This is a genomic window from Duganella aceris (assembly GCF_011090165.1).
GTDB lineage: Bacteria > Pseudomonadota > Gammaproteobacteria > Burkholderiales > Burkholderiaceae_D > Rugamonas > Rugamonas aceris.
This window is the reverse complement of record NZ_JAADJT010000017.1, coordinates 57,483-102,040: the sequence shown is the minus strand read 5'-3', so window position 1 is coordinate 102,040 and position 44,558 is coordinate 57,483. Positions and strand designations below refer to the sequence as shown.

General features: G+C 62.1%; 46 protein-coding genes (1 of these 46 only partly in view). 16 read left to right on the top strand and 30 right to left on the bottom strand.

Annotated elements, in window-relative coordinates:
- Nucleotides 1-125 precede the first annotated feature (125 nt).
- The 10 genes from GW587_RS28385 to GW587_RS28340 form a co-directional block, all read right to left on the bottom strand.
- Nucleotides 126-716 (bottom strand): hypothetical protein, encoded by a 591-nt coding sequence (locus tag GW587_RS28385; RefSeq protein WP_166108260.1) that lies wholly within the window; start codon nucleotides 714-716, stop codon nucleotides 126-128.
- A gap of 435 nt (nucleotides 717-1,151) precedes the next feature.
- Nucleotides 1,152-1,721, bottom strand: coding sequence for a reverse transcriptase domain-containing protein (locus tag GW587_RS28380; protein ID WP_207393679.1), 570 nt, complete (start codon nucleotides 1,719-1,721; stop codon nucleotides 1,152-1,154).
- Between the two features lie 268 nt (nucleotides 1,722-1,989).
- On the bottom strand, nucleotides 1,990-2,364 hold the full coding sequence (locus GW587_RS28375; RefSeq protein WP_166108259.1) for a tyrosine-type recombinase/integrase: 375 nt from the start codon (nucleotides 2,362-2,364) through the stop codon (nucleotides 1,990-1,992).
- A gap of 494 nt (nucleotides 2,365-2,858) precedes the next feature.
- Nucleotides 2,859-3,626 carry a hypothetical protein gene (locus GW587_RS28370; protein ID WP_166108258.1) on the bottom strand — a complete coding sequence of 256 codons (768 nt, stop codon included), beginning with the start codon at nucleotides 3,624-3,626 and terminating at the stop codon, nucleotides 2,859-2,861.
- A gap of 1,229 nt (nucleotides 3,627-4,855) precedes the next feature.
- Nucleotides 4,856-5,206 (bottom strand): CzcE family metal-binding protein, encoded by a 351-nt coding sequence (locus tag GW587_RS28365; RefSeq protein ID WP_166108257.1) that lies wholly within the window; start codon nucleotides 5,204-5,206, stop codon nucleotides 4,856-4,858.
- Between the two features lie 267 nt (nucleotides 5,207-5,473).
- Entirely contained in the window at nucleotides 5,474-6,661 is a 1,188-nt protein-coding gene (locus tag GW587_RS28360; RefSeq protein WP_207393678.1) for an MFS transporter, read from the bottom strand.
- Nucleotides 6,662-6,671: 10 nt separating this feature from the next.
- Complete coding sequence (locus tag GW587_RS28355; RefSeq protein ID WP_166108256.1) at nucleotides 6,672-7,685, bottom strand: alcohol dehydrogenase catalytic domain-containing protein; 1,014 nt, start codon at nucleotides 7,683-7,685, stop codon at nucleotides 6,672-6,674.
- A 5-nt stretch (nucleotides 7,686-7,690) separates the two neighbouring features.
- Nucleotides 7,691-8,926 (bottom strand): epoxide hydrolase family protein, encoded by a 1,236-nt coding sequence (locus GW587_RS28350; RefSeq protein ID WP_166108255.1) that lies wholly within the window; start codon nucleotides 8,924-8,926, stop codon nucleotides 7,691-7,693.
- Nucleotides 8,927-8,941: 15 nt separating this feature from the next.
- On the bottom strand, nucleotides 8,942-10,231 hold the full coding sequence (locus GW587_RS28345) for an epoxide hydrolase family protein (RefSeq protein ID WP_166108254.1): 1,290 nt from the start codon (nucleotides 10,229-10,231) through the stop codon (nucleotides 8,942-8,944).
- 3 nt (nucleotides 10,232-10,234) lie between these two features.
- Nucleotides 10,235-10,987, bottom strand: a complete 753-nt coding sequence (locus GW587_RS28340; RefSeq protein WP_166108267.1) for an SDR family oxidoreductase — start codon at nucleotides 10,985-10,987, stop codon at nucleotides 10,235-10,237.
- A 125-nt stretch (nucleotides 10,988-11,112) separates the two neighbouring features.
- Between GW587_RS28340 and GW587_RS28335 the strand changes: the two genes are divergently transcribed.
- Nucleotides 11,113-12,036 (top strand): LysR family transcriptional regulator, encoded by a 924-nt coding sequence (locus GW587_RS28335; protein WP_166108253.1) that lies wholly within the window; start codon nucleotides 11,113-11,115, stop codon nucleotides 12,034-12,036.
- On the opposite strand, the gene GW587_RS28330 is transcribed toward GW587_RS28335, so the two are convergent.
- Nucleotides 12,017-12,997 (bottom strand): alpha/beta fold hydrolase, encoded by a 981-nt coding sequence (locus tag GW587_RS28330; RefSeq protein WP_166108252.1) that lies wholly within the window; start codon nucleotides 12,995-12,997, stop codon nucleotides 12,017-12,019. The genes GW587_RS28335 and GW587_RS28330 overlap by 20 nt on opposite strands.
- A gap of 177 nt (nucleotides 12,998-13,174) precedes the next feature.
- Here GW587_RS28330 and GW587_RS28325 point away from each other — a divergent pair, with 177 nt between their 5' ends.
- Nucleotides 13,175-13,825 (top strand): response regulator, encoded by a 651-nt coding sequence (locus GW587_RS28325; RefSeq protein WP_166108251.1) that lies wholly within the window; start codon nucleotides 13,175-13,177, stop codon nucleotides 13,823-13,825.
- A 102-nt stretch (nucleotides 13,826-13,927) separates the two neighbouring features.
- A complete protein-coding gene (locus GW587_RS28320) occupies nucleotides 13,928-14,368 on the top strand; it encodes a nuclear transport factor 2 family protein (protein WP_166108250.1) in 441 nt (146 codons plus the stop codon).
- Here the strand turns inward: GW587_RS28320 and GW587_RS28315 are convergent.
- Nucleotides 14,323-17,325 carry a sensor histidine kinase gene (locus tag GW587_RS28315; RefSeq protein WP_166108249.1) on the bottom strand — a complete coding sequence of 1,001 codons (3,003 nt, stop codon included), beginning with the start codon at nucleotides 17,323-17,325 and terminating at the stop codon, nucleotides 14,323-14,325. The genes GW587_RS28320 and GW587_RS28315 overlap by 46 nt on opposite strands.
- A gap of 221 nt (nucleotides 17,326-17,546) precedes the next feature.
- Between GW587_RS28315 and GW587_RS28310 the strand changes: the two genes are divergently transcribed.
- Both GW587_RS28310 and GW587_RS28305 read left to right on the top strand, forming a co-directional pair.
- Nucleotides 17,547-17,801, top strand: coding sequence for a formate dehydrogenase subunit delta (locus tag GW587_RS28310; protein WP_166108248.1), 255 nt, complete (start codon nucleotides 17,547-17,549; stop codon nucleotides 17,799-17,801).
- 57 nt (nucleotides 17,802-17,858) lie between these two features.
- Nucleotides 17,859-18,038, top strand: a complete 180-nt coding sequence (locus GW587_RS28305) for a hypothetical protein (RefSeq protein ID WP_166108247.1) — start codon at nucleotides 17,859-17,861, stop codon at nucleotides 18,036-18,038.
- Between the two features lie 34 nt (nucleotides 18,039-18,072).
- Here GW587_RS28305 and udk read toward each other — a convergent pair whose 3' ends face one another.
- Entirely contained in the window at nucleotides 18,073-18,714 is a 642-nt protein-coding gene (gene udk, locus GW587_RS28300) for a uridine kinase (RefSeq protein ID WP_166108246.1), read from the bottom strand.
- A 160-nt stretch (nucleotides 18,715-18,874) separates the two neighbouring features.
- Here udk and GW587_RS28295 point away from each other — a divergent pair, with 160 nt between their 5' ends.
- The 4 genes from GW587_RS28295 (at nucleotide 18,875) to GW587_RS28280 (ending at nucleotide 24,049) form a co-directional block, all read left to right on the top strand.
- Nucleotides 18,875-21,196: an ATP-binding protein gene (locus tag GW587_RS28295; protein ID WP_166108245.1), complete on the top strand. Its 2,322-nt coding sequence runs from the start codon at nucleotides 18,875-18,877 to the stop codon at nucleotides 21,194-21,196.
- The gene (locus GW587_RS28290; RefSeq protein WP_166108244.1) at nucleotides 21,193-21,888 is read left to right on the top strand and encodes a response regulator transcription factor; all 696 of its coding nucleotides are present in this window, start codon (nucleotides 21,193-21,195) and stop codon (nucleotides 21,886-21,888) included. Before GW587_RS28295 ends, GW587_RS28290 begins: the two co-directional genes overlap by 4 nt.
- A complete protein-coding gene (locus GW587_RS28285) occupies nucleotides 21,881-23,098 on the top strand; it encodes a sensor histidine kinase (protein WP_166108243.1) in 1,218 nt (405 codons plus the stop codon). Before GW587_RS28290 ends, GW587_RS28285 begins: the two co-directional genes overlap by 8 nt.
- 75 nt (nucleotides 23,099-23,173) lie before the next feature.
- Complete coding sequence (locus tag GW587_RS28280; protein ID WP_166108242.1) at nucleotides 23,174-24,049, top strand: extracellular catalytic domain type 1 short-chain-length polyhydroxyalkanoate depolymerase; 876 nt, start codon at nucleotides 23,174-23,176, stop codon at nucleotides 24,047-24,049.
- Between the two features lie 16 nt (nucleotides 24,050-24,065).
- On the opposite strand, the gene GW587_RS28275 is transcribed toward GW587_RS28280, so the two are convergent.
- From GW587_RS28275 to GW587_RS28200, 16 genes are all read right to left on the bottom strand, one after another.
- Nucleotides 24,066-24,407: a YciI family protein gene (locus GW587_RS28275; protein WP_166108241.1), complete on the bottom strand. Its 342-nt coding sequence runs from the start codon at nucleotides 24,405-24,407 to the stop codon at nucleotides 24,066-24,068.
- Nucleotides 24,408-24,494: 87 nt separating this feature from the next.
- Nucleotides 24,495-24,737, bottom strand: a complete 243-nt coding sequence (locus tag GW587_RS28270) for a hypothetical protein (protein ID WP_166108240.1) — start codon at nucleotides 24,735-24,737, stop codon at nucleotides 24,495-24,497.
- The gene (locus tag GW587_RS28265) at nucleotides 24,734-25,498 is read right to left on the bottom strand and encodes a hypothetical protein (protein ID WP_166108239.1); all 765 of its coding nucleotides are present in this window, start codon (nucleotides 25,496-25,498) and stop codon (nucleotides 24,734-24,736) included. The genes GW587_RS28270 and GW587_RS28265 overlap by 4 nt, the downstream gene beginning before the upstream one ends.
- Nucleotides 25,499-25,541: 43 nt before the next feature.
- On the bottom strand, nucleotides 25,542-25,862 hold the full coding sequence (gene sugE, locus GW587_RS28260; protein WP_166108238.1) for a quaternary ammonium compound efflux SMR transporter SugE: 321 nt from the start codon (nucleotides 25,860-25,862) through the stop codon (nucleotides 25,542-25,544).
- 5 nt (nucleotides 25,863-25,867) lie between these two features.
- Nucleotides 25,868-26,332, bottom strand: coding sequence for a carboxymuconolactone decarboxylase family protein (locus tag GW587_RS28255; RefSeq protein ID WP_166108237.1), 465 nt, complete (start codon nucleotides 26,330-26,332; stop codon nucleotides 25,868-25,870).
- Nucleotides 26,333-26,438: 106 nt separating this feature from the next.
- Nucleotides 26,439-27,629, bottom strand: coding sequence for a carboxylate--amine ligase (locus tag GW587_RS28250; RefSeq protein ID WP_166108236.1), 1,191 nt, complete (start codon nucleotides 27,627-27,629; stop codon nucleotides 26,439-26,441).
- Nucleotides 27,626-28,726 carry an acyltransferase family protein gene (locus GW587_RS28245; protein ID WP_166108235.1) on the bottom strand — a complete coding sequence of 367 codons (1,101 nt, stop codon included), beginning with the start codon at nucleotides 28,724-28,726 and terminating at the stop codon, nucleotides 27,626-27,628. Before GW587_RS28245 ends, GW587_RS28250 begins: the two co-directional genes overlap by 4 nt.
- The gene (locus GW587_RS28240; protein WP_207393676.1) at nucleotides 28,723-29,415 is read right to left on the bottom strand and encodes an arsenate reductase/protein-tyrosine-phosphatase family protein; all 693 of its coding nucleotides are present in this window, start codon (nucleotides 29,413-29,415) and stop codon (nucleotides 28,723-28,725) included. The genes GW587_RS28245 and GW587_RS28240 overlap by 4 nt, the downstream gene beginning before the upstream one ends.
- Nucleotides 29,412-30,524: a polysaccharide deacetylase family protein gene (locus tag GW587_RS28235; protein ID WP_166108234.1), complete on the bottom strand. Its 1,113-nt coding sequence runs from the start codon at nucleotides 30,522-30,524 to the stop codon at nucleotides 29,412-29,414. Before GW587_RS28235 ends, GW587_RS28240 begins: the two co-directional genes overlap by 4 nt.
- Before the next feature lie 128 nt (nucleotides 30,525-30,652).
- Nucleotides 30,653-31,381: an SDR family NAD(P)-dependent oxidoreductase gene (locus GW587_RS28230; protein WP_166108233.1), complete on the bottom strand. Its 729-nt coding sequence runs from the start codon at nucleotides 31,379-31,381 to the stop codon at nucleotides 30,653-30,655.
- Nucleotides 31,382-31,469: 88 nt separating this feature from the next.
- The gene (locus GW587_RS31545) at nucleotides 31,470-32,153 is read right to left on the bottom strand and encodes a PAAR domain-containing protein (RefSeq protein ID WP_229259699.1); all 684 of its coding nucleotides are present in this window, start codon (nucleotides 32,151-32,153) and stop codon (nucleotides 31,470-31,472) included.
- A 33-nt stretch (nucleotides 32,154-32,186) separates the two neighbouring features.
- Nucleotides 32,187-32,837 carry a WG repeat-containing protein gene (locus tag GW587_RS28220; protein WP_166108232.1) on the bottom strand — a complete coding sequence of 217 codons (651 nt, stop codon included), beginning with the start codon at nucleotides 32,835-32,837 and terminating at the stop codon, nucleotides 32,187-32,189.
- Nucleotides 32,837-33,508: a type VI secretion system amidase effector protein Tae4 gene (locus GW587_RS28215; protein ID WP_166108231.1), complete on the bottom strand. Its 672-nt coding sequence runs from the start codon at nucleotides 33,506-33,508 to the stop codon at nucleotides 32,837-32,839. Before GW587_RS28215 ends, GW587_RS28220 begins: the two co-directional genes overlap by 1 nt.
- A gap of 35 nt (nucleotides 33,509-33,543) precedes the next feature.
- The gene (locus GW587_RS28210; protein WP_166108230.1) at nucleotides 33,544-34,101 is read right to left on the bottom strand and encodes a cupin domain-containing protein; all 558 of its coding nucleotides are present in this window, start codon (nucleotides 34,099-34,101) and stop codon (nucleotides 33,544-33,546) included.
- A 49-nt stretch (nucleotides 34,102-34,150) separates the two neighbouring features.
- Nucleotides 34,151-35,446 (bottom strand): HD domain-containing phosphohydrolase, encoded by a 1,296-nt coding sequence (locus tag GW587_RS28205; RefSeq protein WP_166108229.1) that lies wholly within the window; start codon nucleotides 35,444-35,446, stop codon nucleotides 34,151-34,153.
- Nucleotides 35,447-35,465: 19 nt separating this feature from the next.
- Nucleotides 35,466-36,218 (bottom strand): alpha/beta fold hydrolase, encoded by a 753-nt coding sequence (locus GW587_RS28200; protein WP_371875661.1) that lies wholly within the window; start codon nucleotides 36,216-36,218, stop codon nucleotides 35,466-35,468.
- Between the two features lie 124 nt (nucleotides 36,219-36,342).
- Between GW587_RS28200 and GW587_RS28195 the strand changes: the two genes are divergently transcribed.
- Together GW587_RS28195 and GW587_RS28190 are read left to right on the top strand one after the other, a co-directional pair.
- Nucleotides 36,343-36,795 (top strand): MarR family winged helix-turn-helix transcriptional regulator, encoded by a 453-nt coding sequence (locus GW587_RS28195; protein WP_166108228.1) that lies wholly within the window; start codon nucleotides 36,343-36,345, stop codon nucleotides 36,793-36,795.
- The gene (locus tag GW587_RS28190) at nucleotides 36,785-37,378 is read left to right on the top strand and encodes a TetR/AcrR family transcriptional regulator (protein ID WP_166108227.1); all 594 of its coding nucleotides are present in this window, start codon (nucleotides 36,785-36,787) and stop codon (nucleotides 37,376-37,378) included. Before GW587_RS28195 ends, GW587_RS28190 begins: the two co-directional genes overlap by 11 nt.
- Here GW587_RS28190 and GW587_RS28185 read toward each other — a convergent pair whose 3' ends face one another.
- Nucleotides 37,379-38,026, bottom strand: a complete 648-nt coding sequence (locus tag GW587_RS28185) for an HD domain-containing protein (protein ID WP_166108226.1) — start codon at nucleotides 38,024-38,026, stop codon at nucleotides 37,379-37,381.
- Between the two features lie 153 nt (nucleotides 38,027-38,179).
- On the opposite strand from GW587_RS28185, the gene GW587_RS28180 reads away from it, so the two are divergent.
- From GW587_RS28180 to xylB, 5 genes are all read left to right on the top strand, one after another.
- On the top strand, nucleotides 38,180-38,494 hold the full coding sequence (locus GW587_RS28180) for a cupin domain-containing protein (protein ID WP_166108225.1): 315 nt from the start codon (nucleotides 38,180-38,182) through the stop codon (nucleotides 38,492-38,494).
- Nucleotides 38,495-38,582: 88 nt separating this feature from the next.
- A complete protein-coding gene (locus tag GW587_RS31540) occupies nucleotides 38,583-40,034 on the top strand; it encodes a GDSL-type esterase/lipase family protein (protein ID WP_229259698.1) in 1,452 nt (483 codons plus the stop codon).
- Nucleotides 40,034-41,929: a beta propeller repeat protein gene (locus GW587_RS31535; RefSeq protein ID WP_229259697.1), complete on the top strand. Its 1,896-nt coding sequence runs from the start codon at nucleotides 40,034-40,036 to the stop codon at nucleotides 41,927-41,929. Before GW587_RS31540 ends, GW587_RS31535 begins: the two co-directional genes overlap by 1 nt.
- Nucleotides 41,930-42,066: 137 nt before the next feature.
- On the top strand, nucleotides 42,067-43,296 hold the full coding sequence (locus tag GW587_RS28170) for a XylR family transcriptional regulator (RefSeq protein ID WP_166108224.1): 1,230 nt from the start codon (nucleotides 42,067-42,069) through the stop codon (nucleotides 43,294-43,296).
- A gap of 201 nt (nucleotides 43,297-43,497) precedes the next feature.
- On the top strand, nucleotides 43,498-44,558 hold the 5' portion of the coding sequence (gene xylB, locus GW587_RS31795) for a D-xylose 1-dehydrogenase (protein WP_308495407.1). It continues 1,042 nt past the right edge of the window; 1,061 of the gene's 2,103 nt are visible here — the first part of the coding sequence; it begins with the start codon at nucleotides 43,498-43,500; its stop codon lies beyond the right edge, outside the window.

Below are 44,558 nucleotides of genomic sequence, written 5' to 3'. Positions count from 1 at the left end.
GGCGCTCTTCGCTTACCGTTACAACCTCGATTGTTTGCTTGTTCCTAGTCATATGCACAGTCCTATTCCTATCCGTAAGAATAGCGCATAGGCCGTGTACGGTGAATCAGGGGGCTATCTCATGACTACAGTGCATACCAAGGGCGGTTAGTTCCGGCTACAGGTAAATCATTCTCGTCTAATGTTGCTCTTAACTCACGAATTTTTAGGTAGAGGTTTTCAAGCTCTCCAAGCAAACGCTCAGCTTCTTTTGCTGGGCCTGTCACATTAGCAGGCATTACAGAAGATAACAAAGCTAAGGGGGTTTTTGATGTAAGAATTGCTACGCCGCTGGCGAAGGCTTTGATGCCCAGTATGGAACCAGACATTTTTCCGATTAGATCGACAGTTGTACCCGGTAGGAATTTGTATGGCTCGCGTTCCAGCAAAACTTCGTAACGTAAAACGATATTCTCAACCGTATCCGCGATGACAAGCGCAGGCTTATTTTTCTCGTTTATTGTGGTTTTGAAATATGAGACGTGATCTATCAGGCTGCTTATTGTCGCCATTAAGTGATGGGTGATCTTCACAATTTCCTGCCTGCGGTCGTCTTCCCTTAGCATGTCATTCTTTACCAACAAGTGCTTGGCATTTCGAGATACGAGCAGCGCGGAGAAAGAGGTGGCGAGTGGAACGAAGCTTATCCAAAGATCGCCACCTCCGGTCGCTGCCAAGTAGGCAGATCGAAACCCGAATACAGCAACAAAACATAAGAGGCAATATGACAAGCAATTAATATCGCGTTGTAGGGCCGATAGTGTAGATGTAGCCACCGTTAGTCGCATAATTTTGGTTAGTAAGATTTATAAGATAAGTGAAGCTTAGTCGATAGCTCGTTGACTCATGTATATGGCAAAGGGAGCAACGGAGAGAAGTAATTTATCGTCTTTGGATAGTAACAACTATCTTAGGAGGCGCTAAATCAAATCTAATTGAACTGAATGCGCGGGATTTACCGAAGCGACGTACGTGTGAATCCCTCCTCGTATGTTCTCATTGTCTGTTTCTCTGAACGACGCCACGAATTGCGCCCATCTATCTGCCTCAATTGACATGGACGAGTTCGATAGTTCTATATTGAAAGCCGTAACCTGTTGGGCTGGCAGGCTTTACTTGTCGGCGTTCATTATGAAGTTTGAACGAGTAGCTCGGCTTTTGATCTCGGTCAAAGCAACTGTCAGGTCGTGCTCATTATCCGACGATAGAATAATATCGTCTACATAGACGCTTATGACAAGGTCTTTTCGTCTGGAAAGTGTTTGAAGGTATTGCCCTAAAGCGCTTCGATGAAGGCATAGAGAGGCAATAATTGGTGATTGCACAAAGCCGAAAGGTAGTATCGAATTCCTATCAACTGGGTGCAATACCGTTGAGATGTTGGCCATCTCTCTTGCCTGCGGGTATGGAAAAATACTTTTGAGGCAACGCGTCACACGCGTCTTGTTGATACTGCCGAAGAAGTTCTTAATGTCGAGACGGGCAAATCTAGAGTTGCCAAGATGCGCTTGCAATGCCTTTACATGGCCTCCAGCCCGTAAATGATAAAAAAACTCTGGAGCGCGCCATTTTTGCTCAATCTCAAGTTTTAGCTCTCGACCGGTCTTAATGCTATCCGCCGTCGGAACGAAGACCCAAGTTCCAGGTTTAAGTTCGAACTTCGAGGTCCAGGCTGGCATCATAAAAGCATAAGTAGTTAGAAATCATGCCGAGCAAGTCATGGGCCAGCCGAATTGCTTCGGTCAGGCAAATGATACTTGCAAGGATCAGACGATGTGTACGTTTTGACATATCCATCTCCCTCATCAAATCCCAGCTTGTCTAGCGCAGAGCGCATGATTCAAACCAACAATTCCAGGATGACAATATGCTATCGAGGATTTACAGTACATCACAGAGTGACATGATGAGGATCAGGACAGCTGGAAAGCCGCCTAACGCTGGGATAGCTCAGCTTATCACATTGCTATGAAGCTGGATGCTGTTTTTTGGACTTGCCTGGGGGCTTTGCAATAAGAAAAAGAAGCGGGCCACGGCATACGAATGTCGTGGCCCGCTGAGCTTATCTTGCTGCTTATATCTTATTGACGAGATTCGAGACAAGCTGGGACGTATTGCGCAGCGTGCTGATACCAAGTGGGCATAGCGCTGCGTGGTGACGCTGGAGGCATGGCCGAGCAGCAACTGTACCTGATACAGCGAAGCGCTTTCGTTTACCAGTATACTCGCAAACGCATGCCGACAGTCGTGAAGCCTGCATTTTCCCACCTTGGCGACAGCGAGGATTCGATGCCACGCCTTGGTCGGGTTATTGAGAGGCTTCATCGGGTCTTTACCGGCGCATCGGGCTGCCTGTTGCCAGTCCAACGCAGATATCACAGGAATTTAACCAGCGGTATCCTGGAACCCAAGAACCGCTCAGACCTTGCGTAAATGGTTGCTAGCAGAGGCGATTCCGACGCAGGCGAAGTTGATTGCATTGGCTGATTGGTTGGCGGTCTCGCCCCAGTGGCTACGGTTCGGAACTGGAGCGCGTCGTGTTGCTAAGGCTCATGAACAAGCAGCCAGCGAAGCTGCTTCGCATTCGGGGCTGATCGTGATCGTTAAGGATCAGGTAGCCTTAGTACCCTTAGTAGAATTGCTTACTAAACTCTTTGAAGGTAACTTGCGTGTGGTTGAGAATATAGTTCGCTGCGTATTGAGCGATCAAGATGAGAGATAGCTATTATCTGATACTAGTAGCTTACCTGAAGCGTGGTCTAGCTTTCAACTAGGATCATCCGTTTGCGATTTATTAACAAGGAGAAGTGGCGGCCAAATTACTGCTGAAGATGCTTGGTGACCTTATATTTTATGCTGACATTATTCGCTTTTATAACCTTGAAACGAGCGCCTTTGTATCCTATTTCATCTCCATCTTTCAAGTCGTAGCGAAGTTCCTGTGAGAAAGCAGGACGTAATAGGTCCCCCATGTATTCTCGATACAAAATAGATATGGTTCCCTGTGATATTCCAGAGTAAACTAGCTCTTTTTTGTAAGATTTGAGATCTGATCGGGTGCATTTTTCTGATTTCTCGGCGGAAGCCATTCCGACATCGACTTTGTGCCCAAATCCTATATTTAATCTAGCAATTACCGATCGGCTTTTTTCATCAATCTCAAAACGTAAAATAGGCTTTAGCCACCCGGTCCTTGGCGTATCGCTATTTCTATATTTGAATGTATATTCTGTCGGAATGTATTGTTCTTTGTCATGTATTGATGCCGCGCTCGGTGGAACATCAACATCGTACTCAGTACCTAAAACCTTTCCCGAAAATTGCAATCCTTTATCAAAATAGAATCCGTAACTCGTAGCACCATCCATAATCGAGGTGTGATGCGTTGATACCATGCTTTGACCGATTTCGACTTCTACCTCGCTGTCTGTCGTTGGCAGGAAAGTCGTTTCGAGGGATAGTAGCGGTCCGAAGACTTTGCCGCAGGGTTTGAGCAGTTGAGCGTCCAAGGCATCTGCCGCAAGCGCCGTCTGAGTGATCAGACCTAAGCAAAAGCCCGCAAGAATTTTCTTTTTCGGTAAATTCATTTTCCAGCTCGCAATTTTATGGAAGACTAACATTATCACATGCTAACCACGTATTACTTGAGTAAGCGATACCATTTTACGGGTTTTTTGTGGGGATAAATAAGTTCGGTTCGAGGGGGGGCGGGAAATAGACCGGACACGAAGACTTTCTGTTCCGGAAAACAAAAACGTCCACTTGCATGAGTGGGCGTTTCGTGAGGTATGTTCTTGGTGGCCCGGGGCGGAATCGAACCACCGACACAAGGATTTTCAAGCCTCGTGTCACTAGGTATGCTGTGTGTAGCCCCGGGTTCCGTCCCTGCAATCTGGCACTTCCCATCGCCGATATGTCCTACTATTTGCGCATTTGCGGAGGACCGACGTACCGAGCTATGTACCCGCTACCATTGATTACAAGTCTTCGACATGGTCCCGCACCATAGATTCGCTCGTCGTGAAGTGATCTGGAGTTTAATCGGCGATTCAATCGGCGGCTCTTTTTAATGACTGCCGCAGATAATTCGGGTTATTGAAGTATTTGCACAACATTAATTGAGTGATAATTTCAAGGGCAACTAGGAGGTCACATTGCGAATTGAATTTGTCCGATAGTTGGTATCTGTGCGGTTTGCCGCTAGTGATGGGAACGCCCCTCTCTCCGCCAAGGATACAAAAGCGAAAGGCCACCCTCGGGTGGCCTTTTCGTTTTTGTATCCTTGGCGGAGAGAAGCAGTGCCCCTGCGGGCACTGCGCGGGGGATTCGAAGGGCTGGGCGTACTCGCCCAGCCCTCTCCGAATCGTCCATCTGCCACCGCTACGCGGGGGCGCGCCGGAGGCGCCGCGCGCAGCGCAGAGGTCCCCTCGTTAACATTCCCCCGAAGCAAATGTGTCCGATTCTCAGACCGGCGTGTGTCGTATCTCGGTTGTGCTGACGAATATCCATACGCAGCGAAGTAAGGCGCGAAATGCCGTATAATTTCTACATGGGTCGGGAGCGCTGCATCTGCGGTGCGTTGGCGTTTGTTTCACCCGGCTCACCTCATGCTATCGGGCTGCCTGAATAGGCAGCCCGATACTATTTGGGGCGTTAAAAGCGCTGATATGCATCTACTCTATCTCGATGAGTCAGGCTTCTGACACATGCAAGTCAGCGGCATTTTGTCCTCGCGGGCGTATCCCGTATTATGCGACGACGCACATCCTGTCTTATTTCCGAAGTCGTAATCGGGTGACTATCAATTCCGACATGATTAGCCGCGATAAAGCGGGTTGCTGGCGACGTAGGCGCGCACGGTGCCTGCGTTGACGCCGGCCGGCGCGATCTTTGCCAAGTCGAAGGAGGTCTCGTTGCGGATGGTGTCAAAGTGCCAGGTGAAGCTTTGCCCATCGACGTTGAATCGAACCGTTTCTCCGTTGGTGACGTTCACCCCTTTGGTATCGCTGCTGATGGTGACAGTGCGCATCGCGGCGTCGTTATTGACCTGGACACCAAAGTCGGCGGCGGTACCGGTGATGCCGACGGCGCCGGCCGGCGCGATGAGTGCGGTGGCAGAAGCGCATGCAAAGGCGAACATGATGGTGGCGCGTTTGAAGTTCAACATGATTTTGTATTCCTATTTGAGAGAACGGTTAAGTGATCCGATTGCTGCCGTCGACATTGCTGCCATCGATGGAGCTCAGTATAGAAATACGGGTCTGACCGCAGCGTGACGCTGGGATTACAAAATTCTGACAGCCACTCGGAAGTGGCGGCCTACTGGTATCGCCCAGTGCTGCTGGTAGCTTCATATTCGACGAGATCGGCGACAGTCCCATCGGAGAGGCGGTCTGCTTGCAGATATTCTGCTACGTCATCGAGTACGATCACATCAAGCCGCAGGCTCTTTACTGAGGCCGATAAAGATCGCGGACATCGCCGCGAGCCCGCTGCCGAGCACTAACGCGCTCGCGATGCCCAACGTGTCGACTACCACACCGCCGAAGAATGCGCCGAGGGCGATTGCGGTTTGGAAAAAAGTCACCAGCAAGGCCTGCCCGGCGTCCGGGGTGTTGGGCGATGCCCGCTGCATCCAGGTGGTCATAGACACCGGCACCAGTCCAAAGGCGCAACCCCATGCCAGCACCGCGACGGTGGCGATAATCGCGCTCTTGCCGGCGAGCGCCGCGAGCAGCAGTACGCCGCCGATCGCCAGCGCTGCCGTGAGCGACGTTCCTCTTACACTGTGCGTCACCAGCCGTCCGCCGAGGAAAGTGCCGATGAAACCTGCCACGCCATAGACCAGCAGCAGAACATTGACCCCGTCCGGCGACATCCCGAACATTTGTTGCAGCACCGGCCGCAGATAGGTGTAGCCGACGAAATGCCCGGCCATCATGAATATCGCGATGGCGAGCACTGCTCGCGCGCTGCGGTTCGACAGCGGCGCCAGCAGCTCGCGCGGTCCGGTTGTCCGCGTCGATGGCATCGATGGAAGAATGCGGAACTGCAGCGCCAGCACGGCGCTGGCGAGGATCGCGGCGGCGATGAAGGCCGCGCGCCAGCCGGCAAGGTGGCCCAACACCGCTCCGATGGGAATGCCTGCAACCGTGGCCACGGAAATCCCCGCCAGCACGTATGACATGGCGCGCGGCTGCTGCGCAGCGGGCACCATATGCCCGGTGGCGCCGGGAGCGAAGGTCCAGAAACCGCCGACCACCACGCCTAGCAGCACGCGGGCGAACAGCATGGTCGGCAAATTTTGTGCGAGCGCCGCGATCAGATTCGAGGCGACAAGCAGCACCGAAAGCGACAGCAGCAATGCGCGCCGATTCAAGCGGCCGGATGCGACGATCAGCACCGGACCTGTCAACGCCGCGACTAGTCCTGGCATGGTCACCATCAAGCCGGCTTCACCTTCGCTCACGTGCAGCCCGGCGGCGATGTCGGTGAGCAGGCCGACCGGCAGGAACTCGGTCGTCACCGATGCGAACGTGCCGACCGCCAGCGAGGTCACCGCGAGCCACGCGGGTGCAACTATTGAAGGCGCGGGTTCGGCTTGGATATTCATTTGCGACATATGATTTTTCTTAACGTAGAAGCACTGCGCCGACCTTGCCGGCGCGCTCGGCATGCCGCACCGCGCTGGCGACATCCTCCAATGGATACTCCGCTGCGGCATGGAATGCTTGACGCATGGTTCGAGTAAGCTCGATCGCGGTGGCGATATCCGCCGCGCGCGCCTCTGGGGGCAAGCCCGCCCAGCGTCCGACGGAAACGCCGTGGATGCTGATCCCTCGTGCGGAGAAGGACAAGGCGGGCAGCGAGAGCGGCTGTCCCGACAGATCGCCGTATGACACCAGAGCGCCGCCGTCGGCGAGCAGCCCGGCCAACGTGCCGGCGATCCTGCCGCCCACCGGGTCGAGCGCGACCCGTACTGGTCGACCCTGTGTCAGCGCGCCGAGATGCTTGCCCCAATTCGCTTGCTCGGTGCTGATGAACGGCATGTCCGGCAGTTGCGCGGATAATGCCGCTATCGACTGTTGCGAGCGGACGATGCCGACCGGCTGATACCCTTGCGTCAACAGGAGCTTGGCGGTGAGGCGCGCCACCAGGCCGCCGGCGGCGGACAATGCGATCACGTCGCCGGGCAAGGCGCCGCTTGCTTGCACCGCCCGCGCCAGCAAGACCGCCGTCAACGGCGACACATGCAGCTGGGCGGCGGCGACATCGGGCATGTCATTTGGCACAGGTGTGACGAACTGCGCCTGCGCCAGCACATGCTCGCTCCAGGCCCAGCGCGCGGGAAAGAATGCGACGCGTGTACCTCGCTTCAGGTTGCGGACTGGATCAACGCCGGCGCCGATGCTTTCGACGACTCCCATGCCCTCGAATCCGGGACGCGCTCCGTCGGGGCCGACAGGCGTCAGGTTGCCGGGCGCGCGGTAGCGGCCCCGGATGCCGAGCAGATCGCCGGGATGAACGGGCCGGCTGAGCACCCGGATCAACACCTCGCCGGCATCGGGCTGCCGCAGATCCGGCGCTTCGGTCAGTTGCAGTACTTCGGCCGGCTCGCCGTACTGATGGTAAATCACGCTGCGCATACGGCTTACCGGAGCTTGGCGAAGCCGGCACGCAGCTCCGCCGCAAACAATGCCGGCTGTTCGAACGCGGCGAAGTGGCCGCCACGATCGACCTCGTTCCAGTAAATCAGTTGCGGATAAGTCGCTTCACCCCAGGAACGCGGCGCGCGATAGATCTCTTTTGGGAACACCGTGACCGCCACCGGCAGATTGAGACGTCCGCCGGAGAAGCTTGATGGCGAGTTTTCCCAATAAATGCGCGCCGACGAGGCGGAGGTGTTGGTCAGCCAGTACAGCGAGATATCGTCCAGCAGTTCGTCGCGGGTCAGCACACGTTCGACGTCACCGCCGTTGTCGCTCCAGGCCTGGAATTTCTCGTAGATCCATGCCGCCTGGCCCACAGGCGTCGAGCTCAGCACTTCGCCGACTGTTTGCGGCACCGTCGACTGTTCGTTGAAGTAACCATACTCGCCGCTCAGGAAGCGGCCGACGCCGTCGACCGCGCGCTGCTCGTCGGCGGACAAAGTGGCCGGCATTTTTTCCGGAAACACGAACTGCCAGTTCAAATGGATGCCCGCCAGTCCCTGTGGCTTGACGTGGCCCAGCGCGGTGGTCACGCCGGCGCCCCAATCGCCGCCTTGCGCCACCCATTTCGCATAGCCCAGGCGCGCCATCAGCGTCCCCCAGGCCTTGGCGATGCGCACCACGTTCCAGCCTTTATCGCGCGGCTTGTCGGAAAAACCGAAACCGGGCAGCGACGGCACCACCACATGGAAGGCGTCCTCGGCCTTGCCGCCGTGCGCGGTGGGATCGACCAACGGTCCGATCACCTTGAGGAATTCAAACACCGAGCCCGGCCAGCCGTGCGTGAGGATCAGCGGCAGGGCGTTTTCATGCTTCGAGCGCACGTGCAGGAAGTGGATACCCAAGCCGTCGATTTCGGTGCGGAACTGCGGGAAAGTGTTCAGTTTCGCTTCGGCACGGCGCCAGTCATAGGTGTGCTGCCAGTAGTGCGCGACGTCCCGCATGCGCTTGAGCGGCACGCCCTGCGACCAGCCGGCACCGGTTTCGCCGTCCGGCCAGCGCGTCATGCGCAGACGTTGCTGAAGGTCGTCCAGCAGCGCTTGCGGCACCTCGACGTGGAACGGCGTGATGGCGCTGGTGGCCGGCGGCAGCGATAGCCCTTGCTGCGCCGGGTGGAAGGCCGACAGCTTGCCGGTCAGCAGGGCGCGGCGCCCCGCTTGAATTTCTGATGCTTGCATGGTGTTCTCCTGCGATCAACGGATGGTGGCAAAGGCGCGGCGCAATTCGGTAGTGAACAGCTGCGGCTGCTCGAAGGCGGCGAAGTGGCCGCCGCGCGCGGCTTCGTTCCAGTAGTACAGCTTCGAATAGACGCGCTCGCCCCACTTGCGCGGCGGCCGGTACAGCTCGCCGGGGAAGATGCTGACCGCCACCGGCAAGTCCAGCTTCTGGGTTGAGAAATCGGTGCTGAAGCTTTCGGCGTACAAGCGGGCGGACGAGGCGCCGCTGCCGGTCAGCCAGTACAGCGTGATGTTGTCGAGGATCTCGTCGCGCGATAGCACCGATTCCGGATCGTTGCCGCTGTCGCTCCAGGCGCCGAGCTTTTCGTAGATCCACGCCGCCTGCGCCACCGGTGAATCGGCCAGCGCATAGCCGATGGTCTGCGGCCGCGTGCCCTGTAATTTCGCATAGCCGGATTTGGCGTTGTTGAAGGCCGTCAGCTGGTCGATCGCGGCCTGTTCTTGCTGGTCCGGCGCGCCGTCCAGCGGCGGCGGGAACAGGATCGGCAGATTCAAATGCACGGCCGCCAGGCCGATGGCATGCTGCTTGGCCATCCAGGTAGTGACGCCGGCGCCCCAGTCGCCCCCTTGCGCCACCCATTTGTGGTAGCCGAGGCGGTCCATGAGCGTGCTCCAGGCGCGGGCGATGCGCGGCAGGCCCCAGCCGGCCGCCTGCGGCTTGGCGGAAAAGCCGTAGCCTGGCAGCGATGGAATCACCACATTAAAAGCGTCCTCGGCCTTGCCGCCGTGCGCGGTGGGATCGACCAGCGGCCCGATCACTTTCATGAACTCGAAGATCGAGCCGGGCCAGCCGTGGGTCAGCAGAATCGGCAGGGCGTTCGGATGCTTCGAGCGCACATGCAGGAAATGGATCTCCAGGCCGTCGATATTGGTCTTGAATTGCGGCAGCGCGTTGAGGCTGGCTTCGGCGCGACGCCAGTCGTAGCCATGCTGCCAATACTCCACCAGCGCTTGCAGGCGTTGCAGCGGCAATCCTTGCGACCAGTCCGTCACCGTTTCCTGATCGGGCCAGCGCACCATCGACAGGCGCAGCTTGAGATCATCCAACGCCGCCTGCGGCAGCGCCACCTTGAACGGGTGGACGCCGGCACGCGTGGCCGGGCGTTCGAAGGCGATCTTGGCGACTTCGACCCGCGCCGCCGCGCTGGCCGGCAGCAGGCTGGCCAGCCCCCCGGCCGCAGCGGCGGCAGCCATGCCGCGCAGCGCCGAGCGGCGTGATGCATCCGGTATAGGGAACTGGTCCATGGCTTATACCTGCGCCAGGCCGCCGTCGACAAACAGCTCGGCGCCGTTGACGAAGCTGGCGTCGTCGGAGGCCAGGAACAGCACTGCCTTGGCGATCTCTTCCGGTTCGCCGACGCGGCCCAGCGGCACTTGGGCGGCCAGCATGTCGAGCAGGCCCTGCTGGGCGGTGGCGTCCGGACCGGCGAGTTCCACCAGGCCAGGCGTGCGGACCGGGCCGGGGCTGACCACGTTGATGCGAATCTCGCGGTCTTTGACTTCGAGGATCCAGCTGCGCGCCAGGTTGCGCACGGCGGCCTTGCTGGCGCTGTAGACGCTGAAGGCGGCGGTGCCGACCACGCCGGCGGTGGAACTGGTCAACACCACCGAGGCGCCCTTGGCCAGCAGCGGCAGCGCGTTCTGCACGGTGAAGATCAAACCCTTGACGTTGCGGTCGAAGGCGTCGGCGATGTGCTCTTCGGTGATCGCACCCAGCGGCGCCATCGAGCCGCCGCCGGCGTTCACGTACAGCACGTCGATCTGGCCGGCCTGGGCCTTGATGGTTTCAAACAAGCGCTTCAGATCGGCACTGCTGGAGGAGTCGGCCTGGATGCCGGTGGCGTTCGGGATGCCAGCAGCGGCGGTGTCCAGTTCTGCCTGGCGGCGGCCGGTGATGAAGACGCGCGCGCCTTGTGCCGCGAACAGTTTGGCGGTGGCCAGGCCAATGCCGCTGGTGCCACCGGTGACGACTGCTACTTTGCCTTGAAGTTTGCTCATGATTTGACTCCTGTTGGGTTAGTTGATGGAACCCAGTGTATTTTGTCCAGCAGCCTGTGTAAATTGGCCGATAGTGGAATCACTATCCATCCAGATGTATAATCGTTTGAAATTCTTAGCGGATTGTCATGGACCACTTGTTAGCATTGCGAATGTTTGTACGAATCGCCGAGGCCGGAACTTTCGGCAAGGCCGCCGATCAACTGTCGCTGCCGCGCTCCACCGCGAGCAAGCTGATCCAGGATCTGGAGCAGCATCTGGGCGCCAAGCTGATCCACCGCACCACGCGCTCGATCACGGTCACGCCGGAGGGCGCGCAGTACTACGAGCGCGCGCGTCGCTTGCTGGTCGATCTGGACGAAATGGATGCGGCCGCGCGGCAGACGCGCGCGCAGCCGAAGGGCAGGCTGCGTGTCGATGTTGGTTCGATCCTGGCCAATCAGATTTTGGTGCCGGCGCTGCCGGAGTTTCAGGCCAAATATCCGGACATCGAGCTAAGGCTTGGTGTCAGCGACCGCCCGACCGATTTGGTCAGTGAGGGCATCGACTGCGTCATACGCGGTGGTGCGTTGGCCGATACCACGCTGATCGCGCGCAAGCTGTGCGAAATGGAATTCATCACCTGCTGCCACGCGTCCTACCTGGAGCGGCACAGCCGGCCGGCGCATCCGCGCGAGCTGGAAGAACAACATCGCGTCATCGGCTACTTTTCTTCGCTGACGGGGAAGGTCTTTCCGCTGCATTTCGCGCGCGGCGATGAGGCGATCGAAGTCAACGCGCATGCGGCGGTCGCGGTCAACGAAAGCACCGCCCACATGACGGCGCTGACCGCCGGACTGGGCATCGGGCAGACCTTCGCCTGGTTCGTCCGCGATATGGTGGAGCGCGGCGAGATGGTGCATATCCTGGAGGACTGGCGGCCGCCGCGCCATGCGCTGCACATCATGTACCCGCCCAATCGCCACCTGAACGCCAAGGTGCGGCTGTTCGTCGATTGGGCGGTGCAGGTGTTCGCGGCGGTGGATGCGCGCGTCAGTCCAGGAATTCGCTGAGATACTTCAGCAACTGCTCCGGTTGCTCTTCGGGGATGAAGTGCCCGCTGTCGGCGATCTTGGCCACGCGGTGATTGCTGCTCTTGGCGGCCAACGTACTTTTCAGCCATTCGTAGCCGGGGCCGCCGACCGCCAGCACCGGCATCGCCAGCGGCGCATAAGTGCCGTCGTCGATGATGTCCTGCGGGAAGGCCTGATACCAGGCGTTGCCGGCGCGGATGGCGTCGCGGCTGCTGTAGGCGGCCTCGTAGACCGCGCGGTCGAGCGCATCAAGCTTGTGTTCGTCCTGCATCAGGTAGCGGAACATCCAGGCTTGCTCCATGCCGATGCGTCCGGCCAATAGCTCCTCCGGCAATCCCTTCACCTGATGGAAGGCGAACCACCAGACGTAGGGATGTCGTTCGTCCAGCTGGTCGCTGAAGGTGCCGGCGTCCGGCAACAGCGGCCATTTGGCAAGCGCGGCGTCCGGATGCGCGACATCGACCATCACCAGCCGGCGCGTGGCTTGCGGGAAGTTGGCGGCGAAGCTGAAGGCCACCATCGAGCCGATGTCATGACCCGCGATATCGACGCGGTCGTAGCCAAGTTGTTTGACCAGTGCATGGACGTCGCTGGCCAGTGTCTTTTTGTCGTAGCCCGTTGCGGGTTTGTCGGAGCCGCCCATGCCACGCAGGTCGACCGCGATCACGGTGTGGCGTCGCGCCAGTTGCGGCATCAGCTTGTGCCATTCCCACCAGGTCTCCGGCCAGCCCGGCAGCAGAACCAGGGCCGGCCCTTTGCCGCCAATGACATAGTGCAGATTGACGCCGTTGACCGCGACCTTGCCCTCGCTGAAGCCCTGCAGTCTCTGGACCAGCGCGGCGTCCGTTATCTGCTCCGCAGGAAGGGCCGCCGGCGCGGCGGACGACCACAGCGCCGCCAGTAATGCGGTGCCCCACAAGATTTTATTCGATCTGACCATTTTTCCTCCTCGCTTGAATAAACCAAAAGTCTAGGCTGACGCGCGTGTTTTGAGATCGGCATGAAGTAGCAGCACTATCCACGCACAAGAATAATCGCCGTCACCATGCAATCTGGCAGGGTTCAGTCGGCGCGTTCGTCGTTACAATCGATAGGCCGTCATCTCCAGGAGCCAGCCTTGGCGCAATCGAACTTTGGTAAAGTGGACTTCTCAGCCATCCGCATCCTGATCGCGGAGGATCATCCGATGATGCGCGCCGGGATTGTGGCCACGCTCTGCGCACACGCGAACATCGAGGTCGTGGCCGAAGCCGGCGATGGCGAGGAGGCGGTCGAACACTACGCGCGCACGTTGCCGGATGTCGCGCTGATCGATCTGCAAATGCCGCGCATGGACGGGCTGGAAGCGATACGCATGATCCGCCTTCAACATCCGGATGCCCGCCTGATCGTGCTGTCGGCCCATTGCGGCGACGCCCGCATCGCTGCGGCCCTGAAGGCGGGCGCGCAAACCTATGTGATGAAGAATGTGCCGGGCGCCGAACTGGCCGCGACAGTGCGCGAGGTGCACGAAGGCTGGCATGTGCTGCCGCAGACGCTGCGGCGATCGATGTCATCGCAGTACGGCGGCAGTGGGCCGTCGTCGCGCGAACTGGACGTGCTGCGGCTGGCATCGGCGGGCAAGTCGAATCGGGAAATCGCCGCGTTGCTGATCATCAGCGAAGCAACGGTGAAAGCGCACATGAGCACCTTGCTGATGAAACTGGGCGCCGCCGACCGGGCTCACGCGGTGTCGCTGGCCGCCCAGCGCGGCTTCATCGACCTGTAACGGCTATCCATGCCGGTGGATGGTGTTCCGCCGTTCGCCCGATGACAGCGACTGGCCGGCTGCCTACACTTCCTCACGCAATCAACCAACTGAGGAACCACCATGTCGCAAAACGAACAAATCATTCGTGAACTTTATCAACGCGCCGAAGAACAGGACACCGCCGGCTTCATGGCGCTGTTCGCGCCGGAGGGCTACTTCCACGATATCTCGGCGGGCCAGAAATATGTGGGCGCGGAGATCGGCAAGACCGTCGATATCTACGCCACCGCCTTCCCCGATATGCACCGCGCGCTGGAAGAGGTCATCGTCATGGGCGACGTGGTGGTGGTGCAGCTGTCGCTGAACGGCACTCACAATGGACCGCTGGTGCTCCCGGCCGGCACGATTCCAGCGACACAGCAAACCATCAAAACCCCGTGCTGCGACGTGTTCCGCCTGCGCGACGGCAAGGTGATGTCGTTCGATTGCTATACGGCCGCGACCATCTTGTTCGCTCAGTTGGGCGTGCTGGGCAACTTGTCGGCAGCCTTGCGGCCGTAGGCGCGGCGTGTCGGCAAGCGTAGCGTGATCGCGGTGCCTTTGCCGGCCGCGCTGCGGATCTCCAGCGTCCCGCCGGCGTCGTGCGCGCGCTCGCGCATGCCGGTCAGGCCGAAATGGCCGGGACGGTGGCCACGCTCGTAGACCTCGGCATTCATGCCGCATCCGGTATCGCGCACCTGTAGCGAGAAGCCGGTGCGCGCATGACGCAACTCCACCGTCACTTCTTTGCATTGCGCATGGCGCAGGGCGTTCAGCAGCGCTTCGCGGCCGATCGCGTAGGCCTCGGCGGCGGCGGACGAGCGCAAGGGACGGCGCACACCTTTTTCCAGCAACACGAAGCGTACGCCGTAGCGCGGCGCGAGAATATTTCCCAGTCCGGCCAACGCGGAGTCGAGGTCGCCGGTCAGCTCATGATTAAGCCGCAGCGCCAGCACTTGCTCGCGACCCTCGCGCAGCACGTCTTCGGCGGTATCGAGCGCGCGATCGATTCTTTGTTGTACCGGGTGCTCGGGCGGCAGCCCGTGTTTGATCAAATCAAACTGCATCATCAGTGCCTGAACGCTCTGCAGAAAGTTGTCGTGCAAGGCACGCGCGATGCGTTCGCGTTCACGCAGACGTTCGCGCAAACGGTCGGTGATGCGCGCGGTGACCCAGATCATGCGTCGCCAGTAAAGCAGGGCGGCGAGCGCCAACGCCAGCACGCCGCACAACAACTTGAACCACACAGTCTGGACGAACGCCGGTTCAATGCTGAACGACAGCGCCGCCGGTGTGACGCTCCAGACACCGTCTTCGTTCGCGGCCTGGACTTCGAACCGGTAGTTGCCCGGACCGAGGTTGGTGTAGAAGGCCGCGCGCCGGTTGCCGGCGTCGCGCCAAGTTTGTTCCTGCCCGATCAGCCGATAGCGGAAACGTACCCGCTCCGGGATACTCAGGATGGCGGCGGTGAAATCCAGTTCCAGGTTGCTGGTGTGCTGCGGCAGGACCATTTCCGGTCGCGCGTCATGCAGGCGCTGGTCGGTGCGCAGCGACGTCACTTGCGCCGTCGGCGCCAGCGAATTACGGGCGATGTTGGCCGGGTCCACCCAGCCGACGCTGGCGGAGGTGGCGTACCACAAACGTCCATCCGCCGCCTCGGCCAACACGGACAGCGGCCGCACTTGCGAAGGCTGGCCTTTGTAGCCGTCAAGGTTATCGAAGCGGTCGATACGTAAATGGCGCGACGCCAAGCCGGCCGCCAGCTCGGTGGCAGCCACCCGCATCAAGCCGTCCGCGCCGTGCAGCCACAATTCGCCGCCGGTTGTGATGACCAGGCGCGAGGCTCCGTTCAGTGGCTGGCCATCGGCATCAAGCAAAGGCATGAAGCGCTGGCCTTGCAATTTGGCCACGCCCTGGTCCCCGCTCACCAGCAGCTGGCCTTTATAACTGGTGATCGAGGCCACGTTACCCACTTCGAGGCCATCCTTGGCACCGTATTCGCGCAATGCACCGCCGCTCAATACCGAAAGCCTGTTGGCAGTGTAGCCAAACCAGACCGGACCCTTAGGATCGGCATACAACGACACCGGCGTCAGCTTGGTGAGCGCTTCGATGCCGCCACCGCGCTGCCATTGCCCGTTCTGAAACACATGCGCGCCGTTGCGCACTAGCGAAGCCCATAGCCGGCCGCCGCTGTCGACGGCGAAGTCCTGCACGTCCTGGCCACCAAAACTATCGGGCAATGGCCATGCGCGCCACTCGTCATGCACGCGGTGCCACACGAATTTGCCATTGCCGAACCATAAGCTGCCGTCCGGCGCGCGCAAGCTGGCGGTGATGTTGCTGAGCGGCGAATCGACGTGTGCGCCATTCGGCTTCATGCCAAAAGTGTCCACGTCATAATCGCCGTTGGTCTTGTGATTGCTGATCCACACCGTACCGTCCTGGTCGGGCTGAATCGTCATGGCGCGGGACATCCGCTCCGGCAGCTGAATCGCGGTCAGGCGCGATTCACGAATACGGTCCACGCCGTTTTCAGTGGTCAGCCAGAGATTGCCTTCCCGGTCATTCAGCGTGTTGTAGACCTGCTTGCCGCTGAGGTTATTCAGCCCGGAGAACGTGCGCATCGGCCGCATGTCCGGACCCAGCAACACTAGTCCAGCATCGGTGTTGACCCACACTGCGCCGCGATCGTCGAGAAACGGATCGATCGGCTTTGCGCCGAACGGAAATTGCAACGGCGTCAGGATGCCGGTCAGCGCGGCATAGCGGGTGAAACGGCGCTGCTCATCGACCAGCAGCGTGTCGCCATTCGGCAGCAGATGGTGAATTTCGATGCCTTTCCCGCCGGCGACTTTGCGGAACTGGTGCCCGCCTGGCGTATTGCGGTAAATGCCGGTTGGATGATCGGCCAGGATGCTGCCGTCGGGTAGGGCGGTGAAGTAATGGACATTGCCGAGACCTAGGCCATCCTTGACATCCACGAAGCGCCAACGCTGGCCGTCCAGCCAATACAATCCGTCGCCGGTGGAGACCCACATGGTTCCATCGCGACTGCGCACCAACTGGTAGACGGTGCGTATCGATAAGCCGTCCTCCGCGCCATAATGCCGCACCGTGCCCTGATCATAGACGCTGACGCCGCCAAAGCTATAACCGATCCAGAGCGCGGAGCCGTTGGCCAGGATCGCATTGGTATTAGACGAGCGCAGCTTGTTGCCGTCGATGGCATTCAATCGCTCAAAGCGGGCGCCGTCGAAGCGGTAAACGCCGTCGTTCGCTGCGAACCACAGCATGCCGTGCTGGTCCTGCGTGATCCCGTATACCGCCGTCGGCGCGCCGTCCTGCTTGGTCCATGCCTTATGGACCATCGAGCTGTGCCAATAGGGACGTTGCGCGACCTCGGCTGCGCCCGCGCCGGGAATCGACAACAAGACGAACAGCAGTCGGAAGAGGTGGAAATGGTTTTTCAAAAACATGGAAAATTGTAAAGAGGGCGGCACATTTTAGCCTTTGGTTGCTTCCAGGTATACAAATTCCCGATCCTGATGAGCCCACCCGCAAGAATGTCCAATGAGAGCTGGCAGCGGATGCGTCGAAGCCATGGGAGACGGCAAAAGGTGCGGTATTCTGCAGTGCACGCTTGACACGCGCGTCATCCGGGCCGACGATGGTTCAATCGTCCCGCCCAGAGCCCGCAATGAATATCGAACACTTGGTCACCATGGCCAACCAGATCGGCACTTTTTTCGACTCCTATCCCGACCGCGAGGAGGCATCGACCGAGATCGCCAACCATCTGAAGCGATACTGGGCGCCGCGCATGCGGAACCAACTGTTTGAGCACATCGACCATGAACAAGGTGCGGGACTGTCTCCACTGGTGCTGGTAGCGATTGCCGCGCACCGTGGCGAAAAACCGTCGCCACCCCCACCAGGCGGCGACGCTGGCTGAACCTGCCTGCTAATACGCCCCGCGAAGTGGCGCGGGACAAGTCACTGCATCATCCGGATGCGCGCGTTTTTCCATCCCAAGCGCGATGCCGACGGTTCCGCCAGCGTGACCGCCATGAGCATCGAGGAATACCACCGGCAATCCTCCAGCGCTTTCAATGATGGGTTTGACGAGGTCGAAGTGGGGCGCAGCGTTCGGCAATTCGGTGCTTCGGTTAATGTCTGGAGCACCTATTGATTTCAGGCCGCCTGCCACAGGCGCGCCAAGAAAATCAGGATCGCTTCAACTGTCCGATTACGCTCGCGACCTTGGTGGTAATCATGTCCACCGCCGGGCCATTGGCGCCGTGTGGAATGATGATGTCGGCGTTGCGTTTGGTCGGCTCGATGAATTGCTTGTGCATCGGGCGTACCGTTTCCAGATACTGTCCGACGACGCTTTCCACCGAGCGGCCACGTTCCGTAATATCCCGTTGCATCCGGCGGATGAAGCGGATGTCGGAGGCGGTGTCGACAAAAATCTTCAGCGACATCATGTCGCACAAGTCCGGGTCATACAGCGCAAACAAGCCTTCGATTACGATCACCGGGGCGGGCTTGACGGGAATGGTGCGGCTGGAGCGGTTGTGGAGCGTGAAGTCGTACTCCGGCATTTCGATCGCTTCGCCATTGCGCAGGGCCTGGATATGTTGCACCAGCAATGACCATTCGAACGCTTGCGGATGGTCGTAATTCTGCTCGGGGCGGACTTCTGGGGGGAGGTGGGTTTGGTCGCGATAGTAATCGTCCTGCATGACGACCGAGACCATATCCGCGCCAAACGCGGCCAGCACTTTCTGGGACACAGTGGACTTGCCACTGCCGCTACCGCCTGCGACGCCAATAATAAACGGTTGGAAGGAAATCTTATTCATGCCGAATGATACCGGAACCGCGACCGAACCGACAGAGCACCGGCCTATCCCCAATGACGAAGTCGGCAGTTTGGTTGCACCCTGCAAGTGCTGGAATGTTATTTAAAAGCAGCATAAAGTAGTAAAATCGTTCTTTTATTACAACTACGAGCGAGCCGCCTTGAAAGACAGCCTTCCGGTACGCGCTTTGCGTGCCGCCCTGCGCCGGCGCATGGAGCCGTTGAAGCACGGCGACCAGGACCTGCAAGGCTGGCGCCATCGGTTGCTGGACGGCTTGTGCGGCGTGGCCTTCTGGCTGGGTCTGCTGGTCGTTGTGCCGAGCATGTGGGGCGGTGCGCGCCAGGGACACTGGGCTCTGGTTGTGACCGACGTGATCGCGCTGGCCGCCACCGGCTTGCTGAACTATCGCCGCGATATCGCGTACCAGCGCCGGGCCTTCGCGGTCCTGGGCATCTCTTATCTGATCTCCGTGGTGCTGCTGTTTTCCATCGGGCCGGTGTCGCAGATTTATCTGCTGGCGGTGCCGGTGCTGTGCACGGTGCTGATCGGCACCATGGCAGCGATGCTGGCGCTGCTGTGGTGCGGCGCCACGCTGTTCCTGGTCGGCTATTTCGGCGGGATTGAACTGGGCATGTCGGTGGTCGAGGTCGGCCCGTTGGCGCATTGGATCATCCTGACCGTGAACTTCATGCTGGTGTCGACCTTGCTGACGATATCCTGCACCTATCTGCTGCACGGGCTCGACGGCGCGCTGCGGCGCCAACGCGCGACGCACGCGCGCAATCACGAGAACGAGATCCGCTACCGGCAAACGCTGGAAGCGCAGATCGCGACCCTGCATGCGCGCGAGGCGGATTTGCGGGCGTCGCAGGCGCGCCAGGCCGAGTCGCTGGCGGCGCAGCGGGCGGCGGAAGTGTCGAACCAGCTCAAGAGCGATTTCCTGGCAATGATCAGCCACGAGGTGCGCACGCCCTTGGGTGGCGTGATCGGCATGCTGCGCTCATCGCTGAAGGATGTGGCCCTGGCGTCCAACACCCGCGACAAGCTGCGCCTCAGCCTGAGCAACGCGGAGGTGCTGCTACAAATTATCAACGACATCCTTGACTTCTCCCGTCTGGAGGCGGGCAAGATGCCGCTGGAGTCGCTGGATTTCGATCTGCCGACCTTGCTGCACGATGTGGTCGACCTGCTGGCCGACCGCGCCGAGGCGAAGGGGATCTCGCTGATCGCCGATGTCGATCCGGCGCTGCCGGCGTGGTGGCGCGGCGATCCGACGCGGCTGCGGCAGGTGGTGGTCAACCTGGTGGGCAACGGCATCAAGTTCACCGAGCATGGGGAAGTGCGCGTGAGCGTGGCGGAACATCGCGGGCGCGGCATTGTCGTCACCGTGCGCGACAGCGGCATCGGCATCGAGGCCGATGCGCTCGGCCGGCTGTTCCAGAAGTTCGAGCAGGCCGACGCCGCCACCACGCGCAAATACGGCGGCACCGGCCTGGGCCTGGCGATCTGCAAGAATATCGTCGCGGCGATGGGCGGGCGCATCGAGATCAGCAGCGTGCCCGGCATGGGCAGTGTGTTCCGCGTGCATCTGCCGTTGGAGCGCGGGGCGCCGGTGCCGATCCACCTGGCGCAGCTGCGCCGTCCGCACCCGGCGCGCCTGGTCGTGCTGTGCGCGGAGGATGGCAGCACCAACCAGATCATCTTGCGCGAGCTGCTGGGCGATATGGGCCACACCGTCACCATCGCCGAGGATGGCGTGGTGGCGCTGGAGGAGCTGGCCGCGCGCGATTACGATCTGGTGATCATGGATGGCCGCATGCCGCGCATGGATGGCCTTGCTGCCTTGCGGCGCTTGCGTGGCGGACTGGACGGGGTGCGCGACGCGGCCGTGCCGGTGATCGCGCTGACGGCCAACGCGACCGCCGCGGAGCGCGAGCGATTCCTTGCGGCCGGCGCCAGCGGCTTCCTGGCCAAGCCTATCGATGAGATCGATTTGCACACGGAGATCGCGCGCCAGCTGGACGTGTTGCTGGCGCAAGGCCGGCCGTTGATCGGCGAGCAGCGGGCGATGGCGGCGGGCGCGCCGGCGTTGGCGGAGTTGGACGTGATGTTCGGCGTGGCGGAGCTGCCGACGGTGGGCGCGCGGCGGCCGGACGGGGGCGACAAGTTGCAGCGCGCCATGCGCTCGGCTTTTTTGAACGAGGGACCGCGTTTGCTGGCGGTGGCGTCGCAGGGGCTGCATGACGGCGATGCGGCGGTGGTCGCTTTGGCCGTGCACAGTTTGATGGGCGGGGCCGCCTTCCTTGGCGCCGACACGCTGCGCGCGCGCTGCGCCCAGATCGAGCGCCTGGCCGACGCCGGGGAGCTCGATGGCCTGACGCCGCACCTGGTGGCGTTGCGGCTGGAGCTGGAACGGACGTTGGCGGAGATCTCGCCCGATATGGCCACGTCGGGCGCGATGGAAATACGGGCGGGAGAATGAGCCGCGCCGCGCTGGCGATACTGGTGGTGGAGGATCATCCGACGATCGCTCGCCAGATCGTGGAGTTCCTCGATGGATTGAAGTGGCAGACCGATCATGCGGCCACCGGCGCGCTCGCCATCGATCTGGCGACGCGCCATGTCTACGATGTGGTCTTGCTTGACCTGAATCTGCCTGATCTGGATGGGCTGGAGGTTTGCCGTGCGATCAAAGAGCGGGCACCGCGCAATGTGCCGGTGTTGATGCTCACCGCGCGCGACGCTTTCGAGGACAAGGCGCGCGGCTTCAACCAGGGCGCCGACGATTATCTGACCAAGCCGTTCGACCTGCGCGAGCTGGCGCTGCGTTGCGAGGCGCTGGCGCGACGCGGTCAACTGCACGTCAGCCAGGAGATGCGGCTTGGTCCGTTGACGCTGCTGTCTCGCGAGAAGCGTGCGCTGTTCAATGGCGCGCCGTTGCCGCTGACCTTGGTTGGTTTTAAGATTCTGTTGATGATGTGCGGCGCGCATCCGCATGCCGTTTCGCGCTCGGCGTTGATGCATGAGTTGTGGGGCGCCAATCCGCCGGACAGCGATGCGCTCAAGTCGCACATCTATGCGTTGCGCAAGCAGTTGGAGGCGGCCGGCGCCTTGGCAATGGTCGTGACCATTCCGCTGCTTGGCTATCGGCTGGAACTGGGTGCGCATGTTTAGGTCGATCCGGCATGGCCTGTTTGCGGCGCTGGCCGGTTTTACGGTGCTGATCTGCGTCTGCTACACCGGGCTGGCGCTGGTCATCGCGTATGTGACAGAGGATATGCTGGTCGACCGTCTGCTGCAACGGGAGTCGGATGCGATGACGGCGCATTTCCGTTTGCATGGCGAGGTCAAGTCGCCGAGCGATGAGCTGATCCGCGTCTACGCCAGCGTCGAGGCCTTGCCGCCCATCGTGCGCGAGCAGGTCGCGGCCGGCCGCGAGCGTGCCGAGATCTCCACCGATACCGGTCAGCACTATCACCTGCGTACGCTTGATCTTTCGGCGGCGGGTGGGCCGCGGCGGCTTTATCTGCTGGCCGATGTGCGGCCGCTGTTAGTGGTGTCGAAACTGATCCAGGATGTCGGCGGGGTGTTGATTGCTCTGGCGCTTGGGTTGGTGGGATTGGCGTTGTTGTTGGCTTACTTTTTGTCCAGGCGGCTGGTGTCGCCGCTTCAGGTGCTGGCGCGTGAGGTGCGTAGTCTTTCGCCGCAGGGTTCGGTCGCGTTCAGTGCGCGGCATCGTCGCGACGAGATCGGCTATCTGGCGGACAGGCTCGGCACCACGTTCGCCGATCTGCACGCGGCGCTGAATCGGGAGCATGCTTTCACGCGCGACGTCAGCCATGAGTTACGGACGCCGTTGACGGTCATGAACAATATTCTTGGACAGGCGGAGAGCGGCACGTTGCGCGGGGAGGATGTGGCGCAGTTGCGGGCGGGCCTTGATGAAATCGGTGGGACCGTCGATGTGCTGTTCGCATTGGCGCGTGCGGAACATATCGCGGCGGAGACTTTTGATCTGCGCGGCTGCATCGAGCAGAGCTTGTTGCGCCTGGTCGAGCAAGGCGCTTGGGGCGATGACGGGTTGGCGCTTGAGCTGCCGGATCGGCTGGAGGTGCGCGGCAATCGGCATCTGACGTTGCTGCTCATCAATAACTGTGTGGGCAACGCCTTGTTCCATGGCGGGGCGGGGAGCCGGTTGCGGGTGTCGTTCGTGGATGGCGTGCTTGGCTTGAGCAATACGGTCGATCCCTCGCGGACTGCGGCGATGCAGGGCTTCCTGCACGGTCAGCATTTGTTGCGGCGTATCGCCAAGGCGATGTGCTGGGACATCACGTTTCATGCGGGTGCGACGGCGTATCGCGTCGAGATCGTGCCGCTGTGCTGAAATCGCGCGGATTTCACCTTGGTTTCACCGCTGGTTTTTTATGCTGCGTACTCGTCAACTTTGCGGATACGCACCATGAAAATATTGATCAGCTTTGTACTCCTCGTATGCTCGGCTTTTCCGGCGCTGGCGCAGGTGAAGTCCCTTGTCCATAAGGAGGAAAAGCGGCGCTACCTGGTCTACACGCCGGCGTCCTATGCCAGCCAGCCGCAGAAGACTTTTCCGGTCGTCTTCAACTTTCACGGCAGCGGTATGACGATGGCGGAGCAGATGCTTTACACGCAGATGAACCGGGCCGCCGATCGTCACCAGTTCATCGTTGTCTATCCCTTGGGTATCAAGCAGGATTGGAATGTCGGGTTCGGCATGTCTTATCTTGAGGGGACCGATGACATCGGTTTTACCGAGGCGCTGCTCGACAGGCTCAAGCAGGATTACCGTGTCGATGGACAGCGGGTGTATGCGACTGGCTTGTCGCGCGGGGGCTTCTTTGCGTTGCGCGTCGCGGCGGAGTTGCCGCATCTGTTCGCGGCGGTGGCGTCGGCGGGTGGGCCGATGCCGGAGCCGGTGGTGCAGCATCATGTGAAGCCGGGCAAGGTGGGCGTCTTGCTGATTCACGGTACGGCGGATCAGGTGGTGGCGTATGGCGGCAAGGCGACGGGTTATCTGTCTGCTGAGGACAGTCATCGCTACTGGGTGAAGTGGAACGGGCTGGCGGCGGCTGCGGAGCGCCGGCGCGTCATCGATGCCGATGCCGGCGATGGCACCGATGTGACGTGGGTCGAGCAGGGCGATGGCCGGCTGAGCGTGGCGCTGGCGACGGTCAGGGATGGCGGCCATACGTGGCCTGGGGCGGATCCGTTCAACGTGGGTCTGCCGATCGGGAAGACTACGCGCGATGTGGATGCGAATGAGGTGATCTGGCAGTTCTTCGATAGGCATCGCCGCTAGCGCGCAGCCGGTGCGGTCAGAAGAACGGGCGGACCTCGACCGGTGCGCGGCAGGCGATCGCGGCTTTGCGGCCCCACTCCAATGCTTCTTCCAGGTTGGTGGCTTCCAGCACCCAGAAGCCGCCGATGTGTTCCTTGGCTTCGATGTAGGGGCCGTCGGTGATGGCCATTTTGCCGTCGGGCTGGGCGCGGAGCGAGCGGGCGTCGCGTACGGGGCGCAGGCCGCCGACGAATATCCTGATGCCGGCGGCGACCATCTCGTCGTTGAGGATGTCGATATCGCGGTGCATCGCTTCGTCTTCCTGGGCGGCGGGGTCGTAGTTGTCGGGGTGGTGGATTGCAACCAGATATTGGGTCATGGCGTTTCCTTCCTGATCTAATGGTCTTCTATAGACGAACGAAGGTAATGGAATTCGACAAATCGTTCCAGAAATTTCTCTCGGCGATTATTTTGATTTCTTGATAAGTTGGCGGAATTCGGGGATGTCGATCTTGGATGGGCCGAACAATTCTTCCCAACGATCCTCGGGAATAGGTTTGCCACTCAGAACGACATGGATGCTGCCGTTTACGGGAAGGATTTCGCGTGCGAGAGGCATTGCCGTGGCCGCGATCTCTGCGCGCCGCTTTGCGGCTGCCGTTTTGTAACTGGCTTTCTGTGTGTTGAGTGACCTTTTAATGGCAGTCATGATTTCTCCACCAGTGCTTTGTAGATGTAGTTTAGCAGGATCGACCAGCTTCGGCTCTTCGCTTTTAAATCAAATCGCATAGCGCGACCGGAGCCGTGCATGGGCCACCATAGCGGATCGGCAGCGATAGTATCCTGAACGGTTCGGGCACCTGCAAGCTTCTTGGTCGGGAATCGATTGAATTCGACAGGAGTTATCTGGGCATCGAAACCGAATTTTGGCCATACATGGAAGCCAACTAGTGCATCTGAATTTTTCGAACGTAGAGGCCCATGTCCGGCAGCAAAGAGACTGATGTATTCAAATCTCAAACGGTAAGCCGCGATGGCCATTAATCCAAAGGCGATCGTTCCGAAATGTTTTGGAGCTTTTTTTTCTAGCATGAGACGTCGAACATGCAGCGCCTCAATCCACATGGCAGGGCCGATCTCTTCATGAAACGCAATCACACTGTTCTGCTCATCTCTCGCAATAAATGGGTTGTTGGATTGGACGGCTAGTCCTGCGGGCGCATCGCCATTTTCGCCAACCTGGAGTGCCCACACTGCAGAGCCGTCTGGAATCATAAACAGGCGACCGATTGTCTTTTCATCGAGGTTCAGCGCTGTACCGTTCTGCCGTTTGAGCGTCATGTTGGTCAGGCGGTTGCCGTTCCGGTCGTAAAGTTCTCCTTGGAAGTATTGGCGTGCGATTTCGTCGTCGAGCAGGATGTTCTCTGCTCGGGCGAGGTTGTCGTTGTCGAATTGCGGATCTGGCGTCATCCGGCCATGCTACTGGTGGCCGTTGTATGCGCCTTGAGGTACTTCAGTGTGTGGACACCAGCTTGAGGCCGATGACGCCGGCCAGAATCAGCACGATGCACAGCACCCGCGCCGGCGACGCGGAGTCGCCCAGCAGCGCGATGCCGAGGATGGCGGTGCCGGCCGCGCCGATGCCGGTCCAGACGGCGTAACCGGTGCCCACCGGCAGCGTGCGCAGCGCGAACGATAGCAGCGCCACGCTGGCCAACCCGGTGCCGACCGTGAACAGCGACGGCATCAACCGCGTGAAGCCTTCGGACCATTTCATGCCGAAGGCGAACGCGATCTCCAACAGGCCGGCGATGCCGACCAAGAACCACGCCATCGCCGTTATTCCTTGGCGGCAGCAGCCGCCGCCGCAGGACGCACGCGGAAGCTCACGCCGAAGCGGTTGAAGGCGTTCATCAGGCCGATGGCGTAGGTGAGGTCGGACAGTTCGGCGTCGTTGAATTCGGCGGCGGCCGCTGCGTAGTCGGCGTCCGGCACGCCGGTCTCCGAGACGCGCGTCACGGTTTCCGCCCAGGCCAGCGCGGCGCGTTCGCGCTGCGTGAAGACGGCGCCGGCGTCGTGCCAGACCGGTACCAGCACCAGCTTGTCGACCGTCAGGCCGGACTTGATCAGGTCGCCCGAGTGCATGTCGATGCAATACGCGCAGCCGTTGATCTGCGATACCCGCAGATAGACCAGGTCGATCAGCGATTTCGGGACGCTGCCTTTCAGCAAGGTGGCGTACACGGCGCCAAACGCTTTGTAACCTTCTGGAGCTGCCTTGGTGTAGTCGATACGATTAGTCATGATGAAATTCCTTGCGTAGTGAATGTAGGACTCCATCTTCTGCCTTCTTGGACTATATGAAAAGGGCCATGACTGAACTGTTGCACTGGTCCATGTTCGCGCTAACCTAATTTCGCCGGATTCCGCGAAGGTCTTTGAAGAACGGGGCGGGGTCGTGCCAGCAGAAGACGAAGTAGCGGGTGCGGGGGCGCAGGAAGTCGGTGAGGTAGCCGAACAAGGTGGGCAGGCGTTTGATGGTGAGGTTGCGGTCGGCGATGCGATGGGGCTGGAATAGCACGCGCACCAGGCGCTTGGTTTCCGGGGCCATGAAGCGGCAGCGGATGCCGGTGCGGTACGGTGGCAGCGTCTGCGCGCGGTTCATGCCGAACAGCTGGTAAGCGAGCCACGGAAAGGATGCGCCGGCGTGCCAGGCCAGCGGCAGGCTGCCCCAGAAGCGGCCGTTGACTTCCATCAGCGCGGACTCGCCCGTCGCCGGATCGTGGCGGTATTCGACCATGGCGATGCCTTCCCATTCCAGTTCGCGCAGCAGTGCGATCGATTGTTGCATCAGTTCGCGATGCCGGTAGGGGGCGAGCGAGACGCACAGGCTGGAGAAGCCGCCTTCCGGCGGCCATTCGTGGAGGCGCTGGTGCTGGAAGACGTAGTGCGCCTGGCCGTCCTTCATCAGGATGAACTGGCCCAGTCCGTAGCCGGCGCAGTATTCCTGGATCAGCGGGTACATGCCGGCGGCTTCATATGGCTGCAGATAGTCCAGCAGCGCTGGCGGCGTCTGGCAATAGTGGGCTTTCGCCAGTGGCAGACCGGCGGCGGACAGGCGCCGCATCACCTCGTGCGGATTGGACCATTTCAGCACCACCGGGAAGCGTAGTTCGCGGCCGGCGGCCTCGGCCTGTGCCATCGAGGAAACCTGCCGGGTTTGCGGAACGTGCAGGCCGGCTCGCGCTGCGGCGGCGTAGGTTTGCTCCTTGTTGACGACGCGGTTCATGCGCGCGGCGTCGGCGAACATCATGCGATAGCGGGGCAGGCGCTCGCGGTGTAGGTTCAGCAGGGCGATGTCGTTTTCGGCGATGGCGAACAGGCAGCTTGTGCCCAGCTCGCCGCTCAGGGCGATCAGCTGTTCGATCAATGCGGCGTCGCCTTTAGCGCGCAGCAGGCCGCGATGCAGGTAGCGCGAGGCGAGGCCGATCGCGTTCTTCGACCAAGCGATGCCGTGCACGGCGACGCCGCGCATGCCGAGGTCGCGCACGATGGTCAGGCCGATCGGTGTGTCGATGCCGAGCACCACCGCCGGGATCATGTCGGGCTCCCAGTGCGCAGCGGCGTTCTGGTTTGCATCAGGGTTGTCAGTAGACGGCGCAGATGGTGTCGCTTGTGTTCGGTAAAGTGGCCGATGATGACGCTGTTCAGCAGGGTGGCCAGCATCACTTGCGCGTAGAACAGGCGGCCGCGCGGGTCGCCGTCGAACACTGCGGCGTAGAACTGCAACAGCGGTTGGTGCAGGATGTAGAGCGAGAAGGTGTAGCCGGCCAGCCAGCGGACGATGTTTTCGCTCGGCCGCAGGAGCGCTGCGAACCGGTGCGCCACCGTGCGGAAGCCGATGAAGTTGGCGGCGATGATGAGGGCGAGCAGGTAGTCGGTGAGTAAGAATTTGGAGAAGGTCATTTGCTGGTGCCACTGTTCGCCGATCAGGCGTAGCAGCAGCTGGCTGCCGTATTCGGTCATGCCGTAGCGTTGGAACAAGCCGTAGAGCGGCCATGATGCGAGGAATAGCGCCCATCCGAGCCATTGCGGTAGCCGCGCCAGTGTCGGGTGCCGGTGCAGCACGACGCCGAGCAGCCAGATCGGCGCGAGCAGCATGATCTTAGGGCCGAGCAGTGCGGCCACGCTGATGCCGAGTGCGAGGCGGGCTTTGCCGCGCATGAAGGTGGTGATGGCGAACAGCACGTAGTACCACATCTCGTAGCACAGCGACCAATATGGGACGTTGGAGAAGGACATGATGGATACGGTCCAGATTTCGTTCAGGTAGGTGAGGCTGGTGATGATGCGCAGCCAGGCCAGGCCGTGTGTGGTGCGGTCGGCGTAGAACTGTGGGGCGAGGGATTCGCCGCAGGTGTCGAGCAGTGGGCAGAGCAGCACCGTCGGTATCGTCAAAGAGTAGAAGCGCGACAGGCGGCTGGCCCAGTAGGTGATCGGCGTGGTTTCGCGGGTGGTGGTCATGTGGGAGATCACGTAGCCGGACAGGACGAAGAAGACGATCACGGCGGCGTGGCCGTGGGTGCTGAGGGGGAGTTTGTCGGCGATGATCAGCCTGACGTTGGAGTGGTAGATGACCACCAGCAGCGCGGCCACGAAGCGGGTCAGGTCGAGGTAGATGGAGAATTCTTTGTTCATCTGGCGTCTCGCAGTGTTTGGTGCAGGTGGTCGATGGCTTGGCGGATGCGGTGGAAGCAGGTGTCGAAGTAGTCGGGGCTGAGGGTGTGGGGGTCGTGCAGGTGGGGCGTCGGTGGGGAGCACCAGGTGCCCAGCAGGGCGATCTGGATGTCGTCGCGTGCCCAGAGGCGTTGGCGCAGGGCGCGGGCGTGGCGCACTTCCATCGCCAGCAGCAGGTCGCCGGGCAGGATGGTGAAGTCGCTCAGGTCGGTGGCGCGGTGGTTTTGCAGGGTAATGCCTTGGCGCTGTGCGGCTTCCAGCGCTGGCGTTGGCGACGGCGCGCCGGTGGTGGTCGACAGGCCGATCGATGCGGCCGGCAGGCCGTGGCCGATGGCGATCTGCTGGGCGTAGGCGCTGCGGCAGATGTTACCGAGGCAGACGAACACGACGCGCCGCACCTCCTGCGGCCGGCGCAGCTGGAATGACGCCAGCATGCCGGTGGCCAGCGCGAGCCGCGCCAGCGCCAGCCGCACCAGTCCGCGCGCGCTGCCGAAGCGGCGCGGGATCAGGTCGCGCGTGGCGCGGAGGCGAGGCATGAGCCGGTCGCGCGCGGCGGCCAGGCGGTGTCCGGGGAGATTGCGGGCGTGGCGGAGGCAGCGCGGGATCAGGTTGCGCGTGGCGCGGAGGCGGCGGCGGAGCTGTGCCATCATCGCGAGCCTCCGCGCGTGGCTAGCAGCGCGGCTTGGCCGTAGCATGCGTAGGTGGCCTGCAATGCCAGGCGGTCGAGGCTTTGCAGCAGTCGGCCTTCTAGCAGCGGGTTCTCCGGTGACGAGGAACGGGACGGCGCTACCGGGTGGCCCGGCGCTACGGAATGGTCGGGCGCGACGGGGCGGTCCCTCGCTACGGAATGGTCCGGCGCTACGGCGATGGCTGCGGCGGCGATGCCGCTTGGCGTGTAGCGGTCGCGATTGTGGTCGAGGTATTGGCACAGTGCGGTCAGGCGTCGTTGGGCGATGCCGTGGCGGCGTGCGTGTCGCAGATCCTGGTCGCGGCTTTGAATGTATTCGAACGGGTGGCTGAGGATGACGACCAACGACAAGCCGATGCGATGTGCTTGCTCCAGCAAGGTCTTCATCTCTGCGAAACTCGTTCCTGCGATGGTCAGCGTCTTCAGGTGCGGACGTCGGCCGAGGCGCCAGTCGCAATACGTCAGCACTGGACATTCGATCACGCCGTGCCGCTCGTGTCGGCCTCCGTACAAGGCATAGCGCGGATCGCCGCTGTCGAACACCGCCAAGCCGATGTTGGAACTATAGCGGATGCCGCTGCGCGCTAGCGCCTGGTAGAGCGCGTCGTCATGTTGCAAATTCCCTGCGCGGAAGGCCTGCGGCGGCGGCAGGTCCCAGTCGCTGAAGGCTTCCATCCCCTGGCGTATCAGCGCCAGCGTATCGGCCTCGTCGCGGCCGAAGAAGTCGTCCTGCCTCGGGCAGGCGCGCACGCGCTCGCGCCAGTCGGCATGCCGGAACACCGACCAGCACGGATGCACGTGTAGCTGCACCTCGTGGCCTTGGCCGTGGATCCGCCTGGCGATGGCCGCCATAGGATCATGCTTGAAATATTGGCGGTTGAGCGCTTCGACGAAGAAGGTGGCGGGGATGTCGTGGCGCTGAAAGGTGGCGAGCAGGAAGTCCAGTCCCTGCGAGCGGCCTGCCACGTCGCAAGTGACCATCGGCTCCGCCACCGGCCGCAACGCCGGATCGGAAAACGCACCGGCGATGCTGAACTCGGTATCGATCGTGATGCATACGCGGGTACGCATGGCGGCGGTCACCTTCAGAAAGAGTGATCGCCTAATGTATAACGATTCCCGGCCCCGCCGAGCCGCGAATCGGCCGGCCTTGACCGGGATCAGAGGCCGTCGCGCCGGGACGGCCTCACCGTTGACTTTTACCAGTGACCGCGCTGCGCGCCGCCGCCCACGTTCAGCGTTTCACCGGTGACGTGCTCCGCTTCGCTCAGGTACAGCACGGCGTCGGCGATCTGCTGCACGCTGGCGACGGTGCCCATCGGCGACAGCGACTTCATGAAGTCGCGCGGCGTTTCCTTGTGCATCGGGGTGTCGACGATGCCGGGCGCGACCAGGTTGAAGCGGATGTGGTCCTTGGCGTATTCCAGCGCCAGGTTGACACTGGCGCCGACCATGCCGCCCTTGGTCATCATGGACACGCTCGGCGTCAGGCCGGCGACCGGATTGCTCAGCAGGGTGGTGGTGATGCCGACCACGCTGCCGCCGCGCTTCTGCGCCAGCATCTGCTTGACGGCGTATTGCGTGATGTACAGATAGCCTTCCAGGTTGGTGTGCACCAGGCTCTGGAAATCTTCCGGGGTGTAGTCGGTGAACGGCTTGGCGATGAAGATGCCGGCGTTGTTGACCAGGCCGTCGACGCCGCCGAAGCGTTCAACGGCGGTCGCCACCACTTTGGCGGCGGTGGCGGCGTCGCCGATGTCGCCGTCGACCACGGCCAGGCTGTCCGATGGCTGCAGCTCGGCCGACTTGCTGGCGCTGCGCGAGGTGGCGACCACGTTGTAGCCGCGCGCCAGGAAAGCGTTGGCGATGCCGGCGCCGATGCCCTGCGATGCGCCGGTGACGATGATGGTTTTTTTCTGCTGGGTCATGATGTGCTCCAAAAGGTGAGTTGAGGAGCACACTGTATTCCGTCCTTGCGCGTCATTAAAGCCACGGAATGGAACAGTTAAGATTACCTTATGTAACAGATCGCGTGATGTCGACCGTCTTGCCGCCAAAGACTTTGGCGATCTTGGCGGTGCCGTCGGCTTGCACCGTGGCCTGCACCTTGAGCAGTTGCTGGTCGGTGATGACGTCGTCGCCGTCGTCGTTGGCCAGTGTGATGTCGACCTTGTCGCCGGCGGCGTAGTTTTCGGTCTCGACGTGCAGGTTGAGGTCGACGTGGTGGCGCGATTTGCCGCTGACCGGGGTTTCGTCGTCGCCGTAGGACCAATACAGGCGTTTGATTTTCTTCTCGGCGGCCGGCTTGTCTTCCGGGGCCTCGGCGCCGGCGGCTTTCGCGGCGGCGCCGGCGGCAACGACGGCTGCGGCGGCCACCGCCGGCGCGGCTGCTGCGGCGGCTTCGCTGGCGCCACCGCCGCCACCACCGCCGCCGGCATATTCAACGATATCGGTGAATTGCGAGGCGATCAGCACCGCGCCGCATGAGGTCTTCATGCCGGCCACCGCCACGCCCTTGCCGTAGATCGAGGTCGTCATCACGCCTTCGACGATGGTGTGCGAGCCGCTGCACTTGGGACACGAGACCTTGTGGCCGATGTAGGCGATCGGCTTGCCGTGGCAGATGTCGGCCGGCGAGCCTTCCAGCACGGTGCCGTGGTGGCTGGTCTTGTCGCCCAGCCGAATAATTTCACCTGCCATGTTGACCTCGTATCGTTGATGAGATGTTCGCCATTAGCGCACCTGGAACAGGCCGGCGTCGACGGGCGGGCATTGCAGATAGGCGCTGGCTTCGGACAGCTTGACCACCTTGGCCGGCGCGGCGCCGTTGCAGCTCTGGTTCAACGGCGGCGGCGCGAAGCGCTTGACGATCTTGTTGCGGTTGTCGATGGCATAGCCGGTTCCGCCGACCAGCTTGCTGCTCTGGCATTCCGGTTCGGTGCAGTAGATTTTGCAGTCGTTGCAGACGTTGGCGGCGTCGTCCTGGAACGACAAGCACTGATCGTAAATGGCCGGGATGGCGATCTTGAAAGTGCGCACGTCGAAATAGCCGCACTTGCCGCCGGCGGTTTGAAAACGCGCCAGGCCGCCGCGCCCATCCGGATAGTCGTAGTCGCCGGTGTGACGGATGTTCGGCAGCACGACGACGCCGCGCCTGTCGACCGCGACCAGCTCGCGCGGCTGTTCGATCAGGATGGTGGCATGGCCGGTCTGGTCGGCGACGATGTTGGCGAGGTGCTCGCGCTTGACGTGCCGTGCGGCGGCGCTGCCTTCGAAGCAGCTGGCGGACCATTCCGCTTTCTGGTCCGTCGGCGGGCAGGTTTCGACCGCGCTGCACGAGGCCGTCACCAGCATCGCGCACAGCGCGGCGAGGATGGCCCTCATCACTTGAGCTCCCAGAACTTCACCTTCACCACCTGGATCAGGCGCTTCTTGCCGCCATCGTCGCGCATCTGGGTGAGCCAGAAATAGTAGCTGTTGTTGCTGTTGTCATCGTGGCCGTCGGCGTAGGCGAGCGTCTTGGCGTCGCCGTCCCACAGCGTGAAGTGGCCGGAGGCGTCGCCCCAGCCGGTGACGTCGAAGGCGACGATGCCTTTTTTCTTGTCCAGCTTGGTGGCGAGGAAGTCGCGCGCCTCCTTGACCCGGGTGTCGAAGACGGCGGTCATCTTGGCCTTGTCGTCGAGCAGGGTGGTGGGGATCACCGACAGCGCCAGTTCCTCGTCGGCGCCGCCGAAGCGCCGCGCCAGTTCGGCCTTCAGGTCCTTGACGCGCAGCCAGTACCAGAACTTGTCCTTGCCCTGGATGCTGGCGCCGGTGCCGGCCGCCTTCGGCAACTTGAGGCCGCTGTAGTTGAGGCCGTAGGACATGCGCACGGCGCAGGTGTTTTCGTAGCCGGGCTGATCGTACAGCTTGGCGAAGCCGCCGCCGATCTTGGTGTCGTACAGGGTGGGCGTGGTCACGCTGCGGTCGGGATAATATTTTTTCATATCGGCCCACGACGGGCGTTTCGGTACGACTGTCGCTGTGGCTTGCCCGGCGGTGGCGGTGATTGGCATGATACCTATCCGATTTTATTTTGTTAAAGGCAATTTTATCGTATCGGCATGTATGGTGGCGTACTGTAAGCGCACCACGTTTGTTGCAGTGCGGAAGCTAGTTGCGGCGGCAATTCCGGCAGCCATGCTTGCAGCGGGCGGACTTCGGCGTGCACTGGTTCCTCGCCCGCTGGCGCGTTCCAGGCGACGTCATAGCGGGCGAGCAGGGAGATCATGGCGTCGTGGCGGTAGGGGCCTTTGGCGACTTCGACCGCCATCTCGCGGAACGCTTGCTCGACCCGTCCCGGCCACAGCGCTACGCCGACCTTGGACGGGCGCGCGCCGTGCTGGTGTACGCGGTGGGCGACGCCGGGATGCAGCAGCACCGCTTCGCCTTGCCTGAGCAGCGCGATGGCGCGGCCGCCGCTGCGGATCTCCACTTCGCCGTCCAATGCGGCCAGCAGTTTGGTCTCGTGCACGTGCATCAGGGGCAGGTTGTGGGCCTTCGGCGGCAGCACGAAATGCATCGCGGTGCCGGCGCCGGCGATGCTGGCCTGCGCCACGTCGATCGTGACCGGGTAGCCGTCGGGGAACAGATAGAGGATGTCGTCCATGGTCGCTCCTGAGTGGGCGTGGGGTGGCGGCTTGAGTTGAGCCGTCATCTTAAATCAGCCGCAGCGTCAGCGCCTTCAGCGATGCGGAGGCGCGGGTGGTGCAGCCCAGTTTGCGGAAGGCGCTTTCGACGTGGGTGTTCACGGTGCGCGGGCTGATCGACAGGTGGCGGGCGGCTTCCTTGTTGGTCAAGCCTTGGCTGATGGCGCGCAGGACGTCGGCTTCGCGCTCGCTCAGGCTGATTCTGGCCGGGGTGCTGGTGGGTTCTTGCTGGTCGGTCTGCATGCCGCACAGGGCGTCGGCGACGTCGGGGTTGAAGCGGCCGGCGTGGGCTTCCTGTGTCAGCAGCATGGCGGCGGCTTCGGGGGAGTGGGCCGGGCGCCATGGTCTTGCGGATTGCAGGGCGATCCAGGCGGAGGCGGCGGCCAGGACCTGGGCTTCGATCGGGATGGCGGCGCCGATGCTGCCGCGGAAATCGCCGGAGCCGTCGAGGCGTTCGCCGACGTGGGAGGCGATGTCGGCTTCCAGTTCGAGGCCGTTGACGTGGCGCAGCGCGCGCAGGGTCCAGTAGGGGGCGAGGCGCATTTGCTCTCTTGCGGTGGCCGACAGCGGGTCGGGGCTGTTCCAGATGCTGCCGGGGATGGCGCCGCGTCCCAGGCCGTGGAGCAGGGCGGCGCGGTAGGTGCGCTGTTGGGTCGGGTTGTCCAGGCCGATGATGGCGGCGGCGCGCAGGGCGGCTTGGGCGACGCGGCGGGAGTGGCCGCGTAGCCAGGGTTGTTGCAGGTCGATCAGGTCGGCCATCAGTTCCAGCGAGACCATTTCGTTCGGGCGGTCGCCGGGGGCGATCGGGCGGCGGCAGATGGTGCGGTTGTCCAGGTCGGCAAGCCATTCGGTGGCGTTGCGGCGCAGGGTGTCCAGCAGCTTCGGTGGGTAGGAGGGGCCGTGTTTGCTGGCGATCAGGGTCAGGGCGGCGGCGATGCCGTCGGTGCGGCTCAGTGCTTCGAGGTCGTTGGCCAGGGTGGCGATGACGCGCAATGGGACGGGCTGCGGTCCGGCGGCTTGGGCGATGGTCATGCCCAAGGCGGCGGTGCGCAAGGACGGTTCGGCAGGATGTTCCATGCCGAGGTCGCCCATGAAGGCCAGCGCGCGCAGGCATTCGGACATGCTGACGAGGGAGGCTTGGCCCCGCGCGCCTATGCCCGCGCCAGCTCCCGTGCCGGCGCTCGCCTCCGTGTCCGCGCTCGCGCTGGCGCCCGTTCCTGCGGCTGCGGCGGTGCGGGCCGAGGTTGCGGCCGCTTTGGCGGTGGGGACGGGGGCGGCGATGCGGGCGGCGACGGCGGCGGACATGAGGTTTGCTCTTGGCGGCTTAGTGCTGGCCGCGCGCGGCGGCTTCGATTACTTTGGCGACCGCCGCCGGCTGCGATATGAATACTGCATGGCTGCCCTTGATCTCGATGATGTGGGCGCCGGCGCGCTTGTACATCCAGCGTTGCAGGTCCGGGCTCAGCGTCATGTCCTCACTGGCGACGATGGCGTAGCTCGGCTTGCTGCGCCACGTGGCGACCTTGGCCGGCGCGTTGAAGGCGGCCAGCGCGGCCGGCATCTGCGCGTTCGCCATGAAGGCGGTCTGCTTGGCCGGCAAATCGGCGGCGAAGTCGGCGGCGAACCTGGCCGGATTCAGGTACAGGAAGCCATCCTTGGTCTGCTTGACGTCGTCGCTCGGCGCCTTCATTGTCCTGGCCAGGCCGATGACGCTGTCGCCGACATCCGGCTGCAACGCCGCCACATACACCAGCGCCTTGACCTTCGGATCCGCACCGGCGTCGGTGATGATCATGCCGCCATAGCTATGTCCGACGAGCACCACCGGCCCATCCTGCTGATCGAGCACCCGGCGCGTGGCCTGGACGTCGTCGTCCAATCCGGTCAGCGGCTGCTGCACCACGCTGACCTTGAAACCGTCGCGCACCAGGATATCGTACACACCGCGCCAGCCGCTGCCGTCGGCATAAGCGCCATGGACCAGCACCACATTTTTGATCGGCTCCGCAGCGTGGGCGGCGGCGGTCAGGGCCAGCGACAGCACGGTCGCGCGGAACAAGGTAGTCGAGATTTTCACTGTAGGATCCTATTCAAGTTTATGTATCGCGATAATATGTATCGCGATAAGTATTGACTTTATCTGCTTGTAATCTCGATGTCCAGTAAAATATGTCACGATATGTATTTTCCCGCCGACCATCATGCCCAAGCCTAAGACCGCCGCCCTCGAAGACCAGTTGTGCTTTTCGCTCTACCGCGCCAATCTCGAAATCGGCCGCGCCTACCAGCCTTTGCTCGACTCGCTGGGGATCACCTACCCGCAATTCCTGGTGCTGAACACGCTGTGGGAAAAGGACCGGCGCCCGGTCGGCGAGATCGCCGAGCGGCTGACGCTGGAGTCGAGCAACATCACGCCGCTGATCAAGCGGCTGGAAGCGGCCGGCTTCCTGACGCGCCAGCGCAATCCGGCCGACGACCGGCAAGTGCTGGTGTCGCTGACCGATTCCGGCCGCGCCATGGAAAAGCGCTGCACGCTCGGCGAGGTCATGCTCAGCGCGAGCGGCATGGAGCTGGCGCAGTTGCTGTCGCTGAACGACGCGATCCAGGGCTTGCTGCGCTCCATCGACGGCGCCAAGGAATCGCATGGCCGCTAAGGACAAGACGCCCGGCAGCCGCAAGGAAGCCTTGACCGGCCTGGCGGTGGACATGATGCAGACCAGCGGCTTCTCGGCGCTGGCCTTGCGCGACCTGGCGCAAAAGGCGTGCATGCAGGCGGCCAGCCTGTACAGCCACTTCGATTCCAAGAACGCGCTGGCGCGCCAGGCCATGGCCCTGTACGCGCAGCGGCAGCGCGAGGACTTGGCCGACATCGACCGCGCACCGTCGGGCCACGCGCGGCTGCATCGCTACGTCGAGATGTTCGCGGCGACGCTGGGCAACGACAACCGGCTGTGCCTCGGCCTGATGCTGGCGGTGGAGCGCAACGCGATACCGGAAGAGGTGATGCAGGAAATCCGCCTGTTCTCGGCGCAGAACATCGCCTGGCTGGATAGCGCCTGGGAGCTGGGCCGCGCCGACGGCACCGTCCGCAGCGCGGTGGACGGCAAGACGGCGGCGCCGATGATCTTCGGCGCCGCCGAGGGTATGATGGCGTTCGCGTTGCTGGAGCCGGAACCGGCGCCGGCGTTCCGGCGCCAGCTGGGCGGGCTGCTGGCCGCGCTCGGCGTCCAGGCGTGATTATTCGCTGAACGGCCCGCCGGCGATCATGTCCACCCACGACATGCGCTGGTAGCCGGGCACGAAGCGCTCGCCGAAGTCGCGGATGAAGTTGTCGTAGGTGGTTTCCGGCCGGGTGTGCGCGATCTTGCAGGCGCAGGCGGCGAACTCGCGCTTCATTTGCAGACGCGGCACGGCGGCGACGATGGCGTCGATATCGGCCTGCGCGAAAGCCTCATAATCCGGCGCGCCGAAGTCGACGCTGATGGCGCGGCCGCACAGCGCCACTTCCGGCTCCTTCAAGAATCCGATCGACGGCGTCGCGTGCAGCGCGATGGCGTCCCAGACCAGCTGGCAGCGGCGCGCGTCGAAGCCGCGCTCGCGGGCGAAGGCCACGGCCACGGCGGCGCCGTTGACTTCGAAGCGGTGCGGGCCGTCGGCGTGCGCGGTCAGGCCCAGGTCGTGTAGCAGGGTGGAGATCGCCACTACTTCCGCGTCGTACGACAATCCTTTTAATTTCCCAAGCTGATAAGCAAAGATCCAGCTGCGCACGACGTGGTTGAACAGGTAGGCGGGCATGCGCTCGCGGGCGTAGTCGAAGGCTTCGATGATGACGGGCGTGGCGGGCAGGCCCGGGAAGCGTTCGGTTAAAGTGAGGTAGTTGAACATGATGTGACTCCTTGTTGGTTGATGGCTGGATTGTGTTCTCGCGGCCAAACCCGGGCCATCGGGTGAACACCCGAGGCGGGCGTAAATCCTTGACAGCGATTGGTCGGGAAGGCAACCTAACGTTCGTTAGCCAACTTAACCAAGGAGCAAATCATGATTTTGGAACGACAACTGAACCGCAACTGGACGGATACCCCGATCGAAGGCATGCGCGTGGCCACCGTATGGAACGACGACACGGACGGCAGCTATTTCGTGCAGTTCAAGGAGGGCACGCGCTTCCCGATGCACGACCACGACGGCTGGGAACAAATCCTGATGCTGACCGGGCGTATCCGCTTCGGCGACGTCGAGCTGGGGCCGGGCGATACGCTGTTGCTGCGCAATGGCGACGTGCACAACGCGCTGGCGCTCAGCGACGCCTCGTTCTTCGTCGCACATCGCGGCGATATCGCCATGGTGGACTAAAACGTACTTGGTATTGGTGAATTTCGTAATTGCGGCGCGGCGCGGTAAGCAGCAGAATGTCCTGACAAAAAATACTCGAGACATTCCCATGAAAATGATTAGCTGGCGCCTCGCCGCATCCCTGGCCGTGTGTTCGTCCCCCGCGTTCGCGGTGGCGTCGCAGGACTTGAACCTGTATGCCGGCCGGCCGCTGGCCTCGTGGCATGTCACCGTCGCCGATTTCGAGACCAGCAAGCAGCTCGACGGCGACTCGGTGGTGATCGACCGCCAGCCCAAGGTGCCGGCCAGCGTGGTCAGCGCCAGCAAGACCACCAAATCCAAAAAGAACGATGCGCTGACCTTGAGCTTCAACGGCGCCTGGTATTCCAGCCTGCGCCTCGACGGCGGCAAGCCGGTCGACCTGCGGCCTTACGTCGCCAAGGGCGTGCTGGCGCTGGACGTCAACGTCAAGGAGCTGTCCAACGGCGGCATCACCTTCAAGGTGGGCTGCGGCGACAAGTGCGAGCGTTCGATTCCGTATCTGGTGCCGGCGCGCGCGATCGCGGGCAAGGGCTGGCAGCACCTGGTGTTTTCGATGAGCTGCTTCGTTCGCGAGGGCGACGATTTCAGCGCGGTCAAGCAGCCGTTCGCGCTCGATGGCAGCGGCAACGGCGAGGTCTCGATCGCCAACGTCAAGTATCAGACGAAGGGCACGCCGAACGCCAGCTGCCCGGATTACAAGACCGTCTCGGTCACGCCGGACAAGCTGAATGAATCCTGGTCGATCAACTGGTGGACTCCGCGACACGAGAAAAAACTGGAAGAGGCCAAGGCGCTGGGCAAGACCAGCCAGGTGGTGTTCATCGGCGATTCGATCACCGAGGGGTGGGAGAAGAGCGGCGCGCCGGTCTGGGAGCGCAACTACAAATCGCTGAACGGGCTGGCGCTGGGCTTCGGCGGCGACCGCACCGAGAACGTGTTGTGGCGCCTGCAGCATGGTGAAGTCGACGGCATCGCGCCGAAGGTGGCGGTGCTGATGTTCGGCACCAACAACACCGGCCATCGCCAGGAGGATCCGAAGACCACAGCCATCGGCATCAAGCGCAATATCGACGAGCTGCAACAGCGTCTGCCGGATACGAAGATACTGCTGCTGGCGATCTTCCCGCGCGGCGAGAAGCCGGACGACCAGCTGCGCCAGATTAACGAGAAGGTCAACGGCATCATTTCCGGCTACGCCGACAACAAGAAGGTCTTCTTCCTGAATATCAACCAGGCCTTCCTGGAGGCGGATGGCACGCTGTCGAAGGAGATCATGCCGGACCTGCTGCACCCGAACGAGAAGGGCTACGAGATCTGGGCCAAGGCCATGGCGCCGGCGCTGGAAAAGCTGCTGGCCGGCGAGTCGCTGGCGTATGCGTGGGATAACGTGGCCATCGGCGGCAGCGGCTTCGTCTCCGGCATCATCACCAGTAAGACCGAGAAGGATTTGATCTACGCGCGGACCGACGTCGGCGGCGCGTATCGTTGGGACGCTAAAAAAAAAGCTGGCAACCCTTGATGGACTGGGTCTCCGATAAGGAGACCGGCATCCTGGGCGTGGAGTCGATCGCCATCGATCCGAACGCGCCCAACAAGGTGTATATGTCCACCGGCATCGCCTACATGAACGACGGCGCCAGCACCATGCTCAAGTCCAGCGACTACGGCAAGACTTTCACCAAGATCGACGTCACCGGCCAGTTCAAGGTGCACGGCAACGGCATGGGGCGCGGCACCGGCGAGAAATTGCAGGTCGATCCGGTCGACGGCAAGATCCTGTATGTCGGCACGCGCGCCAACGGCATCTTCAAGAGCGTCGACGAGGGCTTGAGCTGGCGCCATCTCGATGGCCTCGACGTGACCACCACGCCGAACAAGAACGGCATCAGCTTCCTGCTGTTGGATCGCGGCAGGATGTTTGTCGGCGTGTCGCGCTACGGCGCGGTCGGCGAGAATATGTACATGTCGGCCGACGGCGGCAAGAGCTTCAGCGCGCTCACCGGCGGCCCGTCGAAGCTGATGCCCAACCGCGCCGTCATCGCCGACGGCAAGCTGGTGGTGGCTTACGCGCAGGGCGCCGGGCCGCATGCGGACAAGGCCAAGGGCGAGGCGATGGAGGAGGGCGGCGTGTGGCAGTACGATATCGCCGCCGGCACGTGGAACGATGTCTCGCCGCCGCTGAACCGCGCCTACGCCGGCATCACGGTCGATCCGCGCAATGGCAAGCGAATGATCGTCTCGACCATCGACTACTATTCCAACCCGGGCGGCACCATCGGCGACAAGTTCTTCGAGACGCTGGACGGCGGCAAAAGCTGGAAGAGTATCGTCGACCAGGGCGTGAAGATCGATGCGAATGGCGTCAGTTGGATCGCGGGCAGCTTTATCCACTGGACCGCGAGCATCGAGTTCGATCCCTTCGACACCAATACCGTGATGGTTGTCTCCGGCAACGGCATCTTCAAGTCGTCGGATATTCACGCCACGCCGGCGGTGTGGAAGTTCGAGGACCGGGGACTGGAGGAATCGGTGCCTTTGAATCTGGTCAGCATCCCGGGCGGGCCGCTGATTTCGGCCATCGGCGACTACGACGGCTTCCGCCATACCGATGTGACGCAGTATGCGCCGATCCACAAGCCGACCATGGGCACGACCTGGGGCCTGGACTTCGCGGCGCAGAATCCGCAGGTGGTGGCGCGCGCCGGCAATGCGATGTATGTGTCGCGCGACATGGGCGTCACGTGGCGCAAGTCCGGCGTCATCAAGGGCGTCAAGGGCCAGCTGGCGCTCAGCGCGGACGGCAAGGTGCTGGTCCACAGCCCGGAAAAATCGATCGACAGCTTTTACAGCCTGGATGACGGCGACAGCTGGACGCCGGTGCTGGGCCTGGGCGGCGCGCGGCCGGTGGCTGATCCGGTCAATCCGCGCAAGTTCTACGCCTTGCGCGGCAACGGCCTGTTGCGCAGCATCGACGGCGGCGCCAGCTTCGCGCCGACCGTGGCCAGGCTGGCGTCGGCCAAGGGATCGCGCGCGGTGCGGGCGGCGCCGGGGCGCGAGGGCGATATCTGGGTCGCGCTGTACGACGGCGGCTTGGCGCGGTCCACCGATTCCGGCAACCACTTCGCCAACCTGCGCGGAGTGAGCTACGCGGCGGCGGTCGGATTCGGCAAGGCCGCGCCGGGCGTCGACTATCCGACGGTCTACATCTGGGGCACCGTCGACGGCGTGCGCGGGGTGTTTCGCTCGACCGACAGTGGCGCCAGCTGGCTGCGCGTTAACGACGACCAGCACCAATACGGCGGTCCGGGCGACGCGCAATTCGTGGTCGGCGACATGAATACCTTCGGCGTGGTCTACATGAGCACGGCCGGGCGGGGCATCGTTTACGGCCGTCCGTATGCTGCACAGCAGTAAAAAACGTAATTACTTTTCAGAATTTAGTCAAATTCGTTATGGATAAAGCGAAATTTTTCATATCTGCACCACCCGCTGGTTATGTGACAATGTCTGGAAGGCCACATATGTCTCGGATCGGGGTAGTTGAAATGCAGATGAAGTCACACCGGATTGCGCTGCTGTTTAATGCGAACAAGATCTTCGACCGCGAGGTCATCGCCGGCATCGCCGCGTATTTGAGCAGCACGCGCGCCTCCTGGGACTTGTTCCTGGAGGAGGACTTCCGGCTGCGCCTGCCCGGCATCGAGCATTGGCAGGGCGACGGCATCATCGCCGATTTCGACGATCCGGCGGTGGCGGCGGCGTTGACGCGCAGCCGGGTGCCGGTGGTCGCGGTGGGCGGCTCGTACGAGAACCAGCACGCGTATCCGGAAAACGTGCCGTATGTGGCGACCGACAATTTCAAGCTGATCAAGATGGCGCACGATCATTTGATCGAGGCCGGGCTGCGCCACTTCGCGATGTTCAGCCTGCCGGAGGCGCAGGAGAACCGCTGGGCGCAGGAGCGCGAGCACGCGTTCCGCACGCTGCTCAGCCAGGACAAGATGGAGCCGCATATCTATCGCGGCCTGGGCACCAGCGCGGCGTCGTGGGACGAGGCGGTGGAGCAGCAGATCAAGTGGCTGGAGAGTTTGCCGAAGCCGGTCGGCATCATCGCCGTCACCGACGCGCGCGCGCGGCAGCTGATGCAGGCTTGTATCATGGCCGGCATCGCGGTGCCGGAGCAGGTGGCCTTGATCGGCATCGACAACGATCCGCTGGCGCGCATGCTGACGCGGATCCCCTTGAGTTCCGTGATCCAGGGCGCGCAGCAGATGGGCCGCACCGCCGCGCATCTGCTGGATCAGATGCTGCACGGCGTGCGCATGAGCGGGACGCGGGTGCTGGTGCCGCCGGTCGGCATCAACGTGCTGGCGTCGACGCAGCACGAAGCGCCCAAGCATCCGCACGTGATGCGGGCGCGCCACTTCATACGGCAGTACGCCTGCCAGGGCATCAAGACGCACCAGGTGGCGGAGTATGTGGGCATCTCGCGCTCGTCGCTGGAATCGTATTTCAGGCAGGAGCTTAATTGCAGCGTGCATGATGTGATCTTGCGCTTCAAGCTGGATGCGGCGACGTCGCAGCTGGCGCGCGGCGACCGCAGCATTGCCGACGTGGCTTTGAGTTGCGGCTTCACGTCGGTGCAGTATATGCATGCGGTGTTCAAGCGCGAGCTTGGATGCACGCCGCGCGGCTACCAGGACCGGGCGATGCAGGGTTGCGTCGACGATGGCTCGGCCTTGCCGGCGCCGGAGTTGGGTGATCTCCGCAACGTAGCGTAAAAAAAAGCGAGGTGTCAGTGCCGACATTCGGACACGAGCTGGTCCGTAACGATTGTTACGGACCAGCTCGTGTCCGAATGTCGGCACTGACACCGGGCTCACTTAAAACATGACCGCGATTGGTGAGTTTCATAATTGCGGCCCTCTCCGATTAAGGTCAAAATCTTCCACGCTATTTGCATGAAGCCTGGAGAAGAGACCTTGGAAACTAATATCAATTCGCTGTTGCCCGATGATGTGGCGAGCGCTGTGCTGGTGGGACGCGTCTGGCGTCACGGCGACGTCAACGGACCTTGCGTGGTGGCGGTGCGCGCCGGCGAAGTGTTCGATATCTCGGCGCATGCTCCGACGATGTCCGATCTGCTGGAGCGCGGCGATGTGCTGGAGATCGCGCGCGCGGCGCCGGGCGTGTCGCTCGGGCCGGTGCGGGATCTGCTGGCGGCCGCGCTGCGCAAGGATGACGGCGACGCGGTGCCGCGCCTGCTGGCGCCTTGCGATCTGCAGGCGATCAAGGCGTGCGGCGTCACTTTCGCGGTCAGCCTGCTGGAGCGGGTGATCGAGGAGCAGGCCGGTGGCGACGCCGCCCGCGCCGATGAGTTGCGCGCGGCGCTGCTCAAGGATATCGGGGCGGATCTGTCGTCCATCAGGCCGGGGTCTCCGGAGGCGGAGCAGCTCAAGCAGCAGTTCATCGCGCGCGGGGCCTGGTCGCAGTATATGGAGGTCGGCATCGGGCCGTATGCCGAGGTGTTCTCCAAGTCGCAGCCGATGTCGGCGGTCGGCGCCGGCGCGGACGTCGGCCTGCATCCGGATTCGAAGTGGAATAATCCGGAGCCGGAGATCGTTTTGGCGGTCAACAGCAAGGCGCAGGTGGTCGGCGCGACGTTGGGCAATGACGTCAATCTGCGCGATATCGAGGGGCGTAGTGCGCTCTTGCTCGGCAAGGCCAAGGACAACAACGGTTCCTGCGCCATCGGGCCATTCATTCGCTTGTTCGATGAGCGGTTCACCATCGATACGATACGCAATGCGGAGTTGAGCATGTTGATCGAGGGCGCGGACGATGATTTCCGTCTGCACGGAGCCAGCCGCATGCGCGAGATCAGCCGCGATCCGCTGGATCTGGTGGCGCAGACTTGTGGGCCGCATCATCAATATCCGGATGGGTTCATGCTGTTCCTCGGGACGATGTTCTCGCCGATTAAGGATCGCGATGCGCCGGGGGCGGGCTTCACGCATCATCTGGGCGATCGGGTGACGATTTC

Excerpts from the sequence above, each read along its gene's own strand:
- GW587_RS28240 (WP_207393676.1), bottom strand. The coding sequence starts at position 29,415 with ATGATGGCACAGCTCCGCCGCCGCCTCCGCGCCACGCGCAACCTGATC.
- GW587_RS28370 (WP_166108258.1), bottom strand. The coding sequence starts at position 3,626 with ATGAATTTACCGAAAAAGAAAATTCTTGCGGGCTTTTGCTTAGGTCTG.
- GW587_RS28255 (WP_166108237.1), bottom strand. The coding sequence starts at position 26,332 with ATGACTAATCGTATCGACTACACCAAGGCAGCTCCAGAAGGTTACAAA.
- GW587_RS28215 (WP_166108231.1), bottom strand. The coding sequence starts at position 33,508 with ATGCCAATCACCGCCACCGCCGGGCAAGCCACAGCGACAGTCGTACCG.
- GW587_RS28235 (WP_166108234.1), bottom strand. The coding sequence starts at position 30,524 with ATGCGTACCCGCGTATGCATCACGATCGATACCGAGTTCAGCATCGCC.
- GW587_RS28170 (WP_166108224.1), top strand. The coding sequence starts at position 42,067 with ATGAAGTCACACCGGATTGCGCTGCTGTTTAATGCGAACAAGATCTTC.
- GW587_RS28335 (WP_166108253.1), top strand. The coding sequence starts at position 11,113 with ATGGACCACTTGTTAGCATTGCGAATGTTTGTACGAATCGCCGAGGCC.
- GW587_RS28185 (WP_166108226.1), bottom strand. The coding sequence starts at position 38,026 with ATGTTCAACTACCTCACTTTAACCGAACGCTTCCCGGGCCTGCCCGCC.
- GW587_RS28180 (WP_166108225.1), top strand. The coding sequence starts at position 38,180 with ATGATTTTGGAACGACAACTGAACCGCAACTGGACGGATACCCCGATC.
- GW587_RS28250 (WP_166108236.1), bottom strand. The coding sequence starts at position 27,629 with ATGATCCCGGCGGTGGTGCTCGGCATCGACACACCGATCGGCCTGACC.
- sugE (WP_166108238.1), bottom strand. The coding sequence starts at position 25,862 with ATGGCGTGGTTCTTGGTCGGCATCGCCGGCCTGTTGGAGATCGCGTTC.
- GW587_RS28360 (WP_207393678.1), bottom strand. The coding sequence starts at position 6,661 with ATGTCGCAAATGAATATCCAAGCCGAACCCGCGCCTTCAATAGTTGCA.
- GW587_RS28265 (WP_166108239.1), bottom strand. The coding sequence starts at position 25,498 with ATGACGCCAGATCCGCAATTCGACAACGACAACCTCGCCCGAGCAGAG.
- GW587_RS28210 (WP_166108230.1), bottom strand. The coding sequence starts at position 34,101 with ATGGACGACATCCTCTATCTGTTCCCCGACGGCTACCCGGTCACGATC.
- GW587_RS28320 (WP_166108250.1), top strand. The coding sequence starts at position 13,928 with ATGTCGCAAAACGAACAAATCATTCGTGAACTTTATCAACGCGCCGAA.
- GW587_RS28310 (WP_166108248.1), top strand. The coding sequence starts at position 17,547 with ATGAATATCGAACACTTGGTCACCATGGCCAACCAGATCGGCACTTTT.
- udk (WP_166108246.1), bottom strand. The coding sequence starts at position 18,714 with ATGAATAAGATTTCCTTCCAACCGTTTATTATTGGCGTCGCAGGCGGT.
- GW587_RS28315 (WP_166108249.1), bottom strand. The coding sequence starts at position 17,325 with ATGTTTTTGAAAAACCATTTCCACCTCTTCCGACTGCTGTTCGTCTTG.
- GW587_RS28375 (WP_166108259.1), bottom strand. The coding sequence starts at position 2,364 with ATGAAGCCTCTCAATAACCCGACCAAGGCGTGGCATCGAATCCTCGCT.
- GW587_RS31545 (WP_229259699.1), bottom strand. The coding sequence starts at position 32,153 with ATGGCAGGTGAAATTATTCGGCTGGGCGACAAGACCAGCCACCACGGC.
- GW587_RS31540 (WP_229259698.1), top strand. The coding sequence starts at position 38,583 with ATGAAAATGATTAGCTGGCGCCTCGCCGCATCCCTGGCCGTGTGTTCG.
- GW587_RS28305 (WP_166108247.1), top strand. The coding sequence starts at position 17,859 with ATGCGCGCGTTTTTCCATCCCAAGCGCGATGCCGACGGTTCCGCCAGC.
- GW587_RS28290 (WP_166108244.1), top strand. The coding sequence starts at position 21,193 with ATGAGCCGCGCCGCGCTGGCGATACTGGTGGTGGAGGATCATCCGACG.
- GW587_RS28330 (WP_166108252.1), bottom strand. The coding sequence starts at position 12,997 with ATGGTCAGATCGAATAAAATCTTGTGGGGCACCGCATTACTGGCGGCG.
- GW587_RS28345 (WP_166108254.1), bottom strand. The coding sequence starts at position 10,231 with ATGGACCAGTTCCCTATACCGGATGCATCACGCCGCTCGGCGCTGCGC.
- GW587_RS28285 (WP_166108243.1), top strand. The coding sequence starts at position 21,881 with ATGTTTAGGTCGATCCGGCATGGCCTGTTTGCGGCGCTGGCCGGTTTT.
- GW587_RS31535 (WP_229259697.1), top strand. The coding sequence starts at position 40,034 with ATGGACTGGGTCTCCGATAAGGAGACCGGCATCCTGGGCGTGGAGTCG.
- GW587_RS28220 (WP_166108232.1), bottom strand. The coding sequence starts at position 32,837 with ATGAGGGCCATCCTCGCCGCGCTGTGCGCGATGCTGGTGACGGCCTCG.
- GW587_RS28355 (WP_166108256.1), bottom strand. The coding sequence starts at position 7,685 with ATGCGCAGCGTGATTTACCATCAGTACGGCGAGCCGGCCGAAGTACTG.
- GW587_RS28230 (WP_166108233.1), bottom strand. The coding sequence starts at position 31,381 with ATGACCCAGCAGAAAAAAACCATCATCGTCACCGGCGCATCGCAGGGC.
- GW587_RS28350 (WP_166108255.1), bottom strand. The coding sequence starts at position 8,926 with ATGCAAGCATCAGAAATTCAAGCGGGGCGCCGCGCCCTGCTGACCGGC.
- GW587_RS28380 (WP_207393679.1), bottom strand. The coding sequence starts at position 1,721 with ATGATGCCAGCCTGGACCTCGAAGTTCGAACTTAAACCTGGAACTTGG.
- GW587_RS28365 (WP_166108257.1), bottom strand. The coding sequence starts at position 5,206 with ATGTTGAACTTCAAACGCGCCACCATCATGTTCGCCTTTGCATGCGCT.
- GW587_RS28245 (WP_166108235.1), bottom strand. The coding sequence starts at position 28,726 with ATGAACAAAGAATTCTCCATCTACCTCGACCTGACCCGCTTCGTGGCC.
- GW587_RS28205 (WP_166108229.1), bottom strand. The coding sequence starts at position 35,446 with ATGTCCGCCGCCGTCGCCGCCCGCATCGCCGCCCCCGTCCCCACCGCC.
- GW587_RS28270 (WP_166108240.1), bottom strand. The coding sequence starts at position 24,737 with ATGACTGCCATTAAAAGGTCACTCAACACACAGAAAGCCAGTTACAAA.
- GW587_RS28190 (WP_166108227.1), top strand. The coding sequence starts at position 36,785 with ATGGCCGCTAAGGACAAGACGCCCGGCAGCCGCAAGGAAGCCTTGACC.
- GW587_RS28195 (WP_166108228.1), top strand. The coding sequence starts at position 36,343 with ATGCCCAAGCCTAAGACCGCCGCCCTCGAAGACCAGTTGTGCTTTTCG.
- GW587_RS28280 (WP_166108242.1), top strand. The coding sequence starts at position 23,174 with ATGAAAATATTGATCAGCTTTGTACTCCTCGTATGCTCGGCTTTTCCG.
- GW587_RS28275 (WP_166108241.1), bottom strand. The coding sequence starts at position 24,407 with ATGACCCAATATCTGGTTGCAATCCACCACCCCGACAACTACGACCCC.